Origin of the sequence: Rothia mucilaginosa, from assembly GCF_964210535.1 — a bacterium.
Classification (GTDB): domain Bacteria; phylum Actinomycetota; class Actinomycetes; order Actinomycetales; family Micrococcaceae; genus Rothia; species Rothia mucilaginosa_F.
Genome location: NZ_CAXOMR010000005.1, coordinates 1 through 57671, shown reverse-complemented (window position 1 = coordinate 57671; position 57671 = coordinate 1). Strand labels below are relative to the sequence as shown.

Below are 57671 nucleotides of genomic sequence, written 5' to 3'. Positions count from 1 at the left end.
CTGAGCATGCGCGATGAGCTGACCGGTGAAATCCGCGACGTACTGATTTTCAGCCCGCAGGGCATGCAGCCCCTCGGCGAGAAGTACAACAACATTTTCCAGAGCGGCTACATTGTTGGTTCGCTGGATAATGAGACCCTCAAGTTCACCGTTGAGACCCCCTTCACCGAGCTGGATGCAGGTTTCGAGTTCTACGCACCGCAGACCATCTCCGGTACCGGCCTGACCGCTGATCCGAAGGCACCGCACACCGTGAGCGGCGATGCCCCGGTGATGATTGCGTGGCTGGGCAACGCAGACCAGGACGATCTGCCCTCGTGGAGCCACCGCTGGGTGCACATGTTTACCTACCCGCGTGAGCTGCACCTGCGTAACGGTAAGCTGTTCCAGCGCCCGGTGCCGCAGCTCAACGACGCGATGGAGATGAAGCCGCTGTACCGCGAAGAGGAGAAGGGCAAGCTCGTCGAGCTGAAGAACGCCCTGACCTTCCGCCTGCGTGGCCGCGTGAATGTCTCTGATGAGCGCGTGAAGCTGAAGATTAAGGACACCCACGGCGTGGCACTGAGCATCGTTCTGGATAAGGACTTTGTGCAGATGGACCGTGGCGGTACCCGCTACACCGAGGGCGGTAGCCTGCGCCGCCGCACCCTGAAGCGTTCGAAGATTCGCGAGTTTGACCTGCTCGTGGACGGCTCGGCAACCGAACTGTACGTGGGCGGCAAGCTGGTCGCATCCATGGGCGCTGAGGTCATGACCGCTCGCACCTTCTTCAAGGGCGATAAGCGCCGCGTCCGCCTGACCGGTGGCGAGGTGCTGTCCCTGGAGTACGGTCGTCTCTAAGCCGTTTTCTAGGCGCTGGTTCTAGGTGCTGGGAGCTGCCCGCACGGGTGGTTTTACGGTAATTTCTGAATATGTCTGAGGGCTCACTTTCCATGTGGAGGGTGGGCCCTCGCTTTTAAGAACTTTCCCGTGATACCATGTCTTACATCCGATATGTCAAACGTATGACATATGCATGACATGCACACACAGACATATCACCCCAACTCATTCACAAAGCATCATCCGGTGGTGCTCCAAACAAAGGAGAGCGAGCGTGGACCACAAGTCAGTGGCACAGCGCGTGCTGAAGGACGTCGGTGGCGCCGGCAACATCGTTGCAGCCGCACACTGCGCAACCCGCCTTCGCCTCGTCCTGAAGAACCAGGACAAGGTCGACCAGGCAGCAATCGACAACGACGAGGATCTCAAGGGCAGCTTCCTCAACGCCGGCCAGTTCCAGATCATCGTCGGCCCCGGCGACGTCAACGAGGTGCACAAGCACCTCATCGCCGCTGGTGCACCCGAGGCATCCAAGGATGACCTCAAGAGCATCGCTGCGAAGCAGGGCAACATTGTCTCCCGCTTCATCAAGACCATTGCTGACATCTTCGTTCCGCTGATTCCGGTGCTGGTCGGTGGCGGTATGCTGATGGCGCTCAATAGCCTCCTGACTTCCAAGGGTATCTTTGGTCCCCAGGCAGTTATTGAACTTTACCCGGAATGGGCTGACTTCGCGGACATCGTCAACCTGCTCTCCGCAGCTCCCTTCGCTTTCCTGCCCGTGCTGGTTGGCTTCTCCGCAACCAAGGTCTTCGGCGGTAATCCTTACCTGGGCATGACCATGGGTGCCGCAATGGTCTCCCCGGCACTGATGAACGGCTACAATGTCGCTGCCTCTCTGGCAGGTGCCGAGGGTAGCGAACCGATGAAGTACTGGAACCTCTTCGGCCTGCAGGTCCAGCAGGCGGGCTACCAGGGTACCGTGCTGCCCATCATGCTGGTTGCCTTCATCCTGTCCCACATTGAGAAGTTCTTCCACAAGGTCCTCAAGGGCACCATCGACTTCATCTTCACCCCGACCCTCACCATCCTTATCACCGGCTTCCTGACCTTCATCTTGGTCGGCCCGCCGATGTTCCAGCTGGGTACCTGGCTGGGTGAAGGTATTAACTGGCTCTACACCGTTGCTGGCCCGCTCGGCGGTCTGATCTTCGGTACTTTCTACGCATTCATCGTGATGACCGGTATGCACCAGGCATTCCCGCCCATCGAGATGAGCCTGTGGGCAACCGGCGGTTCCTTCATCTTCGTCGTTGCCTCCATGTCTAACGTGGCGCAGGGTGCTGCCGCAGCCGGTGTCGCACTGACCACCAAGAACAAGAAGATCAAGGGTATTGCTTCGGCATCTGCACCCTCCGCATTCCTCGGCATTACCGAGCCCGCAATGTTTGGTGTGAACCTGGCTCTGCGCTGGCCCTTCTACATTGCAATCGTCTCCGCGGGTATTGGTTCGATGTTTACTTCTATTCTTGGAATTAAGGCGGGTAAGCTTGGCGCCGCTGGTTACCTTGGCTTCCCCTCGATTGAACCGACTGTTGGCGCTGGTATTCCTGGCTTCTTCGGCTGCCTCATCCTGACCACCGTCATCGCTTTCGTTGCCTCCTTCATCTGGGGTAAGAAGGTTGAGGCTGGCAACACTGAGGAGGCTGAGGCACCCGCCGCTCCTGTTCCCGCTACTCCCGCAGCAGCTGCTGCAGCTCCCGCTGCCGCTGTAGCAACTGAGGCTGGCGAGAGCGTCGAAATCGGCTCCCATATGGTCGGTTCCGTGGTTCTGCTGGCTGACGTCAAGGATCCCACCTTCTCCTCCGGCGCACTGGGTGCAGGCACCGCAGTGGAGCCCACCGAAGGTAAGCTCTACGCACCGGCTGACGGCAAGATCACCGTTGCATTCCCTACCGGCCACGCATACGGTCTGCGCACCGAGGACGGCCTGGATCTGCTGATGCACATCGGCATGGACACCGTTGAGCTCGACGGCAAGCACTTCGAGCCCAAGGTTGCTAAGGGTGACACCGTCAAGCGCGGCGACGTCATCGCTGAGTTCGATATCCCCGCCATCAAGGCTGCTGGCTACCCGCTGGCAACCCCCATGGTGATTACCAACGCCAAGAAGGCGGCTGCTTCGGTTGAAGATGTTCAGGCTTCGGGCGCATCTGTCACCAATGCAGATTCGCTCCTGAAGGTTGCACTGAAGGCAAAGGCTAACGCATAGTCTGCACTCTTAGTGAGTAGATAACCTCAACGTGATGTACACCCCGTACCGCTCTTCCTAGAGCTGGTGCGGGGTGTTCAATTTTTCCTGCAAAAACATGTAAAAGTATCATGAATAAATATGCACTAAAATTATGCATAATGGTGCAATATAAGTTGGCACACATTGGTGCATGGTCATGAAAAATGTCTTGATAAGGCAGAATTTATTAGCCAGGAGTGAATAATCCAGCTAATATTTATGTATAGTTTCAAGCTTTTGTAAAGGGTGAATATGACCTCAGCTTCCTATACCGTCCGCACCGCCGAGCCTCATGAATATGCAGATGCGCTCGAAGTGCTGATTGCCGCATTCGACGGTGACCCCGCCATGATGGCAGTCATCGCAGGCGGTAGCCGCCGACAGGAACTCGCCAAACTCCGCGCCATTATGACCCTGCAGGTCTACGGCAACTTCCAGGATCGCGGACGCATCGACATCGCCATCGACGAATCCACTGGAAAGATTGTGGGTGTTTGTCTCTGGAGCACCCCCGAATCTCACGAGGGATCCTTCCTCAACGAGCTCAAGCAGGTGGGTGCCTACTACAAGGCTCTCGGCTGTAAAACCCTGATGCGAGCCATCACGATGGAGCTGCATCTGCTCAAGTACCGCCCCGCCTACAAGCACTGGTACCTCTTCAATATCGGTGTTCTCGAAGAGTACCGCGGTCGCGGCATCGGCTCGAAGCTACTTGACTACGGCACCGAACGCATCGGCGACTACCCCGCCTACCTCGAAGCATCGACCTACGATAGCGCCCGCCTCTACGAGCGCCGCGGATTCTTCTCCCTCGGCCCGCTCCACGGAATCTTCTCCAAGGCACACGCCGTCGGCATGGTCTACCCCGGCACCGGTCCCACCGAGATTGTGCAGCGCACCTCCTAAACTTCCGGACGCGCACAAAACCGATAAATGTATATGCAAAATCCGCCCCACCGTGAGCACTCGCACGGTGGGGCGGATTTTGATCGTCAGAAAAGGAGCCTCTTATTGGAGCTCGTCCGGGGCGGAGGTGTCAGGCAGGATCTGATCCAGATTCGGGATAGAACGCACCGTCGCCCCCAAATGCAGCTCAACGGGGAGCACATCCTCGGGCTGGGTAATTGGGGGAGTGGCATCCTCGGGGGAATCCTCCTGCTGTAGCTCAATGAGCTCCAGCAGACGCTGCGCGGTACGCTCTGCCATGCCCTCAATCGGCTGAACCACGGTCGCCAACTCCGGCATGAGCAGCTGAACACTCTGAGTGCCGTCGTAGCCAATCACCTGGAAATCCTCCGGGACGCGAACGCCTCGAGCACGCGCCCAGCCCAGGGTGAGGGCCGCGTAATTATCGTTGGAGGCGAAGACCGCGTCCACCGGCTCCGGGCTGTCGGCGCGCTCATCCAGATAGCGGTAGAGCACCTCACGCTTAATGCCCAGGGAGGGGCGGAAACCCAGCTCCAGGAACTCCGGCATGAGCCCCGCCTCAAGCATTGCCTCACGGTAGCCGCGCTGACGTTCATTATGCTCACCCAGGGTAGAAGTTACGTGCACAATATTCTGCGCACCCGTGGCTATCAGATGCTCCGTGGCGGCACGGGCGCCTCCGTAATTATCGGAGCGGACATTCGGGTAAAAGCCGCTTTCGAGGCGGTCCACGGTCACCAGGGGAGCCTGGGCGTGCGGAATATTCACCAGCGCGTCAGAGTGCGCGCCGCTGATAATGCCGTCCACCTGGTTGGAGAAAAGCATCTCCAGGTAGCGCTTTTCCTGTTCGGGGTGATCATCGCTATTGCAGAGAATGACGCGGTAGCCTGCCTCGGCAAGGTAACTTTCGAGGCGGTACACCATCTCCCCGTAGAAGGGGTTCGCGACCGTGGGGAAGATGAGGCCCACCATCTGCGAGCGCTGACCCTGCAGGCTGCGGGCGATGGCGTTGGGTCGGTAGCCGAGCTCACGCATTGCATCGTGGACCTTGGTGCGGGTGCTTTCGCTCAGGTAGCCGCGGTTGTTGAGCACGCGGGAGACCGTGGTGGGGGAGACGCCCGCCAGGGCCGCAACGTCGCTGAGTTTGGGCTTAGCCACGGAGGCTCCCTTCGGTATGCTAAACGATTGACATATCTCTCTACTATACCCCGACCGCATACAGCATAAACATTTAAACGCCGGAAAATAGCGCCTTACTACAGCACCGGAATAATCGGAACCCGAGCCCCCACCTCATGAGCAGAACCCCGAACCGAAGAATCATCCAACACCGCACAGTGAGTAGCCGCCGCCAACGACGACAGCATATGCGACGCCGACTTCGGCAGAGGATACGCCACACCATCACGCACCGACACCGGAAGCAGGCGAGCCCCCGCCGGCTTACGCAAAGTATCAACAGGCTCACCCAGAACCGCAGAATCCAGCTCCGGCAGAGGCATATCCCTCATACCAGCCAAAAGCGGCGGCAAATACGAATACAGAGCAGTGTAAGCCGCCAAAGGATTACCCGGCAGACCCAGCACAAAACGCTCACGACCCGAATTCGGGCCAGTCTCCGGAACCGGCAGACGAGCAGCCAACGCAGGATGACCCGGACGCACATCCACCGACTCAAACAGGTACGTCGCACCCATATCGTTGAGCACCTTACGCACCAAATCAACACCCGAGGTGCTCGACCCACCTGTGAACACCAGCACACGAGCCGTCGACGTGGACAAGAACGTGCGGAACTCAGACTCAACATCCGCCAGACGAATCGACGGGCGCGCCTCGCAGCCAGCAGAAATAATCGCATGCTCCATGAAGCCGCCAAAGGCATCACGCACCTGACCCGGCGCAGGCACACCAAACGTAATGACCTCATTACCCGTAAACGCGCAACGCACCGGAATCGGGGCATACACCGGCAACTCATCAAAACCATTCGTGCCCAAGAACGCCGCCATACGCGCAGAAATGCGGTCACCGTGGCGCGCCAACAGCTCGCCACGCTCCAGCTCAGCACCGGCATGGCGAATATCAGCACCCGGCGCCGGAGGCTCAAAACCCTCCGCCATATCCAGGTAATGAATGCTCGACACAGTCTCCAAATGGGCGCTCACGCCCGGACGCGAAGAAGCCTCCGCACCCTCATACAGGCGGGAATGCTCCTCACGCACAATTGCCTCAGCGCCCTCCGGGATCAAACCACCCGTCAGAATCGGGGTCGCCTCGCCCGGTGCAATCGGCACGGTCAGGCGGTGAATATTTGCGCGAGAATCCTCCGGGTACGCCGGGGTCACCAGACGCCACGGAGGCGCACCCGCCACCGCGTAACCGTCCATCGCCGAAGAGCTGTAGTGGGGCACCGGCATCATCGAATAAACGTCGTCCGCCAAATAGTGACCAATCGTCGCCAACAGCGGCAAAGACTCCGTCTTCACATGGTGAGCAATCTCCAGACCCTGCTCATGCAGAATCTGGCGGGCCTGCTGCCACGAAACAGAAGGAATATGGTGAGACATCGTACCTCGTAAAAGTGTGTGCGGGACGCGCAACAGCGCGCGAGCTCAAAAACATCGCCCGGTCGGGCGTTAAGACCTACCACTAGGGTACTCGTAGCTTGGCAACTAGCGCTCCCGCGCGCCTCAGATGCTAATAACTCGTGCTAATAGCTTGACCAGAGCGAGGTCGTATAGCCCAGAGCCTGCGCCTGCTCCCAGGTATCAACATCGGCAGTGTCAGCGGCAGACATCTGAACCGCCACAGGATTCAAACGGCGCAAAAAAGAACGAACAGAAGCATCAGTTGTGCCGGTCGAAAAGACCGAACGGATCGCCTCGAAACGGTAAATACCCACCAGCGGCTGATAGATGCCCTCAGAGACGCCCCAGAAGCCCTCAGAAGCTTCAGAGTCACTGGGCGCTTCAGAACTGATGGGGGAGGGGGTAGCCGCGGTCTGCTCAGCGCTCCGTGCCGCGGTAATCAGCTGCTGAACCGCGGGGGCAATACGCGGAGTATCCACACCCAAAATCAGGCACCAGCCCGGCAACGGGGTCTGCGAGCGCTCGCAATCTGCCGCAATACACTCCAACCCGGCATGAATCGCCGCGGCAGGACCCGAAAACGGCGGATCCTCACGAGTACGCAACACCCCGGTAGGCAACGGCAGGCTCTCAGGACCCACCACCACACGCGGGGATGCGGCGGCCACCGCCTCCAGAGCACAATCCAGCAGGGTGCTCGTGCCGTCAGACAGGGATGCCTTCGGCACATGGTTCAGACGGCGAGAAGCGCCTCCGGCAACAACGACCGCGGCGCACGAAAAATCACCCTCAGCGGGGAGCGGGGAACCGGGCATCTTATCCGCCGGCATTATCCACCCGCAAAGGGAGGCAGAACGTCCACACGGTCGGCATCCTGCAGAGGTGCCTGCGCATCCGAGCGGGCACCATTGACCAGGAACGAGCACTGCTCCATCACCTGCGCAAGAGTCAGACCCGACGGGGTCGTACCCTCCAAGCTCTGACCCAGATGCTCAACGAGCGCGCCAAGAGTTGCCGACGGTAACTCAGCCAAAGGTACCGACAGCTGCGTGGTACCCGCCGCAGAACGTGCGGCAGCGAAAAAATGAACCTGCATAATGCTCCTCAATCCTAAGTCAGGGGACAGCCGAAAATCACGGGCGCAAGATGCCAATAAAAAGCCTTATCCGCGCACCTTCGGCTGATGAATCAGCGGCTTTCCTAGCCACCAATAGCGCTCATCGAGCGGCTCGCCTTCGCGAACTCCTCAATATCGAAGTCAGCGTCTTCCTTACCGTGGGCGCGCGGCTTGAACCACATGCCCTCACGCCAGCGCAGAGCCAGCTCCTTATCGTCAGCGCCAGAACGCAGAAGCTGCATCAGATCAGTCTCAGTATCGGAGAACAGGCAGGAGCGGATCTTACCGTCCGCCGTCAGACGGGTGCGGGTGCACGCATTGCAGAACGACTCCGTCACCGAAGCGATAATGCCCACGCGGCCCAGCGACTCGGTACTGTCGGTCGGGAAGCCCGCCTCATCCAGGGCAGTACCGAGCGGGTATACCTCCCACAGCTGAGCGGGGGAGTCACCGCGTGCCTCAGTCACCGAACCCAGGACGTACTCAGCCGACAGCTTCTCGCGAATCTCAGCGGCAGTAATCGTGCCCTCGCGGGTCCAACGGTTATCGGCATCCAGCGGCATCTGCTCAATGAAACGCAGCTGATAGCCGCCCGCCAACGCCCAGCGCAGAAGCTCCGGAGCCTGATCATCATTCAGACCCGGCATCAGTACAGCATTAATCTTGATGGGCCACAGGCCAGCCTCAGCAGCGCCATCAATGCCCTTCAGGACGGCGTCAAGCTTATCGCGGCGGGTCAGCTCGGCAAAGGTCTCACGGCAAATCGTATCCAGTGAAACATTGATGCGGGTCAGGCCAGCCTCCGCCAGGGCGGCGGCACGCTTCTCCAAACCAATACCGTTCGTCGTAATCGCCAACGGAATGTTCGGATGCGCCTCATGGATGCGAGAAATGATATCCACCAAATCGGCGCGCACCAGCGGCTCACCGCCGGTGAAGCGAATCTCCTCCACGCCCAGCTCGGTAATCGCAATATCGGCAAGGCGCGCAATCTCCTCGGCGGAGAGCAGATTATCCTTCGGGAGCCACTGCAAACCATCCGCCGGCATGCAATAAATGCAACGAAGATTACATTTATCGGTCAGAGAGATACGCAGATCCGTCGCCACGCGACCCCAACGGTCCAAGAGCGGACCGCTGTTCGTAATATTAGGGAGCTTACGCGCAGGCTTGACGCCGCTCTCAGATTTTTCGGGCGTAACAAAAGCAGCCCCGTTACCCTCCGCAGAAGATAAGGTGCTTAACGTTGGGCCCGCAATGAGTTCAGAAGAGGCCGAATTCGCCGTGTACGCCATGTAAAACCTATGTGGAAAATTTGCATATTTCAGGTGACAATATGATTATTCCATGTTCCGGCGCCCCGTACATAGTGTGTGCAGGGTAAGTTACAACTGCGCCACAGCAGACAACCCCGACGAAACAACGCCGCGTGTACAAGCTAGGGACGTACACGGGACGTCACATAAAGCCCGCACATGGACGCACCTCACCTTCAATAGCAGTACGAACCAACCAAGGAAATACCTCATGAAGAGCCCCCTCGCAGCCCTCAGCGCGCTCGCTGCTGCAACCCTCGTCCTCACCGGATGCGGCGCCACCCAGAGCTCCTCTTCGTCCACCGCATCTGCCGCAAGCAGCCAGGCAGCCTCCGGCAAGGTAGAAGTCTTCGCCGCAGCCTCCCTGAACAACGCCGGCGCAGACCTCGAAAAGGCATACGAAGCCGCCAACCCCGGCGTAGACGTCACCTTCGTCTACGAAGGCTCCGCAAAGCTCGTCAACCAGATCGAGCAGGGCGCAACCCCCGACCTGCTGATCACCGCAGACACCAAGAACATGGACAAGGCAAAGAAGCTCGACCAGTTCTCGACTTCCGAAACCAACGTTCTGGTCACCAACAAGCTCGTGCTCGTCACCGCCGAAGGTAACCCCGGTAAGATCAACAGCCTCGACGACCTCAAGACCACCGAAGGCGTCGTCGCAGTCTGCAAGGAAGACGTTCCCTGCGGCACCATCGCCCACCAGGAACTGAAGAAGCACGACATCACCCTCAAGAACGCAACCACCGAAAGCAAGGTCACCGACGTAGCAACCAAGGTCACCACCGGTAACGCCGACGCGGGCTTCATCTACACCACCGACCTCGCCGCCGCCAAGAAGAAGGGCGCGAACCTCGGCTCCGTTGAGCTGACTGACGTGGAACGCAACGAATACCCCGCAGCGTTGAGCAAGACCGGCTCCTCCTCCGAAGCTGCGAAGAAGTTCAACGAATGGTTGAAGAACTCCGACGAGGCGAAGAAAATCCTCACCGACTACGGCTTCAGCACCGCAAAGTAACGCTAGCGCCGTTCCGCACCGCTGAAACCCGGAGCGCAGAACGGACACCCGCAGGATGCGGCGGCACGCTCAACGAGCAAGCCGCCGCATCCTGAACGCGTCTCCTGCCGCGCTCTCAAAACCCCGAAGAAATACGCCGAGAAATACCCATGACAGACAGCACCGCAACCACCCGCCGCCGCGCCGGCGCCTCAAGCACGCCCGGGAGCAGCCTCTTCGCCTCCGTGCCCGTGCTCTTCCTGGTTCCGGCGTCGCTGGGTGTTTTCCTCATTGCCGGGCCGCTTCTCGGGCTCTTTCTCAACATCCCCTGGAGCCAGCTCGGCAGCATCTTCACCCCGCAGGTGCTCAGGGCGGCGAACCTCTCGCTTGGCACCGCCGCTGCATCCACCCTTATCTGTGGTCTTCTTGGCGCACCCCTGGCGCTCGTGCTCTCCAAAGTGCTCAACCGCTCGCGGCTGCACCGATTCGGGTCGGTCCTCTACGCCATCATCTATACCCCGGTGATTCTCTCACCGGTGGTCTCCGGCCTCGGCCTGCTCTTCTTCTGGGGCCGCAAAGGCATGATCGGTACCTACCTCTACCAGGCTGGAATCTCTATCCCGTTCACCTCGAACGCGGTGATTATCGCTCAGGTCTTTGTCGCCCTACCTTTCTTTGTCGCCACCGCGGTCACCACCCTGCAGGCTATTCCCCGCGAATACGAAGAAATCGCCCTCGTCGAAGGCGCCAAACCCGCAGAGATCACCTTCAAAGTGCTGCTGCCCCTCGCCGCGCCCGGACTCGCTACCGCCTTTCTCCTCTCCTTCGCCCGTGCACTCGGCGAATACGGCGCAACCGTCACCTTCGCCGGCAATGTGCAAGGCAAAACCCAAACCATACCCCTCGCCATTGACCTAGCCATCAACAGCAGCGACATTCCCAGCGCCCTCGGAAGCGCCCTGATCCTCATCAGCCTCTACCTGGGAATCTTCGGGGTCCTCGGTCTGATTCGCGCCCTCAAAAAACTACGCGAAAGCACCCGATAAGCCGCTCCGACGCTCGCACCGCACACCACCCGGTACACACAGGCTCTTAGGCACAACTGCATTTACCAGCCCACAAACACACACCTACACTAGTCATAACCACCGCCGCACGATTGGAACCGCCATGATTTCCCCTGAATTCAATGGAACCCCCAGCACCGAGGAATACCGCGCCTACCTGGCGCTACTGTTGCGCGAAGTCTTCATCGGCACCGCAGAAACGGTTCCCCTCTACCACGCGGCAGGACGCATTCTCGCCCAAGATGTCACCGCACGCATGGACGTACCCAGCTTCGACAACTCTCAAATGGACGGCTACGCCCTCACCGCGGCAGCCGTTGACCGCGAGGACCGCATCTTCACCGTCGGCCGCGAGATTCCCGCAGGGCGTCCGCTGCAACGCTCCCGTTCCTCCGACGACCTGACCTACCCCATCATGACCGGCGCACCCATGCCCAAGGGCTACGACGCCGTCATCCCGGTCGAGCAGTCCGAACGCATCGAATACCCCGACCTGCCCGAATCCTTCGGCCGCCCCAGCGAAAAGGTCAAACTCGCCCCCGGCAAACCCGGACAGTTCGTGCGCCGCCGCGGCGAAGACGTCGTCACCGGACAGGTACTCGCACGCGCTGGTGAACGCGTCACCCCCGCCCTGCTCGGTGCGCTCGCCTCCCAGGGGTATGCGCGTCTGACCGTCGCGGCAGGTCCCCGTGTGCTCGTATGCACCGGTGGCGACGAGATTCTCTCCGGCGTTGAAGAAGACGGCACCGCTACCTCGCAGGAGCTGGCTCAGGGGCAGATTTTTGACGCGAACGGGCCCATGCTGACCGCTATGCTCCGTGAAGACGGCGCTGAGGTGCGCCGCATCGCTATTGGTGATAACCCCATCGAGTTGCTGCACCGTCTCGCGGCAGAATACGAGAGCTTCGCGCCGGACATCATCATCACCTCGGGCGGTATTAGCCACGGTAAATACGAAGTGGTGCGCAACGCCATCGCCAAGGCACACGAAGCCGACATCCTGGTGCCCGTCTCCTGGTTTGGTCACGTGAGCCAGCAGCCCGGCGGACCGCAGGGCGTAAACGTTCTCGACTTCAAGGGCCATCGCGTGCCCATGATTTCCTTCCCCGGCAACCCGGTGAGCACCCTCATCTCGTACGCGCTGATTCTGCGCCCCTACCTGCGTGCAGGCGGCCCCTACGGTGTGCCCTATGCGGTTGCCTCCGAACAGGCAACCCTGAACAACGCACCGCGAGGCGTGCTCGTCACCGAAACCCCGATCACCGCCCCGGCAACCAAGCGCCAGTTCCTGCGCGGAACCCTCGGCATGGTCGAGGTCGAGCCCGGAACCTACCGGGTGGAGCTCTACCCCGACGTGCTCTCCGGCTCGCACCTGTTACACCGCGCCGCACAGGCGGACGTGCTCATTGAGCTGGCGCCCGGAACCACCTACACCGGGGGAGAAGCGGTACCCTACCACCGCATCCGCCTCACCGATAACTAAGCCCCCGCCCCGCATTGTTCCTTGCTTTAGAGCAGTGAATAATAGCGACAGGGAATAATTGAGACTCACACCAAGTAACGATTTGCGGCAGAAGAACACCGCGCAGAAGCCAGGAGAAACGATGACCTCTACCTCGCAGCCCAATCAGGAACTGACCCACGTGCGCGCCGACGGCTCGGCACACATGGTGGACGTTACGGAGAAGTCAGTCACCACCCGCACCGCCCTGGCTGAGGCGACTGTGCGCACCCGCGAAGACGTCATCGCCATGATTTTTGACGCCGACCTGCCCAAGGGCGACGCACTGCCCGTCGCACGCGTCGCCGGCATTATGGGCGCTAAGCGCACCCCGGAAATCATTCCCCTCTGCCACCCGCTACCCCTGGGCAAGATCACGGTCGACTTCGAGCGCGGCACCGACTTCGTGCGTATTGAGGCGTCCGTGAAGACCCGCGGAGTCACCGGCGTAGAGATGGAAGCGCTCACCGCCGTCTCCTCGGCAGCGCTGACCGTTTTCGACATGATTAAGGCAGTCGATAAGTACGCCGTTATTACCGATATTCGTGTTCTGGAGAAGAGCGGCGGCAAGTCCGGCGACTGGTCCGTCCGCGAGGACTCCTAAGCTGCGGCGGCGCACCCCCGTCACCTGATAGATACAGAAAAGGAAAGCCCATGAGTAGCGAAGAGTACACCATGCCGGAGAACCTGACCGGTCTGGTCATTGTCGCCTCCACCCGCGCAGCCCGCGGCGTGTACGAGGATAAGTCCGGCCCCATCGCCGTGGAGTGGCTGCGCTCGCGCGGCTTCGACACCCCGGATGCCGTGGTCATTGAAGACCGCGATATTGTCGAGTACTTCAACACCCTGGTCACCGAGGGAAAGAAGAACGGCACCCTGCCGACCTTCATCCTGACCAGCGGCGGTACCGGTCTGAACTCTGACGACCAGACCGTGGAGGCGGTTCGCCCCCACCTAGACAAGGAAGTTCCCGGCATTATGCATGCCTTCTGGATGAACGGTCTGAAGAACGTTCCCGCAGCGGTGCTTTCACGCGGCGTGGCGGGCGTAATTGACCGCACCTTCGTGATGACCCTGCCCGGTTCGCGCGGCGGCGTGAAAGACGGCGTGGCGACCCTCGACCCGCTCGTTGAGCACATTTGCCGCCAGATGGAGGACTACCATGACCACTAAGCCGCAGAACGAAGAATCCCTGGATCATTCGGGTGCGCACGGTGCTGAGCCGAGCGGCTCGACCGTGGTGTTCACCGATATTACGGAGGCGCCCCTCGAGCCGCTGTACGCGGCGGCTAAGGCTGAGGTCATGACTGACGCCATGGGTGCCCTGGTAATTTTTGACGGCATTGTGCGCAACCATGATCACGGTAGTGCGGTGCGCGGGCTGTCTTATAGCGCGCATCCGCAGGCTCGTGAGTATATTGCCGAGGTTGCCGCCGAGGTTGCTGCTGAGCTGGACGGTGTGCGCCTGTGGGCTGTGCACCGCGTGGGCCCGATTGCTATCGGAGAGTCGGCTCTGACCGTGATGGCGGCGGCTGCTCACCGCGGCCGCGCGTTTGATGCGTGCGAGCTGGTGGCTGACCGTGTGAAAGCTCGTGTGCCGATTTGGAAGGAACAGGAACTGCTCGATGGAAGCATCGAGTGGGTTGGCGTGGACACTTCGCCCGCTTAGCCTCCTGAATATTCTGATATCTCTATATAAGCCTGTCAGGGGGGGGGATTTCTCTTGGGCAGGCTTATTCTCATTGAGGCTTGGCGCCCTAAAAGCTCAAGCCACCCTCTATTACTTGATGTGAGGATTCCCTATGTCTTCTCAGCCTTCAACCGGCGCGAGCGAGCTCTCTGCTGCTGAGCGTGCGTTCTATTCTCGTCAGCTAATTCTGCCCGAAATGGGTTACGAGGCTCAGCTGGCGCTCAAGGGCGCACGCGTGGTGGTGTTGGGCGCTGGTGGTTTGGGTGCTCCTGCTCTGCTGTACCTGGCGGGTGCCGGGGTCGGTCAGATTGTGGTGGTTGATGATGACGTCGTGGATGCTTCGAATCTGCACCGCCAGGTGATTCATACGCACGCCAGGGTGGGTAATTCTAAGGCTGAGTCTGCTGCAGAGTCTTTGCGCTCGCTGAATCCTTTTATTGAGGTTGTGCCGGTGCGCGAGCGGCTGACGGAGGCGAATGCTGATGAGCTTCTGGCTGGCGCTGATTTGGTGCTGGATGGTAGCGATAATTTTGAGTCGCGTTATGTGGTGTCGGCGGCTGCTGCACGTGCTGGGATTGCGCATGTGTGGGCTGCGATTCTTGGTTTTGATGCGCAGCTGAGTGTGTTTTGGGCGGGGCACGGCCCGGTGTACGAGGATTTGTATCCTCATGCTCCTGCTGCCGGTAGTGTGCCGTCGTGTAGTACTGCCGGTGTGGTGGGTGCTATGGCTGGCGTGGTGGGTGCTGCGATGGCCATGGAGGCGGTGAAGCTGCTGACCGGGGTGGGGGAGCCGCTCATGGGTGAGGTTGGCCTATATTCGGCGTTAAGCGGGAGGTGGGAATATATACCTCTTGTAGCTAGCGTGCAAGCTGTACCTAAGAAAAGTGTTGTTTTGCCCCAGGAAACGAGCCAGAAGCCCAAAAATTCTGTAACAATTCGTAATATTTCTCAGGATTTTACAAGCCCTTCTGTCGACTCGAAGCCCCGCTCAATGAGTGCTCAGGACCTTAAAAAGATGTCATCGGGTGAAAATATTGCCCTTTTGGACGTTCGTGAGCGGGTGGAATTCGATGCTTTTGCGATTGAGGGGGCTATCAATCTGCCCCTCACCGAACTGCTTGAAGCAGCTCGAAGCGGCACTCTAAAGGCCCTGATTGAGCGTAAAATCCCCGCAAATGCCCAGAAAATCGTTATTTACTGCACTGGATACACCCGAACAGTTGAAGCGGCTCGTGAAATAGCGCCCCTGGAGGAGCGTTCTGTGTACATGCTTGAGGGCGGAATTTCCGCCTGGCTTACGGTCTAAAACACCCTTATTTCGTATGAATTAGGCAAGGTTTTTATCTCGTATTTTCCATGCCAATTTTCAGATATATTGGCAGTATGGAACAAGCATCACAGATTAAGGGCCCGGACGGCCCCCTTACCGATCAGCTGATCAAGTTCGGTAAGTTCTTCTCCCGCTGGGATGAGACTGAAGACGGCCGCGCCGTCTTCCGTGAAGGCGGCCGCGAAGGTGACGCCTTCTACCGCGACCGTTGGAGCCACGATAAGGAAGTTCGCTCTACCCACGGCGTGAACTGCACCGGCTCCTGCTCCTGGAAGGTGTACGTCAAGGACGGCATTATCACCTGGGAAGCACAGGAAACCGACTACCCCTCGGTTGGTCCCGACCGCCCCGAGTACGAGCCCCGCGGCTGCCCCCGCGGTGCAGCATTCTCGTGGTACACCTACTCTCCCACCCGCGTTAAGTACCCCTACGTTCGCGGTCTCCTGCTGGAGATGTACCGCGAAGCGAAGGCAATCCACAACGATCCCGTGGACGCCTTCCACTCCATCGTGTCCGACCCCGCCAAGCGTGCACGCTACGTGAACGCACGCGGTAAGGGTGGTCTGGTGCGCTCGACCTGGGCTGAGGCTCTCGAGCTGATGGCTGCTGCTCACGTGCACACCATCAAGTACTACGGTCCCGACCGTAACACCGGCTTCACCCCGATTCCGGCAATGTCTATGGCTTCCTTCAGCGCGGGTGTTCGCTACATCCAGCTGACCGGCGGCGTCATGACCAGCTTCTACGACTGGTACGCTGACCTCCCCGTGGCTTCCCCGCAGGTCTTCGGCGACCAGACCGACGTTCCCGAGTCCGGCGACTGGTGGGACGCTGCATACCTCATCATGTGGGGTGCAAACGTTCCGCTGACCCGTACCCCGGACGCTCACTGGGTCTCCGAGGTTCGCTACCGCGGTACCAAGGTTGTCACCGTGAGCCCCGACTACGCCGACAACACCAAGTTCGCTGATGAGTGGCTGCCCGCACAGGCAGGTACCGACGCGGCACTGGCAATGGCGATGGGCCATGTCATCCTCAAGGAGAACTACGTCGACCAGCGTGTCGAGTTCTTTGAGGACTTCGCCCTGACCTACACCGACCTCCCCTTCCTGGTCACCCTGGAAACCCGTGAAGACGGCGTTAAGGTCCCCTCCAAGTTCCTGACCGCAGCTAAGCTCGCAGGCGAGGCTGAGCAGGCTAACGCTGACTTCAAGCCCGTCCTGATGGACCGCGAGACCGGTGAGGTCTTCGTGCCCAACGGCACCATGGGTCACCGTTACGCTCAGGAAGACCAGGGCAAGTGGAACCTGGACCTGCAGGGTCGTAAGCCGATTCTGTCGATTCGCGACCTGCCCCAGGGTCAGACTGCAGCTGCAGAGATCAAGATGCCGACCTTCGACAACCCGAAGGGTCACGGCGACGTCATTACCCGCGGTGTGCCCGTAGCCTACGTTGAAGGCCACGAAGTCACCACCGTCTTCGACATCATGCTTGCACAGTACGGTGTGGGCCGTGAGGGCCTGCCCGGCACCTGGGCTAAGGACTACGAGGACTGGAACGTTCAGAACACCCCGGCATGGCAGGAGCAGATTACTTCTGTCCCCGCCGAGGCTGTTATCCGCGTTGCCCGCGAGTTCGCTAAGAGCGCCCTGGATTCCGGCGGCCGCTCCATGATCATCTTCGGTGCGGGTATCTGCCAGTGGTACCACGCTGACACCACCTACCGCGCTATCCTCGCCCTGCTGAACCTGACCGGTTGCCAGGGTCGTAACGGTGGCGGTTGGGCTCACTACGTGGGCCAGGAGAAGGCACGTCCGCTGACCGGTCTGACCAACATTGCGAACGCTCTGGACTGGAGCCGCCCGCCGCGTCACATGATCGGTACCGGCTTCTGGTACATGCACACTGACCAGTTCCGTCAGGATGCATACTCCACCGACTACCTGCAGTCCCCGCTGGCTAAGGGCGAGCTGCGCGACGTTCACACTGCTGACGTTGTGGCACGCTCCGTGCGCATGGGCTGGATGCCGTTCTACCCGCAGTTCCCCGAGAACTCGCTGGAACTGGCTGAGAAGGCAGAGCAGGCAGTGGCACGCGGCGAGGCTTCCTCGAACGCGGACTACATTGCGAAGCGTCTGAACTCTGGCGACCTGGAGTTCTCCGTTGAGGACGTTGATAACCCCGTCAACTGGCCTCGTACCCTGACCCTGTGGCGTTCGAACCTGTTCGGTTCCTCCGCTAAGGGTGAGAGCTACTTCCTGAAGCACCTGGTCGGTAGCATGGACAACGTCCAGGGCTCCGATTCGGAGAAGTTGCCGAACGAAGTGAAGTGGGTTGATGAGGCACCTCAGGGCAAGCTGGATCTGCTGGTCACCTCGGACTTCCGTATGACCTCCACGACCCTGCTGTCTGACATCGTTCTGCCGACTGCAACCTGGTACGAGAAGCACGATATCTCCTCGACCGATATGCACCCGTTCCTGCACGCGTTCTCCCCGGCAATTGACCCGCCGTGGGAGGCAAAGACCGACCACGAGACCTTCAAGGCACTGGCGTACGAGTTCAGCCGTCTGGCTAAGAAGCACCTCGGCGTCCGTAAGGACATCGTTTCGGTCCCGCTGTTGCACGACACCCCCGGCCAGATTGCTCAGCCCGGTGGTCACGCACCCGACTGGAAGAACACCCCCGGCATGGTGGGCGTACCCGGCAAGAACATGCCGAACTTCGTCACCGTTGAGCGCGACTACGGCGCACTGTACGACATGTACACCACCGTTGGCCCGCTGTTCGACAAGCTCGGTGCAACCACCAAGTTCATTACTTACGACCTGAAGAACGAAGTCGCGAAGATGGCTAAGGAATTCGGCGTGATGGACTCCGGTAAGGGCGCAGGCCGTCCGGCACTGGATACCGACGTGAAGATTTCTGAAGCAATCCTCATGATTTCCGGTACCTCCAACGGTGAGGTTGCTATCAAGGGCTTCAAGGAGCTCGAGAAGCAGACCGGTCTGCACCTGATGGACCTGGCAGAAGGTAACGAGGAACGTCGTATCACCTTCCCCATGACCCAGGCCGCACCGCAGCCCGTGATGACCTCCCCCGAGTGGTCCGGTTCGGAGACCGGCGGTCGCCGCTACGCTCCGTTCACCGTCAACATCGAGAAGAAGAAGCCGTTCCACACCCTGACCGGCCGTATGCACTTCTTCCTCGACCACGACTGGATGCACGAAATGGGCGAGGCTCTGCCGATTTACCGTCCGCCGCTGGACATGACCGGCCTGTACAACGAGCCCGAGCTCGGTACTACCGATGGTGTTTCGGTTGCTGTTCGCTACCTGACCCCGCACAACAAGTGGGCAATTCACTCGCAGTACTTCGACAACCACTACATGCTGAGCATGTTCCGTGGTGGTCCGACTGCGTGGATGAGCCCGCAGGATGCTGAGAAGATTGGCGTCAAGGATGGCGAGTGGATTGAGTGTGTGAACAACAACGGTGTCTTCGTTGGTCGTGCGGTCGTTTCGCACCGTATGCCCGAGGGCGTCTGCTACGTCCACCACGCTCAGGAGCGTATGGTTAGCCCGAAGTCTGAAGTCACCGGCAAGCGCGGTGGTATTCACAACTCGGTGACCCGTATTCTTCTGAAGCCCACCCACATGATTGGTGGCTACGCTCACCAGGCGTTCGCCTTCAACTATCTTGGACCGACCGGTAACCAGCGAGACATCGTCTCGTACATCCGTCGCCGTAAGTCCCAGGAGGTAACTTTCTAATGCGCGTTATGGCACAAGTTGCTATGGTGATGGCGCTCGATAAGTGCATCGGCTGCCACACCTGCTCCGTGACCTGTAAGCAGGCATGGACGAACCGAGCCGGTACCGAGTACGTCTGGTTCAACAACGTTGAGACTCGCCCCGGTCAGGGTTACCCCCGCCGTTACGAGGATCAGGAGAAGTGGAAGGGCGGCTGGGTGCTGAACAAGCGCGGTCGTCTGGAGCTCAAGAGCGGTAACCGCTTCCAGAAGCTCTTCACGATTTTCGCTTCCCCGATTCAGCCCGAGCTGAACGACTACTACGAGCCCTGGACCTACGATTACCAGAACCTGACCAGCGCTCCTCTGGGCGATGACTTCCCGGCTGCTAAGCCGGTCTCCCTCATCACCGGTGAGGACACCAAGGTCGAGTGGGGTATGAACTGGGACGACAACCTGGCTGGTGCGACCGAGTACGGTCACCTGGACCCGCTGGTTGAGAAGGTTCGCAAGAAGGCTGAGGACAAGATTAAGTTCGAGTTCGAGCAGACCTTCATGTTCTACCTGCCTCGTATTTGTGAGCACTGCCTGAACCCCTCCTGCATGGCTTCTTGCCCCTCCGGCGCTATCTACAAGCGTGCTGAGGACGGCATCGTCCTGGTTGACCAGGACCGTTGCCGCGGTTGGCGTCAGTGCATCACCGGCTGCCCCTACAAGAAGGTGTACTTCAACCACAAGACGGGTAAGGCTGAGAAGTGTACCTTCTGCTACCCCCGTATTGAGGCTGGTATCCCGACCGTGTGTGCTGAGACCTGTGTTGGTCGTATGCGCTACATCGGTATCTTCCTCTACGATGCAGACCGCGTGACTGAGGCTGCTTCGGTCGAGGATGAGAAGGATCTCTACGAGGCTCAGCTGTCGCTGATGCTTGATCCTTCGGATCCGGCTGTGATTGAGCAGGCTCGTAAGAACGACATCCCCGATGCGTGGATTACTGCAGCTCAGAAGTCGCCCGTGTACAAGCTGGCGAAGGAGTGGAAGGTGGCTCTGCCCCTGCACCCCGAGTACCGCACCATGCCGATGGTTTGGTACGTGCCGCCGCTGTCTCCGATTGTTGACCTGCTCAAGGAGCAGGGCCACGATGCAGAGAACAGCAACAACCTGTTCGGCGCTATTGAGTCTCTCCGTATTCCGGTTGAGTACCTGGCTGAGCTGTTCACCGCTGGTGACACTGAGGTTGTTACTAACGTTCTGCGCCGCCTGGCTGCGATGCGTTCGTACATGCGTGACATCAACCTCGGTGGCGAAGGCAACGAGGAGATCGCTCAGGCAGTTGGCATGACTGGTCAGCAGGTGTACGAGATGTACCGCCTGATGGCTATCGCTAAGTACAACGAGCGTTACGTCATTCCGAAGGCTCACATGGAAGACGCCCACAACCTTGAGGAAATGGGCTGCTCCTTGAGCGTGGATGGCGGACCCGGCATGTACGGCGATGCGTTCAACGACATGGAGGGTCGCCCGACCCCCGTGTCCACCGGTGTCTACGAGGCTAACAACAAGGTCAGCTTGTTCAGCTGGGACGGTTCTTCCCGTCCTGACGGCCTCTTCCCGAATACCACCGGAAAGAAGTAATAAGTGGCTGGATTCTTTTCCAAGCTCATGGGCAAGGCCGGTTCCGAGGCTACTGTCTCGGAGCCGGCTCAGCCGGAGAACCCGTTTGATATCGATTACGGTCCCGGCGAGGATAAGGACTCGGTGATTTACCAGGTGAGCGGTATGCTCCTGGGCTACCCCGATGAGGAGACTCTGAAGGTTCTGCCTGAACTGGTGGAGATTACCGCTTCCACCCAGGATGAGGCTTTCATTGCTGCCGTTGATGCGGTTCAGCAGTGGCTGACTTCTAAGGACCTGGAGGATGTGCAGTCCGAGTACGTGCAGGAGTACGACCTTTCACGTCGTCATTCTCTGCATCTGTCCTACTGGACCGATGGTGATACCCGCCGCCGTGGTGAGACGCTCCTGCGTTTTAAGCAGATGTACCGCGACTCCGGTATGTTGACCGTTTTGAATGGTGAGCTTCCGGACTACCTGCCGCTGGTGCTGGAGTTCTGTGCGTTGGTGGATCGCCGTAAGGGACGTTCCGCTTTGCAGGCGTACCGTCCGTCCCTTGAGCTTCTTCGTCTGTCCATGAAGGACGGAAATCTGCCCCACTACGGGTTGTTGCAGAGCATCTGCGATACCCTTCCTGGCGTCTCTCCGCAGACTCAGGAGGAGGTCCAGAAGATGGCTGGCTACGGCCCTCCCGTCGAGACTGTTGGCCTGAATGGCTACGCTGATCATCAGCTGCTCCAGCAGGCTTCGGCTCGTTCTAACTAGTTTTATCCCTTGTGAGGAGACAACACGTGTACGTACTTGCTTCTGAGAACGCAGGACATGCTGCACAGGCTGTAGCCGATCCGGGTATTGTTGACATCCTGCTGTGGGGCGTTCTGCCCTATGTTGCACTGGTCATTCTGATTGGTGGCACCATTTGGCGTTACCGTACTGACCAGTTCGGATGGACTACCCGCTCGTCCCAGGTCTATGAATCGAAGCTGTTGCGCATCGCTTCGCCCCTGTTCCATTACGGTCTTGCGGCCGTTTTCCTTGGCCACGTTGGTGGTCTGCTGGTGCCTAAGGCATTCACCGACCTGGTCATTTCGGAGGACACTTACCACATTGTGGCGCTGGCTGGCGGTTCTGTTGCTGCGGTCGCAACCATTGTTGGTATGTTTGTTCTGATTGGTCGCCGTGTTTCGAACTCTCGTGTGCGTTCGGCTACCACTCGTAATGACGTTTTCATGTATGTCGTTTTGGTTCTGGTGATTCTCGCCGGTACTGCGGCTACTCTAATTTCGGCAGTGAACCCCTCGGGTGGTTTGCCTCCGGTGAATGGTCACGAGGTTCACTTCAACTACCGTGAGACCATTTCTGTGTGGTTCCGTTCGCTGTTCTACTTCCACCCTGAGGTGGCTCTGATGGTGAATATTCCTGTGGCTTTCAAGATTCACATCGTGGTGGCTATGGTTCTGTTCATCATTTGGCCGTTTACCCGCCTGGTGCATGCACTGACTGTGCCTCTGCACTACCTCTTCCGCCCCTACACCGTGTACCGCTCTCGTGGCGGCCAGCGTGTTGGTGCACGTCGAGGTTGGGATCCGGTTGGTACTCTCCCGCGTGAGCGCGCCGACCGCTAATACACATATCCATATTGCAAAAGAGGAAATATGAGCACCCCTGCTGCACCGAGCTACGACCTGAAGAAGGGTCAGCTCCGTAACGTTCTGCTGGCAACCTTCGCCTCGACCATTGGCTTCTGGGCATGGACCATCGTCGGCCCGCTTGCAAAAATGTATGCCAAGCAGATGCACCTGGACGCTGGTATGACTAGTGTTCTGGTCGCTATGCCGATTTTCATCGGCGCTATCGGCCGTATTCCCGCTGGTGGTCTGACTGACCGCTACGGTGGTCGTATTATGTTCACCGCTGTTCTGGCGATTAGCGCACCCCTGGTCTTCCTGGTTGGTGTTGCTGGTCAGATGAACTCGCTGCCCATGCTGCTTGTTGTGGCGTTCTTCCTGGGTATTGCGGGTACCGTGTTCGCTGTGGGTATTCCCTTCAGTGCCGCATGGTATGACGCTTCCAAGAAGGGTTTTGCGACCGGTGTGTTCGGTGCCGGCATGGTGGGTACTGCAATTTCTGCATTCGCTACCCCCCGCCTGGTGCAGGGTATTGGTTACTTCCAGACTCACGTTCTGATTGCTGTTATCTGTGCTGTAACCGCTGCTATCTCTTTCTTCTTCTTGAAGGATTCTCCGGCAACCATCGGCCGTGAGGTTACTCCGCTGATGCCGAAGATTGTTCAGGCATTCAAGGTGAAGACCACTTGGCAGCTGTGCTTCCTCTACGCTGTTGTGTTCGGTGCGTTCGTGGCATTCTCGAACTACCTGCCTACTTACCTGAGCAACATCTACAACTTCAACGCTAACGACGCTGGTATGCGTGCGGCTGGCTTTGCGGTTGCTGCTGTGATTGCTCGTCCCTTCGGTGGTGTGCTGGCTGATAAGTTCGGTCCGAAGATTATCACCCTCATCTCCCTGGGTGGTGTGGTGATCCTGGCAGTTATTACCGCGTTCCAGCCTGATGCTGAGCACGTGTATGGTGCTGTTTTCATCCTGATGGCTGCTCTTCTGGGTCTGGGTCACGGCTCGGTCTTCGGCTGGGTGGCTCGTGCGGCTGATCCGAAGAACGTTGGTGCGGTGTCCGGTGTGGTTGCTGCTGCTGGCGCTCTGGGTGGTTTCTTCCCGCCGCTGGTGATGGGTGCAACCTACAACCAGGCTGAGAACAACTACTTCATCGGTCTGATGCTGCTGGCCGTGACCGCGTTCCTCGCCTTTCTGTCGGCATTCCTCGTGCCGCACGGTGGCAAGCCGGATCACGCTAAGAAGTAATCCATTGAAGATATTTAGATATTCCTCGTAAGAGGTATATCTGAGCTTGTTTTCATAGGGGCCCCGGTTCGTTCTTCCGGTAACGGAGAACGAACCGGGGCCTTGCTCTGTTCGGTATCAGGGGCGAGAGAATCCTTCGAGTCGTCAATATGAGGGTTAGGAGAAGAGTTATCGTCTCCGAGCATGTCGAATCGTGATAATGGTGAGAAAAATGTGCGGAGATGTGGGACACTTAAAGCGTTCGACTCGTCGCAATAGCGCGACGTGACCCCTCTACGGTTTGCGCCGACCAATAGGAGAATCCCTATGTCCTTTATTGATCGTCATCTCGGCCCCCGTTCCGCAGACGCAGAGCAGATGCTCGAAACCCTGGGATATTCTTCCCTGGATGCGCTGATGGACGCTGTTGTCCCCTCGCAGATTCGCCTTGACGGCGAATTGCAGTTGCCTGCTCCGCTGTCGGAGCATGAGGCTCAGGCAAAGATTGCCGGCTATGCTGCGAAGAATAAGGTTCTCGCCCAGATGATTGGTGCCGGATACTACGATGCAGTAACTCCCGCGGTTCTGCGCCGTAACATTCTGGAAAACCCCGGTTTCTACACTTCTTACACCCCGTACCAGGCTGAGATTTCTCAGGGCCGTCTGGAGGCTCTGCTGAACTTCCAGAACACCGTGATGGAGCTGACCGGCCTGGAGATTGCAAACTCCTCCCTGCTGGATGAGGCATCCGCAGTAGCTGAGGCAGCTGTCATGATGCACCGTGCGAACCGCAAGGTGAAGAATGGCTTCTTCGCGATTGACTCCCGTTGCCTGCCTCAGGTTATTTCGGTGACTCGCGGCCGTGCAGAGATGCTCGGCATTCCCTTCGTCATTACTGATTTCTCTGAGGGTCTGCCTGAGGGCGACCTGTACGGTATCGTCCTGGCGTACCCCGGCAATGAAGGCGATATTCGCGATATTGAGCCGCTGATTAAGGCCGCTAAGGAGCGTAACGCCCTGGTCACTGTGGTCGCTGACCTGTTGGCTCTGACCCTGCTGAAGTCTCCGGGTGAGCTGGGTGCTGATATCGCAGTTGGTAACACTCAGCGTTTCGGTCTGCCCTTCTTCTTCGGTGGCCCCCACGCTGCGTACATGGCTGTTCACAAGGGCATGGAGCGTACCATGCCTGGCCGTCTGGTGGGTGTTTCTAAGGATTCGGCTGGTAAGCCTGCGTACCGTCTGGCTCTGCAGACTCGTGAGCAGCACATTCGCCGTGAGAAGGCTACTTCCAATATTTGTACTGCTCAGGCTCTGCTGGCGATTGTTGCTGGTGCTTACGCGATGTACCACGGTCCTGAGGGTCTGCGCGCTATCGCGAACCGCCTGCACACTAATGCCGCTCGTGTTGCTACCGCGCTGAAGGCTGCGGGTTACGGTATCGCTCACGATACTTTCTTCGACACCGTTGTGGTGGAGGCTGCTGGCCGTGCTGACGAGCTGGTTGCGAAGGCTCTGGACGCTGGCGTGAACATCCGCCGCTTCGACGAGAACCGTGTTGGTATTTCCGTGGGTGAGTCTCACGGTGAGGAACTGCTCAAGGGTCTGGTCGAGGCTCTGGGCGGCACCCTGGGCGAGGCAGATGCACAGTACGATCTGCCCGCTGAGCTGCTGCGTACCGATGACTACATGCAGCACCCGATTTTCCACAAGTACCGTTCCGAGACCGAGATGATGCGCTACCTGCGTCACCTCGCTGACAAGGATCTGGCACTTGACCGCACCATGATTCCGCTGGGTTCGTGCACCATGAAGCTGAACGCAGCGGCTGAGATGGAGCCCATCTCCTGGCCCGAGTTCGCGAACATCCACCCGCTGGTCCCGGAGGACCAGGCTGAGGGCTGGCACGAGCTGATTAAGGACCTGAGCGAGTGGCTGGTTGCTATTACCGGCTATGATGCTATCTCCCTGCAGCCGAACTCGGGTGCGACCGGTGAGTACGCTGGTCTGCGCGCTATCCGTTCCTTCCACGAGGCTAACGGTGACCACGAGCGCGACACTGTCCTGATTCCGCTGTCTGCTCATGGCACCAACGCAGCATCTGCCGCTCTGGCTGGTCTGAAGGTTGCCGGTGTGGCAACTGCGGCTGACGGTTCGATTGATGTTGATGACCTGAAGGCAAAGATCGAGAAGTACGGTCCCAAGGTTGCCGGCATCATGATTACCTACCCCTCCACTCACGGTGTGTTTGAAGAGCAGGTTGCTGAGGTTTGCCAGCTGGTTCACGAGGCTGGCGGTCAGGTGTACCTGGATGGTGCAAACCTGAACGCTCAGATGGGCTTCGCTCAGCCGGGTAAGTTCGGCGGCGACGTTTCGCACCTGAACCTGCACAAGACCTTCTCCATTCCTCACGGTGGTGGCGGCCCCGGTGTTGGCCCGCTGGCTGTTCGTGAGCACCTGGCGAAGTTCCTGCCCGGTGACGCATACCGCGCTGATTCTGAGGGTAAGCTCCCCAACGATGCTGCTCTGCCGATTTCGCAGGCGTTCTTCGGTTCTGCCGGTGTTCTGCCGATTAGCTGGATGTACATTGCGATGACTGGTGCTCAGGGTCTGAAGGACTCTTCGCAGTACGCGGTGCTGAACGCTAACTACATTGCGAAGAAGCTGAACGACAAGTACCCGGTGCTGTACACCGGCCCCGGCGGTCTGGTCGCTCACGAGTGCATCCTTGACCTGCGTCAGCTGACCGATCAGTCTCACGTGACTGCTGAGGACGTCTGCAAGCGTCTGATGGACTTCGGCTTCCACGCTCCGACCCTGGCGTTCCCGGTTCCGGGCACCCTGATGGTTGAGCCGACCGAGTCTGAATCGAAGGAAGAGCTGGACCGCTTCATTGAGGCAATGGAGACCATCTACGACGAGATTATCGAGGTGGCTGAGGGCAAGGTCGCTGTGGAGGATTCGGTTCTGCGCAACGCACCGCACACCGTTGATGTGGTGAGCGCTGATGAGTGGGATCGCCCCTACAGCCGTACCCAGGCGGCTTTCCCTGTTCCGAGCCTGCGCGCTAACAAGTACTTCACCTCGGTGGGTCGTATTGATGGCGCCGGCGGTGACCGTAACTTCGTGTGCGAATGCCCCCCGATGGAGGCTTTCGACCTGGAAGCATAAGGAGCCTGTAACGCTCCTGGGCGGGCTGTAACGGTCTGCCTGCCCCGTCCGTCCTCAGGTTTCTGGGGACGGGCGGGGGATGCCTCCGCAGCGTATCTCGTGTCTGTGGGGGCGAACCAAATCTACGACGATTGAACGATAACAGCACGATGCTGTGCGTGAGGAGAATCCAATGTCCCCCAAGAAGACCTCCCTGTACCCGGTTCACGAGAAGCTGGGCGCTTCTTTCACCGACTTTGGTGGCTGGGATATGCCCCTGAAGTACGCTAACGACGTTGCTGAGCACGAGGCTGTCCGTACTCGTGCCGGTATTTTCGACCTGTCTCACATGGGTGAGTTCCGTGTGACCGGTCCGGATGCGGGTGCGTTCCTGGATTACGCTCTGGTGTCGAACATGTCCATCCTGAAGGTTGGTAAGGCGAAGTACTCGATCCTGGTCAACGACAAGGGCGGCGTGATTGACGACCTGATTACTTACCGTCTGGGCGATGAGGAATTCATGGTCGTTCCGAACGCTTCGAACATTGACACTGACTTCGCTGCGATGAGCGAGCGCCTGGGCGATTTCAATGTTGAGTTTGTGAATGAGTCGGACCAGACTTCTCTGGTGGCTGTTCAGGGTCCCCGTGCTGAGGAGATCCTGTTGGCTGCTGGTGTCTCTGATGAAGAGGCTGTCCGTGAGCTGAAGTACTACGCTTCGGTTCCGCTGACTGTTGCTGGTGTTGATGTTCTGCTGGCTCGTACCGGTTACACCGGTGAGGATGGCTTCGAGCTGTTCGTGCCGAATGAGAAGGCTGTTGAGCTGTGGGATAAGCTGGCTGCTGCGGGTGAGCCTTTCGGCATGATTCCTGCGGGTCTGGCTTCTCGTGACTCCCTGCGTCTTGAGGCTGGTATGCCGCTGTACGGTCACGAGCTGGGTCTGGATATTACTCCTTTTGAGTCTGGTCTGGGTCGCCTGGTTGAGATTGCTCTGGAGAAGAAGGCAGCTAACTTCGTGGGTCGTGAGGCTCTGACTGAGCTGGCTAAGAGTGAGTCCAAGCGTATTCTGGTTGGTCTGAAGGCTCAGGCTAAGCGTCCTGCTCGTGCCGGTTCTAAGCTGGTGGATGCTGAGGGCAATGAGATTGGTGAGGTTACCTCCGGTATTCCTTCCCCGACTCTGGGCTTCCCGATTGCTATGGCGCTGGTGAACCGTGAGTTCTCTGAGGTTGGCTCTACTGTGGATGTTGATATCCGCGGTAAGCGTGCTCCGTTTGATGTTGTGGCTCTGCCGTTCTACAAGCGTGAGAAGTAAGAGTTTTTCTTCAGGCTATCTGTAGGGGAGAGGCGTCGTGTCCTGTGTGGGTACGGCGCCTTTTCTGTGCTGTAATGCGGGTTTGAACGGTGGGGGAGCGGGTGAGGTGTTCTGAGCCTTAGTTTGTGATGGTTCTGAAGTGCGTTAGGATTAGAGCGGCCAGTCAAGGGTGATTGTCCGCACGTATAGACCGCAGATTGATGTGTGGTTCCTTCGTTGAGGGGCACATATCTTTTGGGGCGGCACACAGACGACTATTTCGAAGGACAGAACGTGGCTATTAACCAGAGCGCACCCAGTAGCGCCCAGAAGAAGGCAGAGGCTCTGCCGTATGACATCAGTGTTTTTGAGATGTTCAGCATTGGTGTGGGTCCTTCGAGCTCGCATACGGTGGGTCCGATGCGCGCTTCGAACCGTTTTGTGGCGGAGCTGATTGACGAGGGTCTGCTGGACCGTGTGACGGGCGTGCATATTGATTTGTATGGTTCGTTGGCGGCTACGGGTGCTGGTCACGGCACGATGAGCGCGGCGTTGAAGGGTCTGTGCGGTTTTGTGCCTGAGACGATCAATATTGCTGATTCTGAGGCGATGATTGAGCGCAATAGCGTGGATGGTACTTTGCCGCTTGCTGGTTATCCGTCCTCTGCGTACGGTGTGACTGCGCCCGGTGGTGAGGAGCAGAAGGTGTACGGCCCGGTGGTGAATTACCGTGAGCTGGATATGACTCTGCGTCCATTGACGGTTCTTCCGCGCCATACGAACGGTATGAAGATTGCGGCGTTTGCGGGTGAGCAGCTGCTGTTGGAGCGCACTTACTATTCGATTGGTGGTGGATTCATTGTTGAGGGTGATGAGGAGGCGACCGGCGGTGCGTCACTGATGAACCCTCCGTATCCGTTTGGTTCGGCTACTGAGCTGCTGGAGATGGCGAATGAGTCTGGTCTGTCGATTGCGCAGTTGAAGATGACGAATGAATGTTCTCTGCGTTCGGAGCAGGAGGTCCGTGATGGCATCTTGCATATCTACCGTGTGATGAAGGAGTGCATTGGCTCTTCTCTGGCGCGTGTGGGTTATTTGCCGGGGCCTCTGAAGGTGCGTTGCCGTGCGGGTGCGTGGCATCGTGATTTGATGGTGGAGGATCCTTCGAAGTCTCCTGAGTTCGCTATTGACTGGGTGAACCTGATTGCTTTGGCGGTCAATGAGGAGAACGCTTTTGGTGGTCGTGTGGTGACTGCTCCGACGAATGGTGCTGCGGGTATTATTCCTGCGGTGCTGCATTACGCGATGAATTACACGCAGGGTATCCGCCATTGCGGTCAGGCTGCTCGTGATCAGGCGGTTGTTGATTTCTTCTTGGCGTCTGCTGCTGTGGGTGTGCTGTATAAGAAGCGCGCGTCGATTTCTGGTGCTGAGGTGGGTTGCCAGGGTGAGGTGGGCAGTGCCTCCTCGATGGCTGCTGCTGGTTTGGCGCAGGTGATGGGTGGTACTCCCGAGCAGGTCGAGAATGCGGCTGAGATTGCGATGGAACACAACCTGGGTCTGACGTGTGACCCGGTGGGTGGTTTGGTGCAGATTCCGTGTATTGAGCGTAATGCGATGGCTGCGTCGAATGCTGTGACGGCGGCTCGTATGGCGTTGCGTGGTGATGGTACGCACCGTGTGTCGTTGGATCAGGTGATTGAGACGATGCGTCAGACCGGTTTGGATATGTCTCACCGTTATAAGGAGACGTCCATGGGTGGTTTGGCTGTGAATGTGGTGGAATGCTAGGTGCACGCTGCGGCAGGTTTGCACTCCTGATGAGGGTGTGGTAGACAGAAGGGCTTTCTTCCTGTATCGTTAGTATTTACGCTTTCCCTAACCTTTGTGCCTTCATATAGCGGTGGGCACGGGCTGAAGGTGACGTTTTTCCGTCCGACTCTATAGCTTCGAGCACCGTTTTATTCGGGGGCTGAGGTTGTCGTGTCGCCGGTAATGTCGCCGGGAGGCTGATTGCTAACAGACATGTCTGTGGAAGGATCCCCATTTTGGTCGCTTCGAGCACCTCTAACCATGACGCCGCTAACGGCGCAGAGAACGTCTCGCGCCGAATTTCATTCGCGAAGATTAACGAACCGCTGAAGGTTCCCAACCTGCTTGCTATCCAGACCGATAGCTTCGACCGCCTCGTTGGTAACGAGCGCTGGGCGGAGCGTCTGGAGAAGGCGCAGGCTGCTGGTGACACTTCTGTCCCCGCTCAGTCCGGTCTGGCTGAGATTTTTGAAGAAATCTCCCCGATTCGTGACTTCCAGGAGACTATGCAGCTCTCCTTCTCTGAGCCTGAGTTTGCTGACCCCAAGTACTCTGTTGAGGAGTGCAAGGACCGCGACGCAACCTACTCGGCTCCGCTGTACATTAAGGCTGAATTCATGAACCTCGCTACCGGCGAGGTCAAGCAGCAGACCCTGTTCATGGGTGACTTCCCCCTGATGACCGAGGCCGGTACCTTCGTTATTAACGGTACTGAGCGTGTGGTCGTTTCTCAGCTGGTGCGTTCCCCCGGTGCTTACTTCGAGAAGGCTCCGGACCGTACCTCCGATAAGGACATTTACTCTGCCCGCGTGATTCCTTCCCGCGGTGCATGGTTCGAGCTGGAGATTGATAAGCGCGACCAGGTTGGCGTGCGTCTGGACCGTAAGCGTAAGCAGTCCGTGACCGTTCTGCTGAAGGCTCTGGGCTGGACCGAGTCCAAGATTCTGGCTGAGTTCGGTCAGTACGACTCCATCCGCGCAACCCTGGAGAAGGACTCCGTCAAGGACCGCGACGAGGCTCTGCTGGACATCTACCGCAAGCTGCGTCCGGGTGAGCCCCCGACGGTGGAAGCTGCCCAGGCTCTGCTGGACAACATGTACTTCACCCCGCGCCGCTACGATCTGGCGAAGGTTGGCCGTTACAAGCTGAACCGTAAGCTCGGCGTGGACGTTCCCATGGATTCCCCCGAGGCTTCCGTTCTGAGCCAGGACGACATCGCTCAGATGATTCGTTACCTCTGCGCTCTGCACGCAGGCGAGACCAGCATCCCGGGTGTACGCGATGGCGAGGAAATCTCCCTCAAGATCGATATCGACGACATCGACCACTTCGGTAACCGTCGTATCCGCACTGTGGGCGAGCTGATTGAGAACCAGATCCGTACCGGTCTGTCCCGTATGGAGCGCGTGGTTCGCGAGCGCATGACCACCCAGGACGTGGACGCTATCACCCCGCAGTCCCTGGTGAACATCCGCCCCGTCGTGGCAGCTATCAAGGAGTTCTTCGGTACTTCTCAGCTGTCCCAGTTCATGGACCAGAACAACCCGCTGGCGGGTCTGACCCACAAGCGTCGTCTGTCCGCACTGGGCCCGGGCGGTCTGTCCCGTGACCGTGCAGGCATGGAAGTTCGAGACGTCCACCCCTCGCACTACGGTCGTATGTGCCCCATTGAAACCCCTGAAGGCCCGAACATTGGTCTGATTGGTTCGCTGGCAACCTACGGTCGCATCAACTCCTTCGGTTTCATTGAGACCCCCTACCGCGTGGTGACTGACGGCCGCGTGACCGATGAGGTTCGCTACCTGACCGCTGACGACGAGAAGTCTGTCGTTATTGCACAGGCAAACGCGCCGCTGAACCCGGACCGCACCTTTGCTGAGAACGAGGTTCTCTGCCGTGCGGGCGATGGTTCTGGCGAAGCTGTTCTGGTCGCTCCCGGTGCCGTTCAGTACATGGACGTCTCCCCGCGCCAGATGGTGTCCGTGGCTACCGCCCTGATTCCTTACCTGGAGCACGACGACGCTAACCGAGCACTGATGGGTGCTAACATGCAGCGTCAGGCTGTGCCCCTGCTGGAGTCTGAGGCTCCCGTGGTTGGTACCGGTATGGAGAAGTACGCAGCACTGGACTCCGGTGACTCCGTGCTCGCGAAGAAGCCCGGTGTGGTTTCCTCCGTGGACGCTAAGACCGTTATTGTCCGTAACGACGACGGCTCTGTCTCCACCTACCCGATCATGAAGTTCTCCCGTTCGAACCCGGGTAACTGCTACAACCAGCGCGTTGTGGTGAAGGAAGGCCAGCGCGTCGAATACCGCGACGTTATCGCTGACGGTCCCTCCACCGACGGTGGCGAGCTGGCACTGGGTAAGAACCTGCTCGTGGCATACATGCCGTGGGAAGGCCTGAACTACGAGGATGCGATCATCCTCTCCCAGCGCATGGTTTCTGAGGACGTGCTGACCTCGATCCACATTGAGGAGCACGAGATTGACGCCCGCGACACCAAGCTGGGCCCCGAGGAGATTACCCGCGACATCCCGAACGTGTCCGAGGACGTTCTCTCGGCTCTGGACGAGCGCGGCATCATCCACATCGGTGCTGAGGTTGAGGCTGGCGACATCCTCGTCGGTAAGGTCACCCCCAAGGGCGAGACCGAGCTGACCCCCGAGGAGCGCCTGCTGCGCGCAATCTTCGGTGAGAAGTCCCGCGAGGTTCGTGACACCTCTCTGAAGGTTCCTCACGGCGAGTCCGGTACCGTCATCGGTATCCGTATCTTCGACCGCGAGAACAACGATGAGGACGATCTGCCCCCGGGCGTGAACCAGCTGGTCCGCGTGTACGTGGCTCAGAAGCGTAAGATTACCGACGGCGACAAGCTTGCAGGCCGCCACGGTAACAAGGGTGTTATTTCCAAGATCCTGCCGATCGAGGATATGCCCTTCCTGGAAGACGGTACCCCCGTGGACGTCATCCTGAACCCGCTGGGCGTGCCCGGTCGTATGAACATTGGTCAGGTTCTGGAAGTCCACACCGGTTGGCTGGCTAAGCAGGGTTGGAAGATTGAGGGCGAGCCCGAGTGGCTCAAGCACATGCCGAACTTCCCGAAGGAATCCGGCCCGACCCGCCTGGCAACCCCGGTGTTCGACGGTGCCCACGAGGACGAGCTGTTCGACCTCATGGATCACTCGAACCCGAACCGCGATGGTGACCGTCTGATCAACCGTTCCGGTAAGGCACGTCTGATTGACGGCCGTTCCGGTGAGCCGTTCCCGGACCCGATTTCGGTTGGTTACCAGTACATCCTGAAGCTGCACCACCTGGTGGATGACAAGATTCACGCTCGTTCCACCGGTCCGTACTCGATGATTACCCAGCAGCCCCTGGGTGGTAAGGCGCAGTTCGGTGGTCAGCGCTTCGGTGAGATGGAAGTGTGGGCGCTGGAAGCATACGGCGCCGCATACACCCTGCAGGAAATCCTGACCGTCAAGTCCGATGACGTGGCGGGCCGCGTGAAGGTTTACGAGGCTATCGTGAAGGGCGAGAACATCCCTGAGCCGGGTATCCCCGAATCCTTCAAGGTTCTTATCAAGGAAATGCAGTCTCTGTGCCTGAACGTCGAGGTGCTCTCCACCGACGGCAAGATTATTGAGATGAGCGACTCGGAGGAAGAAGGCTTCCGGGCAGCAGAAGATATGGGCGTGAGCCTGACCCACGACGAGCCTAGCTCCGTCGACGAGGCATAAGCACCGCCTCCTTCTAGGGTGGGGAGCCCCGCATGCGCTCGCGTGCGTTGTGGGGTTCCCGCCCGCTAACCCAAGTCTTCAGAAACTTACAGAAAGAGATTAGGACCGATATGTCCAACGAATCTTCGCTTGGTTTGATGCGAATTGGCCTCGCCACCGCCGACGACATCCGTCGTTGGTCCTTTGGTGAGGTTAAGAAGCCCGAGACCATCAACTACCGTACCCTGAAGCCCGAGAAGGACGGCCTCTTCGACGAGCGTATCTTCGGCCCCACTAAGGACTGGGAGTGCTACTGCGGTAAGTACAAGCGCGTGCGCTTCAAGGGCATTGTGTGTGAGCGCTGTGGTGTTGAGGTGACCCGCTCCAAGGTACGTCGTGAGCGTATGGGTCACATTGAGCTGGCTGCTCCTGTTACCCACATTTGGTACTTCAAGGGTGTTCCTTCCCGCCTGGGTTACCTGCTGGATCTGGCTCCGAAGGACCTGGAGAAGGTCATTTACTTCGCTGCGTACATGATCACTAAGGTTGACGAGGAAGCTCGTCATGAGGATCTGCCGATGCTGCAGGCTGCTCACGACCGTGAGAAGCAGGAGCTTGAGGCTGCTCTGAACGCTGACGTGAACGCTATTAGCCGTGAGGTTGAGGCGGAGCTGGCTCGTATTGAGGCTGAGGGCGGCAAGGCTGCTGAGAAGCGTAAGCTGCGCGATAACGCTGAGCGTCAGCTCGCGTCGGTGCGTAAGCGTTACGAGCGTGAGGCTGAGCACCTGGAGCGCGTGTGGGATCGCTTCAAGAACCTGAAGGTCGCTGACCTTGAGGGCGATGAGGCGCTGTACCGTTCCATGATTGATAAGTACGGCCTGTACTTTGAGGGCGCGATGGGCGCAGAGGCTATTAAGAAGCGTCTGGAGTCCTTCGACCTGGAGGCTGAGGCTGAGGCTCTCAAGGAGATCATTCAGACCGGTAAGGGTCAGAAGAAGACCCGCGCTCTGAAGCGTCTGAAGGTTGTTAACGCCTTCCTGACCACCGATAACTCCCCGTTGGGTATGGTTCTGGATGTTGTTCCGGTTATTCCGCCGGAACTGCGCCCGATGGTTCAGCTGGACGGTGGCCGTTTCGCGACCTCCGACCTGAACGACCTGTACCGTCGTGTGATTAACCGTAACAACCGTTTGAAGCGTCTGCTGGAGCTGGGTGCTCCCGAGATTATCGTGAACAACGAGAAGCGTATGCTGCAGGAAGCTGTGGACTCGCTGTTCGATAACGGTCGTCGCGGTCGCCCGGTGACTGGCCCCGGTAACCGCCCCCTGAAGTCTCTGTCTGACATGCTGAAGGGTAAGCAGGGTCGTTTCCGTCAGAACCTGCTCGGTAAGCGTGTTGACTACTCGGGTCGTTCCGTGATTGTGGTTGGTCCTCAGCTGCAGATGCACCAGTGTGGTCTGCCCAAGCAGATGGCTCTGGAGCTGTTCAAGCCCTTCGTCATGAAGCGTCTGGTGGAGCTGAGCCACGCTCAGAACATTAAGAGCGCTAAGCGTATGGTTGAGCGTTTCCGCCCGCAGGTTTGGGACGTTCTGGAAGAGGTTATTGCTGAGCACCCGGTTCTGCTGAACCGTGCACCTACCCTGCACCGCCTCGGTATTCAGGCGTTTGAGCCGAAGCTGGTTGAGGGTAAGGCTATTCAGCTGCACCCGCTGGTTTGCTCTGCGTTCAACGCTGACTTCGATGGTGACCAGATGGCAGTTCACCTGCCGCTGTCTCCCGAGGCTCAGGCTGAGGCTCGTATCCTCATGCTGTCCTCGAACAACATCCTGAAGCCGTCGGATGGCCGCCCTGTGGCTGTTCCTTCGCAGGATATGATCATTGGTCTGTACCACCTGACTACTCCTCGCGAGGGCCAGAAGAACGAGGGTCACGCATTCTCTTCGGTGTCTGAGGCTCTGATGGCGATGGATCGTCACGAGATTGAGCTGTACACCAAGGTGAAGATTCGCCTTGATGGTGACCAGTTCGTTGCTCCCGAGAATTGGGAAGCACCGGAGGGTTACCAGCCCGGCGATTCTGTGCTGCTGGACTGCACTGTTGGTCAGGTTCTGTTCAACCAGGCTCTGCCGAAGGATTACCCCTGGTTCTCTGGCGTGGCAGATAAGAAGGGCCTGGGTAGCCTGATTAATGATCTGGCTGAGCGTTACCCGATGGATGTTGTGGCTCGTGCTCTGGACAACCTGAAGAACTCCGGTTTCTACTGGGCTTCTCGTTCGGGCGTGACCGTGGCTGTTTCCGATATTGCTACTCCCGCTGCGAAGCCGGCAATTATGGAGCGCTACGAGAAGCAGGCTGCTGCAATTCAGGACGACTTCGAGATCGGTACCATCGATGACGAAGAGCGTCGTCAGGAGCTGATTAAGGTTTGGACCGAGGCTACCGACGTGGTTGCAGAGGCTATGCGTGAGAACTTGAGCTCTCACGGTGGTCTGAACACCATTTACCGTATGGTGACCTCCGGTGCACGTGGTAACTGGATGCAGGTCCGTCAGATTGCGGGTATCCGTGGTCTGGTGTCGAACCCGAAGGGCGAGATTATGCCTCGCCCGATTAAGTCCTCGTACCGTGAGGGCCTGTCGGTTCTGGAGTACTTCATCGCGACCCACGGTGCACGTAAGGGTCTGGCTGATACCGCGCTGCGTACCGCTAACTCGGGTTACCTGACTCGTCGTCTGGTGGACGTTTCGCAGGACGTTATCGTTCGCGAGCACGACTGTGGCACTCGCCGTGGTCTGGTTCTGCCTCTGATTGATGAGGATGGCGGTCTGCACCAGGACGTCGAGACTTCGATTCACGGTCGTACCCTTGCGGTTGACGTGAAGGATGAGGCAGGCAACGTTCTGGCTACTGCTGGCTCGGATGTCTCTGATGAGCTCATTGAGAAGCTCTTCAAGGCAGGCGTGAAGGACGTTCGCGTCCGTTCGGTTCTGACCTGTGAGTCCGCTATTGGTGTGTGTGCACTGTGCTACGGTCGTTCGATGGCTTCGAACGTTCTGGTGGACATTGGTGAGGCTGTTGGTATTATTGCGGCTCAGTCGATTGGTGAGCCCGGTACCCAGCTGACCATGCGTACCTTCCACACCGGTGGTGTGGCTTCGGCTGACGATATTACTCAGGGTCTGCCCCGTATTCAGGAGCTGTTCGAGGCTCGTACCCCCAAGGGTGTTGCCCCGATTTCTGAGGTGTCTGGTCGCGTGACCATTGAGGATACCGAGAAGTCCTACAAGATTGTGGTGACCCCGGACGATGGTTCCGAGCCCCAGTCCTACACTGTTCTGCGTCGTGCCGCTTCTAAGCTGCAGAACGGCGATCACGTTCAGGTTGGCGATCAGCTGGCTACCGGTTCTGTTGATCCGAAGGAGGTTCTGCGTATTCGTGGTCCTCGTGAGGCTCAGAAGCACCTGGTGAGCGAGGTTCAGGGCGTGTACAAGTCGCAGGGTGTGGAAATCCACGACAAGCACGTTGAGGTTATTGTTCGCCAGATGTTGCGTCGCGTGACTGTGATTGAGTCCGGTGATACTGATCTGCTGCCTGGTGAGCTGGTTGATAACATTGCTTTCCAGACTGCTAACCGTAAGGCACTGGTTGAGGGCAAGAAGCCCGCAGCTGGTCGTCCGGAAATGATGGGTATTACCAAGGCTTCGCTGGCTACCGAGTCCTGGCTGTCGGCGGCCTCCTTCCAGGAGACCACCCGCGTCCTGACTCAGGCTGCTATGGAGGCGAAGACTGACCCGCTGCTCGGCCTGAAGGAGAACGTGATCATCGGTAAGCTGGTTCCCGCCGGTACCGGTCTGGCACGTTACAACGATATTGAGGTTGAGCCCAGCGCCCAGGCTACTGCTGAGCGTATGCAGGCTCTGGACACTTTCGGTGGCTACCAGAGCGCGTTCCAGATGGATAACGAGGTGTACACTTACGGCAACGGCGGCTTTATGGCTGTTTCGCTGGATGAGTACGGTCGTGGTCTGGACTAAGGCTTCTGCCGTGAGGGGTAGGTTGGGGGTTTAGGCTCCCGGCCTGGTCCTTGATAAAGAACGCGGATACTCGAGTTTGTCTCGGGTATCCGCGTTTTTGTTTCATGAGGAGGTGGAGGTTTCTTTTAAGCGTGGCTTTAATATTCTTTACCCTTCAAGGTGAGGTTGTAGATTTTATGCCTAGTGGACGAATTTATTTATGAAAAAATCATTAGAGTGCATCATTTTTCATGATGAGAAAATTGCTTGACAGAGCAAGAAATTAGATGGCGGTCAAATATTCTAAATCTCCCTAGAAACCGCACTAGAACTGCAATATATAGAATATTCACTCGTTTTTCTTTGGGGCATATATAGAATAAATGTTCTTGATTTGAACAATGCTAATTCAACTGGAAAGCCTTTTGGCTAGGTTCTATTCTTGAAGGCATGCATATCACTCCAATCACTTCCGGACGGGTGACTACTAGCGGCACCCGACTGCCCTCCGGAACATCTCAATCTCAGATGCTTGAACAGAATTCCTCTTTGTCTGCAGGGGAGCGAAAGCGCTCCTCTGTTTTTTCGCGTTTTAAGGCGCCCACCCACTCTCTTGCTCGCATTGGTGCAGCATGCCTTATTGCGGCTTCCGCAGTTCTTCCTGCCGGTCAGGTTGCGACCGCAGCTCCTGCCTCTCAGAGCGCTAGTGCTACCCCCTACCTGGTAGGTGCGGGTGCGGCGGATATTACCGGTGAGCCCGGTGAAGTCGGTTTCATGGGCTACGGTGAGAGCTCTCAGAAAGGCAGCGGCGTGCATACTCGCCAGTATGCTCGTGCTTTTATTGCGGTGGATCGCGCCTCCGGTAAGCGCAACCTCATTGTTGTCCTGGACTCTCTGACTGGCTGGCAGTCCCTGCGTGATGAACTGGTCAAGCGTATTCGCGCTGAGTTTGGCTCCGCGTACGATGAGTCGAACATTATGATTACCGCTACCCACACTCACGCAACTCCGGGTGGCATTACACACCAGAGCCTGTACAACATCACCACTCTGGGCTTCCACCAGGACACTTTCAATGCTCAGGTGAATGGTTCGCTGAAGGCAATCCGCCAGGCAACTAAGGACCTGGCTCCGGGTAACCTGACGATTTCCTCTTCGAAGCTGACCGGTGTTGGTGCTAACCGTTCCCGCGAGGCGTTTAATCTGGATTCTCCCCAGTTGCGTTCTAAGTTGCCCGGCGGTACCGATCCGACCAATATGACTCTGCGTCTGGAGCGCAACGGTAAGACTCGTGCGGTGCTGAACTGGTACGCGATTCACCCGACTTCTTTGACCTCGAAGAATACTCTGATTTCGAGTGATAACAAGGGTTATGCGGAGTATCTGCTGGAGACTCAGGATCACGGTGCTGACCGCAATGTTCCCGGTAGTGGTGATGGTTTCGTTGCGGCGTTTGCAAATGCTAATGCTGGTGATGTTTCTCCGAATACTTGGTTGAAGCCTGGTCAGGGTCCCACTAATGACCAGTTCAAGAATGTGAAGATTCAGGGTGAGAAGCAGGCTAATGCTGTGCGTTCTCAGCTCAAGAGCGCGGGTACTCCGGTGGGTAAGGGTCTGGATTCGCGTATTTCGTACTTCAATTTCTCGGGTATGAACGTGGATGCCAAGTACACCGGTAGCGGCCATAATGAGCGCACCTGTCAGGGTTTCTTGGGTACTCCGTTTGGTGCCGGCTCCACTGAGGATGGCGGCGGTGGTTGGGCTGTCTATAAGGAAGGCTCCGGTCGCCCCTCTATTTTGGGTACTTTGGTGTTCACTCCGAGTGCCGCGCAGACGCGTTGCCAGCAGCCGAAGGGTATTCTCTTCTCTGCAAAAAATGGAACGATCATTCAGGAAAAGTATCCGGTGCAGATTATGCGCTTCGGTGACTACTACCTGCTGGGTATGCCTGGTGAGTTCACCGGTGCGGTAGGTGTGCAATACCGCCAGGATGCTGCCAAGCTTTTCGGTGTTCCCGAATCGCATATTATTCTGCAGGGCTACACCAATGCCTACGACCACTACGTCACGACTCCTGAGGAATACGACTCGCAGCAGTACGAAGGCGGTGCGACCCTCTTTGGCCGTTACACCTCCAGTGCCTTCCGCCAGACTATTAACGTTGTTGGAACTTCCCTGAAGAACGGCACCCCTCTGGGTATCGGTGATCGTCCGAATGATCGTCGCCCGGTAGCTAGCCTGCAGGGTAAGGTCGTCTACGACACTCCGATGTTTGGTACGCGCTACGGTCAGGTGACCCAGCAGCCCCAGGATGCTATTGCCGGCCGTCAGGAGGTATCAGCACGTTTTGTGGGTGCGCACCCGAATAACAACATGCATCACGATGGTAGCTACTTCGTGATTGAGCGTCGTGTGGGTAATACCTGGAAGTACTACACCGCGGATAACAACCCGGACACCTTCTTTGAGTGGAAGCGCATTGGCGTGTCTGCGTCTCAGGTGACGGTGCGTTGGAACGTTCCGGCAAATACCCCTAAGGGCCAGTACCGCATCCGTTACTACGGCAATGCCAAGAAGAACTCGAAGACTATTACCCCGTTTGAGGGGCAGACTCGAGTCTTCCAGGTGGTGTAGTTCGGCAGTCGCTACGGTGAACCTATAACTGAATACTCTCTTGCGGGAGGTGGGTGCAGTTTTGCGCTCGCCTCCCGCAGTTGTTGAGGCCGTCAGGAATCATTGAGATGGTTCTTGGCGGCTTTCTGCTTTAAAGTGCGTCAAGAAGGTGGCGAGGGAGGAGTAAATCCCAACAATGTAATTTAAGTGAGGTAAATCATTGGGTTTAACCCCTTGGGCGGGGCATTAAAGCGAAGAATCCCAGATCTGGCGCTAGATTAAGTGGGATTTAACCTGTATAGTCTTATCCGAAGTACTTGAGCTCGGTGCACAAGGATCCACCCCCGGTGGGTTTACGCGGGATTATCCCGAGGGCACGGGCATGATGAATCAATGGCAGTATGGATACCGTCCTTTGGCGTTGCTTTTTGCTGACGCCTAAATGCCATTTTTAAGCGTGCCCAAAAACTTTTTCACCTCTGACGGTGAGGAATTTTAGCCCTGAGAACTCGCCGAGATGTCGAGGAACCTATAGAAACCAACCGGATATGCATCCGAGCGTTTCTGATAACCGAGAGCACCCATCCAACGTGATGGGGGCCAGTAAGTTTATACGGGCTTCTCTAACGAGAAACCTGATCAAGCAACGGAGAAAACGTGCCTACTATTCAGCAGCTGGTCCGCAAGGGCCGGACTCCCAAGGTCGTTAAGACCAAGGCGCCCGCACTGAAGGGCAACCCCATGAAGCGTGGCGTGTGCACCCGTGTGTACACCACCACCCCGAAGAAGCCGAACTCGGCACTGCGTAAGGTCGCTCGTGTCAAGCTCAACGGCGGCGTCGAGGTTACCGCATACATCCCCGGTGAGGGTCACAACCTGCAGGAGCACTCGATCGTGCTCGTTCGCGGTGGTCGTGTGAAGGACCTCCCCGGTGTTCGCTACAAGATCGTTCGTGGCGCTCTGGATACCCAGGGTGTTAAGGGTCGCGGCCAGGCTCGCTCCCGCTACGGCGCTAAGAAGGAGAAGAAGTAATGCCTCGTAAGGGTCCCGCTCCCAAGCGTCCCCTCGTAAACGATCCTGTTTACGGTTCTGCTCTGGTCACTCAGCTGATCAACAAGGTTCTGCTGGACGGCAAGAAGTCCGTCGCAGAGCGCATCGTCTACGGCGCCCTCGAGGGTGTCGAGAAGAAGACCGGTTCTGACCCGGTCGCAACCCTGAAGAAGGCAATGGACAACATCAAGCCTTCTCTCGAGGTTCGCTCCCGCCGCGTTGGCGGTGCAACCTACCAGGTTCCGGTTGAGGTTCGCCCCGGCCGTTCCACCGCTCTGGCTCTTCGCTGGCTCGTTGGCTTCTCGAAGCAGCGCCGCGAGAAGACCATGACTGAGCGTCTGATGAACGAGATCCTGGATGCGTCCAACGGTCTCGGTGCCGCTGTGAAGCGTCGCGAGGACACTCACAAGATGGCCGAGTCCAACAAGGCCTTCGCACACTACCGCTGGTAATTCTCCGTTTAGAGCCTGCCGAGTCGATTCGAGTCGGCAGGCTTTCGGAGTATCTCATTTAGGGAGAATAACGTGGCACTTGACGTGTTCACCGACCTTAACAAGGTCCGCAACATCGGTATTATGGCGCACATCGACGCCGGTAAGACCACCACCACTGAGCGCATTCTGTTCTACACCGGTATTAACCACAAGATTGGTGAGACCCACGACGGCGCTTCCACCATGGACTGGATGGCTCAGGAGCAGGAGCGAGGTATTACCATTACCTCCGCAGCAACCACCTGCTTCTGGAAGGACAACCAGATCAACATCATCGACACCCCCGGTCACGTCGACTTCACCGTTGAGGTTGAGCGCTCCCTGCGCGTCCTCGACGGCGCAGTTGCTGTGTTCGACGGCAAGGAAGGTGTTGAGCCCCAGTCTGAGACCGTTTGGCGCCAGGCTGACAAGTACGACGTCCCCCGTATCTGCTTCGTCAACAAGATGGACAAGATGGGTGCTGACTTCTACTTCACCGTTCAGACCATCATCGACCGCCTGGGCGCACGCCCGCTGGTTGTTCAGCTCCCCATCGGCGCTGAGAGCGACTTCCTCGGTGTTGTTGACCTGCTCGAAATGAAGGCATACGTCTGGCCCGGCGACGCCAAGGGTGACGTGACCATGGGTGCCTCCTACGAGGTTCAGGATATCCCCGCTGACCTGGTTGAGAAGGCTGAGCAGTACCGCGCTGAGCTGGTTGAGGCTGTTGCTGAGGCTAGCGAAGAGCTCATGGAGAAGTACCTCGAAGAGGGCGAGCTGTCCATCCCCGAGATCAAGGCTGGTATCCGTCAGCTCGTGATCGCAGGCGAGGCATTCCCCGTTCTCTGTGGTTCTGCATTCAAGAACCGCGGTGTTCAGCCCATGCTGGACGCTGTGATTGAGTACCTGCCCTCCCCGCTGGACGTTCCGGACGTTGTCGGCTCCAACCCCTCCAACGAGGAAGAGAAGCTGACCCGTAAGGCATCCGCTGACGAGCCCTTCGCAGCACTGGCATTCAAGGTTGCAGCTCACCCGTTCTACGGTCAGCTGACCTACACCCGCGTGTACTCCGGTGTTGCAGCTCAGGGCCAGCAGGTTCTGAACTCCACCAAGGGTAAGAAGGAGCGCATCGGTAAGCTCTTCCAGATGCACTCCAACAAGGAGAACCCTGTTGAGGAGATTACCGCAGGTCACATTTACGCTGCGATTGGTCTGAAGGACACCACCACTGGTGACACCCTGTGCGACCCCGCACACCCGATCGTTCTCGAGTCGATGACCTTCCCCGACCCCGTGATTTTCGTGGCTATCGAGCCCAAGACCAAGGGTGACCAGGAGAAGATGTCCACCGCTATCCAGAAGCTTTCCGCTGAGGACCCCACCTTCACCGTTTCGCTGAACGAAGAAACCGGTCAGACCGAAATTGGTGGTATGGGTGAGCTGCACCTGGACATCATCGTTGACCGTATGAAGCGTGAGTTCAAGGTTGAGGCTAATGTTGGTAAGCCTCAGGTTGCATACCGCGAGACCATCAAGAAGGCAGTCGAGAAGGTCGACTACACCCACAAGAAGCAGACCGGTGGTTCCGGTCAGTTCGCAAAGGTGCAGGTCTCCTTCGAGCCCCTGCCCCTGGATGGCGAAGAGCTGTACCTGTTCGAGGACAAGGTCACCGGTGGCCGCGTTCCTCGCGAGTACATCCCCTCGGTCGACGCTGGTATCCAGGACGCTATGAAGTTCGGTGTCCTCGCTGGCTACCCGATGGTGGGCGTGAAGGCAACCCTGATCGACGGTGCTTACCACGACGTCGACTCCTCCGAAATGGCGTTCAAGATCGCTGGTTCGATGGTCTTCAAGGAAGGCGCTAAGCGCGCTAACCCGGTCCTGCTCGAGCCGCTGATGGACGTTGAGGTTCGTACCCCCGAGGAGTACATGGGCGACGTTATCGGCGACCTGAACTCCCGCCGTGGCCAGGTTCGTTCCATGGAGGACGCATCCGGCGTTAAGATCATCAAGGCTATCGTGCCCCTGACCGAAATGTTCGGTTACATTGGCGACCTGCGTGGTAAGACCCAGGGTCGTGCAGTGTTCTCGATGGCATTCGACAGCTACGGCGAGGTTCCCAAGAACGTCGCTGACGAGATCATCCAGAAGAGCCGCGGCGAGTAATTTCCGCGTCTCACCCGTGGGCCACGGGCCAAAAACCTGTGGCCCACGCCAAAATTTTCAATTAAATCCATTATTGAGAGCATGAACAGTTTCATCTCTGCGGCGTAATCCGCTATTGTAGACGCTAGACCGTTTTATAACGGGATGCGCCGGAGCGAAGATCCGCGTGCATGTTTTCAATCGTTCTAGGAGGAACACTCTTGGCTAAGGCTAAGTTCGAGCGCTCCAAGCCTCACGTTAACGTCGGTACCATTGGTCACGTTGACCACGGTAAGACCACCCTGACCGCAGCAATCTCCAAGGTTCTGGCTGACAAGTACCCGGACCTGAACGAGAAGCGCGACTTCGGTATGATCGACTCCGCTCCCGAGGAGCGCCAGCGCGGTATTACCATTAACATTGCTCACATCGAGTACCAGACCGAGAAGCGCCACTACGCACACGTTGACGCTCCCGGCCACGCTGACTACGTCAAGAACATGATTACCGGTGCGGCTCAGATGGACGGCGCAATCCTCGTGGTTGCAGCTACTGACGGCCCCATGGCACAGACCCGCGAGCACGTTCTGCTCGCTCGCCAGGTTGGCGTCCCCACCCTGCTGGTTGCACTGAACAAGGCAGACATGGTTGACGACGAAGAGCTCCTCGACCTCGTCGAGATGGAGGTCCGTGACCTCCTCTCCTCGCAGGAGTTCGACGGCGACAACGCTCCCGTTGTTCGCGTTTCCGCACTGAAGGCTCTCGAAGGCGACCCCGAGTGGGTTGCTAAGGTCGAGGAGCTCATGGACGCAGTCGACACCTACATTCCGGACCCCGTGCGTGAGAAGGACAAGCCCTTCCTCATGCCCATCGAGGACGTCTTCACCATCACCGGTCGTGGCACCGTTGTTACCGGTCGTGCAGAGCGCGGTACCCTGAAGATTAACTCCGAGGTCGAGATTGTCGGTATCCGCCCGATCCAGAAGACCACCGTTACCGGTATTGAGATGTTCCACAAGCAGCTCGACGAAGCATGGGCAGGCGAGAACTGTGGTCTGCTGCTGCGTGGTCTGAAGCGTGACGATGTTGAGCGTGGTCAGGTTGTCGTGGAGCCGGGCTCCATCACCCCCCACACCGAGTTCGAGGCAAACGTCTACATCCTCTCCAAGGATGAGGGTGGCCGTCACAACCCCTTCTACTCCAACTACCGTCCTCAGTTCTACTTCCGTACCACTGACGTGACCGGCGTTATCACCCTCCCCGAGGGCACCGAGATGGTTATGCCCGGTGACAACACCGAGATGACCGTTACCCTGATCCAGGAAATCGCAATGGAAGAGGGCCTCGGCTTCGCTATCCGTGAGGGTGGCCGCACCGTTGGTTCGGGTCGCGTTACCAAGATCATCAAGTAATTGCCGTAAATTTACGACAATTCGCTAAAGATCTGCCGGAGGGGAGACTCTCCATCAGGTAGCGATACTCAAGGACCCCCGCATCTGCGGGGGTCCTTTTGTTATGCCCTTTTGTGGGTTGCTGAAGGCTGCAAAGAGGCAGGTGTATCCCTCTTTGCCAGGAGAACCTCGCAACCACGTCCTGGGCGCTATAGACGCCCTTCAACAAGCTCTCAGCGCTTTTGTGCGGCAGAAACCCACGCTAAAAGATAGGGGAGAAGATTGGAGTCTCAGCGGTGAGGAGCCAATGGTGAGGAATCCTCAGAGCGGTAGCAGTATCGCACACCCGTGCCTCAGACCTGTAGCAGGGCATAGGGGAACAGATGCGCTGTCATTGGCTTACCGTTCTTGAATGTCCATATATTTTCAAGGCGCTGGCAAAAGGACGCGAGATAGACGTTGCAGATGCGAATAGGGTTTGCAGGCAAAGAAAAACGGTTCCCAGCCCAAAGGCTGGGAACCGCAATTCGAATGACTGCCCCTCGGAAGGGACATAGGTAATCGTACTACAGAATGCCGTAGGAATAGAACCTATACGTGTTGATGGCTAGATGTTTTCCTCGTAGCGAGGATCGTAGCCCTGCTGAGGAGCCGGGGGCTGCTGCATCTGGACATTGCTCTGAGGGTACATACCCGGCTGATTCTGAGACGGCGGGAAGTCCTCGAGCTGCTCAGAACCCTGGTGCGGAGCTACCACATCCTGCTTATTCTGTCGCGCCAGCAGACGCCAGATAACGCCGGCAATAAGCAAAATCGAGATGATTAGCAGGGTCAGCGGGTTCAGACCGTTGAGCAAAATTGCCAGGTCGAGGGTGACCAGAGCAGTTGCGATATAGGTCCAGACTCGGTCGAGCAGCAGAGCGCTCAGGAGAGTCAGGGCAATACCGAGTACCAACACCACGATATCCGGACCATCAGCGGGAACTGCCCACGTTACCAGGGTGAGGAACACCTGCAGACCCAAAGCCCAGTACAGAGGAGAATCCGATACCTGCGTATCTACAGGCCTCTTTGCGATGAAGTTCTTGAGAACCTTGGCTGCCACAACAGCCAGCAGAATCAGGAGAGCAACCTCAAGAATGACGCTCAGAGGATTGGACTTCGAGTAATCAATGACCAGACGGGCGATGAAGAGGCTGAACGCCGTGGTGCAGACGATCGGCAGGTTCTTCGCCTTGGTGACAGACACGAAGGACAGAGCGCCCAGACCCCAGAGAAGTGCGTTGAGCTCCACCTGCCTGGGCTCAAAAACCAGCCCAACGAAGGTGTAGAATCCCAGCACCGCCAGAGCGGGAATCATCAGCAGCGTGTTGACCGGTGCATAGATACCCTGGCTCAGGGGGCGGCGAGACATGAAACGCGCGTAGGGGGCACCCAGCGGGCCGTGCATCGGCAAATCAACCATCGTATTACCGACCGGGACAGCGATGCGAGGACGAACATTTGCGCTCACACCGAAGACCTCAACCGGGAGCGTGACCTTCAGAACGAACAGGATGATGACGGCAATCAGAGCGTAGTAGCCCAGAAGAGTCATCTCCATTGTGCTTTCCCTCGTGTTGAAGAGATTCCACAGAGCACCGATGCAGAAAGTCGTGATGCTGATGGAGGCACCAATCTGCATGCGGGAGACCTTGAAGATGAGGGCAAGCGCCCACACGGCGATGAAGATGGCAGGAGTTGCTACTGCGAACAGCAGATCATCGAAGTCGCCAATGAAACGGCCTGCGCTCAGGACAGAACCGAGCGTGAAGAAAATCGCCGCCGCGTATGCTTCGTAGTTTCGCTTGGAGTACGCGTAGAGTAGTACGCTGCACAGCGCCTGAACCGCCAGCAAGGCAAGTACGAGGAAGTCTACGAGCGATTCCTTCATATTGCCGGTGATCGCGAGCAGAATGACCGACCAGCAGATGGGGAATCGCGCAACGGTGAGTAGCTCCGAACGAATCGAAGAGCCAACCGGCATAAAGAAACCAAGCGCACCATAAACGACGGTCAGGAGCGCCGGCAGCGCTACAGCAATGTACTCCTTCTGCAAGTCGTACAGCAGGTAGTGTCGCGAGCCAATCGTCGCGATAAGCAGAGTCGCGTAGAACGCGATACGGACAAACATGACAAGCGTGGAGCGGAAGGATCCAACATCCGAAAGTCGTAGCGCGCGGGCCAGAATAAGAGCGCTCAGCACGCTCAAGAAGAGGACGGCACCCGAGAAGAGAGGGAAACCAACCCAGAATCGGCCGTGTGCTCCGCCATCAGCATGGTTAGCTACGTACCCAACGAAGAGAGCAAAAACGCCCAAGAAGAGGTAGACCGACATCTCTACAAGACGGTAGCTTGCGTTCTGCGCTGCAACGCCCTGAGAGAGGACAAAAGTCAGTAGCGCAATAGCGGCGCAGACCAACGCAAACATCAAAAGCGACTCAGAAGTCTGCATCTCAGGAATGAGAGCGAGGAAGAGCTGAATCATACCAATGGCATAACCGATGTTGCTCAGTACCGCTCCAGTGGTACGTGCCTCGGGAGCCTTAGCAGTGACCAGATAGATGACTACAGCCGCGGCAAAGAAGAGGTAGAACGTTCCCTGGTTGCCAGGGGAAGCATACATGCCAATGACCGGGACGAGCGCCACAAAACTCATGAGCACCAGAGGCTGAATTGCCTTGCGGTACAGCAAGAAGCTCACGATGCAGAGGACACCAATAACCCAGGGAGCGGGGAAGATACCTTGATTACCTTCTGCGTAGGGAAAGAAAGTGCTCCAGCGCGTTGCGTAGGTAACGCTATCAGCGACGTGAGCAGTATAGAAGGCATCAAGGAGAGCAAAGAAGGAGAAGAATACGCCGACGCATGCGTCAATTGCCGGCAACCACTCTATCTTGCGAGCGGGTTGGTGAAGAGCTTCCTTCGCCCAGGGGATAGCCGGGGTGCTTTGCGCCTGCTCGGGCTGTTCATCAGTAGCAGGAGCGGAACCAGCAATAGTCTTCTGCAGACGAGGAATAAATACGTAGGCAGAAATCAGGTTAACAACCAGAACAGAGACGAAGAAGATACTGGGGAACCACGGGCCGTGATCCGAGTCCATGATGAAGGAGAGAATGGACGCAATCGGGTAGATGCGTGCCTGGGCGTAGTAATCCGCCGTGCCGTTCAGCCAGGTGAACAGAATGGCGTGCACAGACATAACCGCAAAGGCAATACCTGCATCCGTGTAGCTCAGATCGTTGGTAAAGAAGAAAATGGCGACGGCAGTAGCCGGGACGAAAATACGGGAAGAATCAACAAGACCTTCGCGGATACCCTTCGGGGCAGCATTCGGGGCAAAGTGCAGAATCAAACCCAGAACAGTGGCAACGGCAGTCAGAGAAACGAAATACCAAACGAAAGGCAGAGCCGCCACCTTCGTAGCTGCCAACGAGTCCGAAACGATGAACGAAATCAGCAGGTACGCCATCACACGGTTACGCATGAGGGCGCAGGCTCCAACAATAGCTGCAGTGCCAACCAGAGACGTGAGGAGCCAGATGTAGCGTCCTTCAGTCCAAATCTTGAGGACATAGATAGCAACGCCGGTCAGAGGAATAAACGCAAGACCCGTTGCTGCAAAAGAGTAGGAGGCAATACGCAGGCGCTCTACGAAACGGTAGGTGAGCAGACCGGCTCCGTAGAAGACAATTGCTCCAAGCGCCATTGCGAGGACACGGAAGATAGCCGTTTCATCCTGAGAAGAAGTCACCGAGGTGACAAAAAGACCTGCAGCGCCGATGAGCAGGAGCGAGCCGATGTACAGAACAATATTGAGGAAGATATCCTCATTGACCCGGCGTCGCTGCGCAGGAGGCTGAGGATACGGACTCGATAGGGACGGGGGAACGTACAAGCCGAGACCTTGCGGCTGAGCATACTGAGGGCTCTGAGACGAAGAGTGAGAGCTAGAGGATGCCTGATGAGGTTGTGTCGGCTGAGACATGGTTTCTCCTTAGGCTGTAGTGATACTTCTACGATACGAGAGTCTTTAGGCCTAAAAGCTTTATTAAGAGCAATAAAGCGCATGGAACTTACTGAAAGTAGATTGAAAGCTCCCTGAGAGTTACATCGCGGGAGTATCCTCAGGTTGACAGCGACAGTTAAGTGTTCTTAAGCACTTAACTTGTGTTCGTATTGCATCAGGGCTCTAACTCTGAGAGAATTGACGACGTTGTCAAAGCGTCTACCTGCACTAAAGGTAGGCCCACGTATGACCCGGTCCGAAGGATGACGGGACGAGTTTGTCTAGAAAATAGGCGACACGCCCGAGTTCGGGGGTCGGTACTCAGGCGGGGTGAGGAACCCGGCAAAGCCGGATTCAGTCCGTTCTGAGTGGCGCACGTGATGAATATATCGCGTTCCTTAAGCGCTATAACAAAGGGGCAAAAGCTCCGATACAGGGAATACATCAAGAAAGAGAGTCCGACAGATGGCGGGACAGAAAATCCGCATCCGTCTGAAGTCCTATGACCACGAGGTCATCGATTCTTCGGCACGGAAAATCGTCGAAACGGTCAAGGGCGCAGGCGCAACTGTAGTTGGCCCCGTGCCGCTGCCGACCGAGAAGAACGTCTACTGTGTTATTCGTTCTCCCCACAAGTACAAGGACAGCCGCGAGCACTTCGAGATGCGTACGCACAAGCGTCTGATCGACGTTGTTGATCCGACCCCCAAGGCTGTTGATGCCCTCATGCGTCTCGACCTGCCGGCAGACGTAAACATCGAGATCAAGCTGTAGAGGATCGCATCTAATGACTAACAAATTCGAGCGCCAGGTGAAGGGCCTGCTGGGCACCAAGCTCGGCATGACCCAGGTCTGGGACGAGGACGGCAAGTTCGTGCCCGTCACCGTCGTCAAGGCTGATTCTAACGTTGTTACCCAGATCCGTAACCAGGAAACTGACGGCTACGAAGCTGTTCAGATCGGTTTCGGTGCAATCGACTCTCGCAAGGTTACCAAGCCCCTGGCTGGTCACTTCGAGAAGGCCGGTGTTACCCCCCGTCGCCACATCGTCGAGCTGCGTACCGCAGATGCTTCTGAGTATTCCCTCGGTCAGGAACTGACCGTTGAGCTCTTCGAAGCAGGCCAGAAGGTCGACGTCGTTGGTAAGACCAAGGGTAAGGGCTTCGCAGGTGTTATGAAGCGTCACGGCTTCAAGGGTGTTGGCGCGTCTCACGGTCAGCACAAGAACCACCGTAAGCCCGGTTCCATCGGTGGCGCATCCTACCCCGCACGCGTGTTCAAGGGTATGCGCATGGCTGGCCGTATGGGCGCAGCACGTCACACTACCTTGAACCTGACTATCCAGGGTGTGGACGCAGAGAACAATGTCCTGCTGATCAAGGGCGCAATCCCCGGTCCCAAGGGCGGCGTTGTTCTGGTTCGTACCGCTGTGAAGGGAGCCTAATACATCATGGCTGTTAAGACCCTTAAGGTAGACCTGCCCGCAGAGATTTTCGACGCGCAGGCATCCGTGCCCCTGCTGCACCAGGTTGTCGTTGCACAGCTCGCTGCTGCACGCCAGGGCACCCACAAGACCAAGAACCGCGGCGAGGTTTCCGGTGCAGGCCGTAAGCCCTTCAAGCAGAAGGGTACCGGTAACGCACGTCAGGGCTCCATCCGTGCACCGCACATGACCGGCGGTGGCGTTGTTCACGGTCCGACCCCGCGTAACTACGCACAGCGCACCCCCAAGAAGATGATCGCCGCTGCACTGCGCGGTGCTCTCTCCGATCGCGCTCGTCACGACCGCGTCCACGTTGTCGAGAACTTCATCTCCGGTGAAACCCCCTCGACCAAGGCTGCAAAGGCTGCATTCGCAGCTATCACCGAGCGCAAGAACATCCTTCTTGTGATTGCTCGTGCAGAGGACGTTGTGGCTCTGTCCGCACGTAACCTGGAGAACGTCCACGTTCTGTACGCAGACCAGCTCAACACCTACGATGTGCTGGTTTCGGACGACGTGGTCTTCACCAAGGCAGCATTCGACGCATTCGTTGCTGCAGCTCAGAAGAAGGAGGGCGCTAAGTAATGAGCGTTTCCACCAAGTCTGTATACGACGTGATCATCGCTCCCGTCGTTTCCGAGAAGAGCTACGGTCAGCTCGACGAAGGTAAGTACACCTTCGAGGTCGCTACCGATTCCAACAAGCTGGAAATCAAGCAGGCCATCGAGAAGATCTTTGACGTCAAGGTTGCTTCCGTCAACACCATCAACCGTCAGGGCAAGCGCAAGCGCACCCGTTTCGGTTGGGGCGCTCGCAAGAACACCAAGCGTGCGATTGTGACCCTCAAGGAAGGCACCATCGACATCTTCGGCGGTCCGCAGGCATAAGCCCCGCGGAGACCACTTTAACGAAGGAAGAAATATCTAAATGGGTATTCGTAAGTACAAGCCGACGACCCCGGGTCGCCGCGGTTCGAGCGTTGCTGATTTCTCCGAGATCACCCGCTCCACCCCGGAAAAGTCCCTGCTTCGTCCGCTTCACAAGACCGGCGGCCGTAACAACACCGGTCGCATCACCACCCGTCACAAGGGTGGCGGCCACAAGCGCCAGTACCGTCTGATCGACTTCCGTCGTCACGACAAGGACGGCGTGAACGCACGCGTTGCACACATCGAGTACGATCCCAACCGTACCGCTCGCATCGCACTGCTGCACTACTTCGATGGTTCCAAGCGCTACATCATCGCTCCGAACAAGCTCGCTCAGGGCGACATCGTCGAGTCCGGCCCCGCAGCTGACATCAAGCCCGGTAACAACCTGCCCCTGCGCAACATCCCCGTTGGTACCGTGATTCACTGTGTCGAGCTCCGCCCCGGTGGCGGCGCAAAGCTGGCTCGTTCCGCAGGTGCTTCTGTACAGCTGGTTGCTAAGGAAGGCAAGTACGGTCAGCTCCGTCTGCCCTCCGGCGAAATCCGCAACGTGGATGTTCGCTGCCGCGCAACCGTTGGTGAAGTTGGCAACGCTGAGCAGTCCAACATCAACTGGGGTAAGGCTGGCCGTAACCGCTGGAAGGGCATCCGCCCGACCGTCCGTGGTGTGGTCATGAACCCGGTTGACCACCCGCACGGTGGTGGTGAAGGTAAGACCTCCGGTGGTCGTCACCCGGTTAACCCCAACGGTAAGCCCGAGGGTCGTACCCGCCGTCCCAACAAGGAAAGCGACAAGCTCATCGTTCGTCGCCGTCGTACTGGCAAGAAGCGCTAAGGAGCCTGAAACATGCCTCGTAGTTTGAAGAAGGGCCCTTTCGTTGATCAGCACCTCTACCTGAAGGTTGCAGCTCAGAACGAGAAGGGCACCAAGAACGTAATCAAGACTTGGTCGCGTCGCTCGATGATTATCCCCGACATGCTCGGTCACACCATCGCAGTGTACGACGGTCGCAAGCACGTGCCGGTGTTCATCACCGAGTCGATGGTTGGTCACAAGCTCGGCGAGTTTGCTCCGACCCGCACTTTCCGCAGCCATGTGAAGGACGACCGTAAGGGCAAGCGTCGCTAATCGGTTCACACCGATAAGCTAACGTTTCCCTTTCGGCAATAGACGAAAGAGAGATAGGCAATGGAAGCCAAGGCATCAGCGCGTTTCGTTCGCGTTACGCCTATGAAGGCCCGCCGTGTCGTCAACCTGATCCGTGGTAAGCAGGCGGAAGAGGCTCTGGCGATTCTGAAGTTCGCCCCCCAGGCAGCTTCGGAACCGGTATACAAGATCGTTGCTTCGGCAGTAGCTAACGCTCGTCAGAAGGCAACCCAGCAGGGTCTGCCCTTCCGCGAGGAAGAGCTGTTCATCAGCGAAGCATTCGTGAACGAAGGCCCGACCATGAAGCGCATTCAGCCCCGCGCTCAGGGTCGTGCATACCGAATCAACAAGCGCACCAGCCACATCACCGTGGTAGTTGCTACCCCGGAGAAGGAGGAGGACCGCTAAATGGGTCAGAAAATTCACCCGAACGGTTTCCGACTGGGCATCACCACTGACCACGTCTCCAAGTGGTTCGCTGATTCCAACAAGCCCGGCGAGCGTTACGCTGACTTCGTCCGCGAGGACGTAAAGATCCGCGAGCTGCTGGCAAAGAACCTGGATCGCGCAGGCGTTGCAAAGGTCGAGATTGAGCGTACCCGTGACCGCGTGCGTGTGGACATCCACACCGCTCGTCCCGGTATCGTAATTGGCCGCCGTGGCGCAGAGGCAGACCGCATCCGCGGCGAGCTCGAGAAGCTCACCGGCAAGCAGATCCAGCTGAACATCCTCGAGGTTGCTAACCCCGACCTCTCCGCTCAGCTGGTTGCACAGAGCATCGCAGAGCAGCTCGCATCGCGTGTTGCATTCCGCCGTGCCATGAAGAAGGCAATCCAGTCCGCACAGCGTGCAGGCGCAAAGGGTATTCGTATCCAGTGCTCCGGCCGCCTGGGTGGCGCTGAAATGTCCCGTTCCGAGTTCTACCGCGAAGGTCGTGTGCCCCTGCACACCCTGCGTGCGAACATCGACTACGGCTTCTTCGAGGCTAAGACCACCTTCGGTCGCATCGGCGTGAAGGTCTGGATCTACAAGGGCGACCTGACCGACAAGGAACTGGCAGCTCATCAGGCAGCAAACAACCGCCGTGGCAACCGCCGCGATGGTGACCGCCGCCGCCAGGGCAACCGTGGTCCTCGTCGCGAGCGCCGCAACGAGAACGCTTCGGCAAAGGTCGAGGCCAAGACTGCAGAGAACGGTGAGGCATAAATGCTTATTCCCCGTCGAGTAAAGTACCGCAAGCAGCACCACCCCAAGCGTAATGGTCTCGCAAAGGGCGGCACCGAGGTTAGCTTCGGTGAGTGGGGCATTCAGGCCCTGTCCCCCGCATACGTGACCAACCGCCAGATTGAGGCTGCACGTATCGCAATGACCCGTCACATCAAGCGTGGCGGTAAGGTCTGGATCAACATTTATCCCGACCGTCCGCTGACCAAGAAGCCCGCTGAAACCCGTATGGGTTCCGGTAAGGGTTCGCCCGAGTGGTGGGTCGCAAATGTCAAGCCGGGTCGAGTCATGTTTGAACTCTCCGGTGTGTCCGAAGAAGTGGCTCGCGAGGCAATGCGCCTGGCAATCCACAAGCTCCCGATGAAGGCACGTGTTGTGCGTCGCCGCGAAGGTGGTGAATAAGCGAGATGGCAGTAGGATCCAAGGACCTGAGCATCGATAAGCTCGCAGAGCTCTCCAACGAAGAGCTGGCTGCAAAGCTGAGCGAAGCGAAGAAGGAACTCTTCAACATCCGCTTCCAGGAAGTCACCGGTCAGGCTAACGCAGGTCGTCGCCGCACTATCAAGCGCGACATCGCACGTATCTACACCGTGCTGCGTGAGCGCGAGCTCGGTATTCGTCCCGCAACTGAAGGTGAGTCCAAGTGAGTGAAGTAAAGAACGAAGAGCGCGGCTACCGCAAGACCCGCCGCGGCTACGTTGTCTCCGACAAGATGGACAAGACCGTTGTCGTCGAGGTCGAGGACCACGTGAAGCACGCACTGTACGGCAAGGTCGTTCGCCGTAGCTCCAAGATCAAGGCACACGACGAGCAGAACACTGCTGGTATTGGTGACCTCGTTCTGATTGCAGAGACCCGTCCGCTGTCCGCTTCCAAGCGCTGGCGTATCGTGGAGATCATCGAGAAGGCTAAGTAAGCCCTCTAATGACTCTCTGCTAGAGCAATAAAAGGAGCCCTCTCCTACCTAGGTAGGAGAGGGCTCCTTTGCGTTTAACCTTTGTTCGGGAGAACTCAGCGGGAAGTTCTGTGAGCTGCAGAATCAACGATAGAAGTCATGAAATGCCGAATAAATATTTGTTATAAAACTTTTGAAGATGTCATACAGAAAAGTGGTTACTTTTACCGGACAGGGCTATCAAAGAGCCACGTAGCTTGAGCTGGAGGAAGAAATCCCCTTGTGGAGCGGGTATACCGGGCTTTAGGGAGGATAGCAACGGTGGCTAAAAGAGTCGTGAGAAGCGTGGGCGCTGATAAAATCTGCTTGAAAATAACCTAGTGAGGCACTTATTATCAACTTTATAGTTGCTTAGTCTAGCCTTGCCTAATCATTAGGGGGTTAGCTATGCATCTTCCGGAGGTTGCACGACCTTTGGAGAAGTACCACTACATATCATCGAGGATCAGCATGACTTCTTCACCCAAGCCCTCACGTAAGCTGCTCGCCATTGCTGGCGCACTTTCCGTTGTCGCAGGTTCTTTCGCAGCGGTTCCCGCTACCTTTGCGGCAAACGTCTCCGCGTCTGTCCCCGGAGGAAACTCCCAGACCTCTGCTGAGGAATGCCGCCACATCGCAGTGAGCGCTACCCAGTACCAGGGCCTGCCCGGCCAGTACCAGCTGGCATACTCGGCGGCAACCTCCTCCCTCTACACCTCCTTCTCTTCCGGCCGCCCGCCGGTACTGACCGGTGGTGTCGGCACCTGGAACGTTGGATCCACCCCGAGCCTCTCCACTGTCTACCAGTTCCCGACCACTGACTTCACCGCTCGTGGTGCTACCGCACCGACCGGTAAGCAGATCGAATCTCCCTACGGTATCGCCTACGACGAGGCAACCGGATACGTATGGGTTACCCAGACCCGCGTCAACAAGGTATCTGTCTTCGATCCCGCGACCAACAAGATTATCTGGAGCAGCGCAGAAGGCGAGGTCAACCACCCGCGCGAGGTACGCATCGATCCCTCCAGCGGCAAGGTCTTTGTCTCTGGCTCCGGCGGCATTAGCGTCTTCGACACCACCCTGCACGCTCTGGTCAAGAAGATTGAATTCACCGATGCCAAGGGCGAATCTGACATCGCAATGAACATGCACGTGGACTCCGCCGATGGCAAGCTCTACGTTCCTTCCCTGAGTGCCGGCACCGTGAAGGTAATCGACACCAAGAGCTACGAGGTTGAGAAGACCATTCAGCTGCACAAGGACAATGCTGAAGCCGACCTGAACGCCTCTGACGTCACCATCGACAAGTCTCTGAAGGAAATCTACGTCAGCTCCCAGGGTGACCGTAAGGGCACTAACTCTGGTATCACCGTCTACGACCTGGAAACCGGCGCCTATAAGAAGACCATTCCTTTCGGCTCTCAGGCTCTCGCCCTTGCCTCCGACGAAGCCCGTGACCTGCTGTACGTGACCGATTACGGTACCGGTAACGTCGGCGTTGTTGACGCACGAACCGGAACCGTTGTTTCTCAGGTGTCCACCGGTGCAACCAGCGGTGCAAATGATGTTCTGGTGACTGCAGACGGCAGCGCATACGCTGTAGCACGTAGCATCGAAGGCGCTTCCGCCATCGAAACGAACTACACCATCGATAAGACTACCGGCGAATACCGCACCTCTAGCACCGAGCCCAAGGGCAAGGACAATGCAGATTCCCCGATTACCCCCGGCGTCATGGTGAAGATCAATACCACCGTTGAAACTACCGCGAAGCCGGCAGCACAGGCGGCTTCTGAAGAACTAGTGAAGACCTACGCTGACGGCGCTAAGCTCTACGCAGTGAAGGACTGGACCACCGGTGAAACCCTGAAGCTGCGCGGTGAAGGTTTCAAGACTCAGGACGGTTCGAAGGGCTCCGTGCTCGCTGTCAAGCTGAACAAGGGTCGTATCTCCGCTAAGGAAGAGCCGAAGTTCAACGGTGTTGAGGGCAACAGCGCAGGTGTTTGGGCGTACATCCAGGCAGATGAAAACGGTAACTTCACCGCTGAACTGCCGTACCCGACCACCGAGAACTCCAACCTGACGGAAAATCTGAAGAGCGGCGATAAGGTATCGGTCTTCCTGCTCTCCGGCTCCATTGTTGAAGGTGACACTCCTCGCGGTGGTGAAGCGCTCTCCGCAACTGTTGCAGAGAAGAAGGCAGACACCGCTGAGACCTGCGCACCGGCAGAAACCACCCAGGTCGCTGCTACTCCTTCTGGCGTGACTACCACTTACCCTGCCGGCACTAAGCTGAGCCTGCCGGATAGCGAACAGCCCACCCCGGCTCCGAGTGAGTCTGCTAAGCCTGAGCCTACTACCCCGGCACCGAG

The 57671-nt window shown here is 57.8% G+C and carries 43 protein-coding genes (1 of these 43 running past the window's edge); 37 read left to right on the top strand and 6 right to left on the bottom strand.

Going from position 1 to position 57671, the window contains the following annotated elements; all coding sequences use genetic code 11:
- The 3 genes from AB8C10_RS03085 to AB8C10_RS03075 form a co-directional block, all read left to right on the top strand.
- On the top strand, positions 1 to 840 hold the 3' portion of the coding sequence (locus AB8C10_RS03085) for a glycoside hydrolase family 32 protein (RefSeq protein WP_315295905.1). It extends 702 nt beyond the left edge of the window; only the last 840 of its 1542 coding nucleotides appear in the window; its start codon lies beyond the left edge, outside the window; it ends in the stop codon at positions 838 to 840.
- Between the two features lie 256 nt (positions 841 to 1096).
- On the top strand, positions 1097 to 3094 hold the full coding sequence (locus AB8C10_RS03080; RefSeq protein ID WP_368866803.1) for a glucose PTS transporter subunit IIA: 1998 nt from the start codon (positions 1097 to 1099) through the stop codon (positions 3092 to 3094).
- A gap of 273 nt (positions 3095 to 3367) precedes the next feature.
- On the top strand, positions 3368 to 4021 hold the full coding sequence (locus tag AB8C10_RS03075; protein ID WP_315295903.1) for a GNAT family N-acetyltransferase: 654 nt from the start codon (positions 3368 to 3370) through the stop codon (positions 4019 to 4021).
- Positions 4022 to 4123: 102 nt separating this feature from the next.
- Here the strand turns inward: AB8C10_RS03075 and AB8C10_RS03070 are convergent, their stop codons facing one another.
- The 5 genes from AB8C10_RS03070 to moaA all read right to left on the bottom strand — a co-directional run bounded on the left by AB8C10_RS03070 (position 4124) and on the right by moaA (position 9045).
- On the bottom strand, positions 4124 to 5200 hold the full coding sequence (locus tag AB8C10_RS03070; protein ID WP_368866802.1) for a LacI family DNA-binding transcriptional regulator: 1077 nt from the start codon (positions 5198 to 5200) through the stop codon (positions 4124 to 4126).
- A gap of 98 nt (positions 5201 to 5298) precedes the next feature.
- On the bottom strand, positions 5299 to 6612 hold the full coding sequence (locus AB8C10_RS03065; RefSeq protein WP_315295900.1) for a molybdopterin molybdotransferase MoeA: 1314 nt from the start codon (positions 6610 to 6612) through the stop codon (positions 5299 to 5301).
- Between the two features lie 143 nt (positions 6613 to 6755).
- Positions 6756 to 7463, bottom strand: a complete 708-nt coding sequence (locus AB8C10_RS03060) for a molybdenum cofactor guanylyltransferase (protein WP_368866801.1) — start codon at positions 7461 to 7463, stop codon at positions 6756 to 6758.
- Positions 7463 to 7729, bottom strand: coding sequence for a MoaD/ThiS family protein (locus AB8C10_RS03055; protein ID WP_049338071.1), 267 nt, complete (start codon positions 7727 to 7729; stop codon positions 7463 to 7465). The genes AB8C10_RS03060 and AB8C10_RS03055 overlap by 1 nt, the downstream gene beginning before the upstream one ends.
- Before the next feature lie 104 nt (positions 7730 to 7833).
- A complete protein-coding gene (gene moaA, locus AB8C10_RS03050; protein WP_368866800.1) occupies positions 7834 to 9045 on the bottom strand; it encodes a GTP 3',8-cyclase MoaA in 1212 nt (403 codons plus the stop codon).
- 232 nt (positions 9046 to 9277) lie between these two features.
- Here moaA and modA point away from each other — a divergent pair, with 232 nt between their 5' ends.
- From modA to tuf, 22 genes are all read left to right on the top strand, one after another.
- The gene (gene modA, locus AB8C10_RS03045; protein WP_368866799.1) at positions 9278 to 10084 is read left to right on the top strand and encodes a molybdate ABC transporter substrate-binding protein; all 807 of its coding nucleotides are present in this window, start codon (positions 9278 to 9280) and stop codon (positions 10082 to 10084) included.
- Between the two features lie 149 nt (positions 10085 to 10233).
- Positions 10234 to 11109 (top strand): ABC transporter permease, encoded by an 876-nt coding sequence (locus AB8C10_RS03040; protein ID WP_368866798.1) that lies wholly within the window; start codon positions 10234 to 10236, stop codon positions 11107 to 11109.
- A 124-nt stretch (positions 11110 to 11233) separates the two neighbouring features.
- The gene (locus AB8C10_RS03035; RefSeq protein ID WP_368866797.1) at positions 11234 to 12613 is read left to right on the top strand and encodes a molybdopterin molybdotransferase MoeA; all 1380 of its coding nucleotides are present in this window, start codon (positions 11234 to 11236) and stop codon (positions 12611 to 12613) included.
- Between the two features lie 121 nt (positions 12614 to 12734).
- A complete protein-coding gene (gene moaC / locus AB8C10_RS03030; protein ID WP_005508376.1) occupies positions 12735 to 13235 on the top strand; it encodes a cyclic pyranopterin monophosphate synthase MoaC in 501 nt (166 codons plus the stop codon).
- Positions 13236 to 13285: 50 nt separating this feature from the next.
- Positions 13286 to 13804, top strand: a complete 519-nt coding sequence (locus AB8C10_RS03025) for a MogA/MoaB family molybdenum cofactor biosynthesis protein (RefSeq protein ID WP_070846815.1) — start codon at positions 13286 to 13288, stop codon at positions 13802 to 13804.
- On the top strand, positions 13794 to 14300 hold the full coding sequence (locus AB8C10_RS03020; protein WP_005504913.1) for a molybdenum cofactor biosynthesis protein MoaE: 507 nt from the start codon (positions 13794 to 13796) through the stop codon (positions 14298 to 14300). Before AB8C10_RS03025 ends, AB8C10_RS03020 begins: the two co-directional genes overlap by 11 nt.
- 133 nt (positions 14301 to 14433) lie before the next feature.
- Positions 14434 to 15627 carry a ThiF family adenylyltransferase gene (locus AB8C10_RS03015; RefSeq protein WP_368866796.1) on the top strand — a complete coding sequence of 398 codons (1194 nt, stop codon included), beginning with the start codon at positions 14434 to 14436 and terminating at the stop codon, positions 15625 to 15627.
- Positions 15628 to 15704: 77 nt separating this feature from the next.
- Positions 15705 to 19424, top strand: a complete 3720-nt coding sequence (locus AB8C10_RS03010) for a nitrate reductase subunit alpha (protein WP_368866795.1) — start codon at positions 15705 to 15707, stop codon at positions 19422 to 19424.
- A complete protein-coding gene (gene narH, locus AB8C10_RS03005) occupies positions 19424 to 21037 on the top strand; it encodes a nitrate reductase subunit beta (protein ID WP_005504921.1) in 1614 nt (537 codons plus the stop codon). Before AB8C10_RS03010 ends, narH begins: the two co-directional genes overlap by 1 nt.
- A gap of 3 nt (positions 21038 to 21040) precedes the next feature.
- Positions 21041 to 21781 carry a nitrate reductase molybdenum cofactor assembly chaperone gene (gene narJ / locus AB8C10_RS03000; protein WP_005504922.1) on the top strand — a complete coding sequence of 247 codons (741 nt, stop codon included), beginning with the start codon at positions 21041 to 21043 and terminating at the stop codon, positions 21779 to 21781.
- 26 nt (positions 21782 to 21807) lie between these two features.
- The gene (gene narI, locus AB8C10_RS02995; protein ID WP_070642956.1) at positions 21808 to 22641 is read left to right on the top strand and encodes a respiratory nitrate reductase subunit gamma; all 834 of its coding nucleotides are present in this window, start codon (positions 21808 to 21810) and stop codon (positions 22639 to 22641) included.
- Positions 22642 to 22671: 30 nt separating this feature from the next.
- Entirely contained in the window at positions 22672 to 23895 is a 1224-nt protein-coding gene (locus tag AB8C10_RS02990) for a nitrate/nitrite transporter (protein WP_368866794.1), read from the top strand.
- Positions 23896 to 24201: 306 nt separating this feature from the next.
- Positions 24202 to 27042, top strand: a complete 2841-nt coding sequence (gene gcvP, locus AB8C10_RS02985; RefSeq protein ID WP_368866793.1) for an aminomethyl-transferring glycine dehydrogenase — start codon at positions 24202 to 24204, stop codon at positions 27040 to 27042.
- A gap of 172 nt (positions 27043 to 27214) precedes the next feature.
- A complete protein-coding gene (gene gcvT, locus AB8C10_RS02980) occupies positions 27215 to 28333 on the top strand; it encodes a glycine cleavage system aminomethyltransferase GcvT (protein WP_070831766.1) in 1119 nt (372 codons plus the stop codon).
- Between the two features lie 273 nt (positions 28334 to 28606).
- Complete coding sequence (locus AB8C10_RS02975) at positions 28607 to 30103, top strand: L-serine ammonia-lyase (RefSeq protein WP_368866792.1); 1497 nt, start codon at positions 28607 to 28609, stop codon at positions 30101 to 30103.
- Positions 30104 to 30360: 257 nt separating this feature from the next.
- A complete protein-coding gene (gene rpoB / locus AB8C10_RS02970; protein ID WP_200962785.1) occupies positions 30361 to 33867 on the top strand; it encodes a DNA-directed RNA polymerase subunit beta in 3507 nt (1168 codons plus the stop codon).
- A gap of 110 nt (positions 33868 to 33977) precedes the next feature.
- Entirely contained in the window at positions 33978 to 37880 is a 3903-nt protein-coding gene (locus AB8C10_RS02965; protein WP_368866791.1) for a DNA-directed RNA polymerase subunit beta', read from the top strand.
- 507 nt (positions 37881 to 38387) lie between these two features.
- Complete coding sequence (locus AB8C10_RS02960; RefSeq protein WP_368866790.1) at positions 38388 to 40493, top strand: neutral/alkaline non-lysosomal ceramidase N-terminal domain-containing protein; 2106 nt, start codon at positions 38388 to 38390, stop codon at positions 40491 to 40493.
- A 636-nt stretch (positions 40494 to 41129) separates the two neighbouring features.
- On the top strand, positions 41130 to 41504 hold the full coding sequence (gene rpsL / locus AB8C10_RS02955; protein ID WP_005504939.1) for a 30S ribosomal protein S12: 375 nt from the start codon (positions 41130 to 41132) through the stop codon (positions 41502 to 41504).
- Positions 41504 to 41974: a 30S ribosomal protein S7 gene (rpsG, locus tag AB8C10_RS02950; protein ID WP_005504941.1), complete on the top strand. Its 471-nt coding sequence runs from the start codon at positions 41504 to 41506 to the stop codon at positions 41972 to 41974. The genes rpsL and rpsG overlap by 1 nt, the downstream gene beginning before the upstream one ends.
- A gap of 72 nt (positions 41975 to 42046) precedes the next feature.
- Positions 42047 to 44161: an elongation factor G gene (gene fusA, locus AB8C10_RS02945; protein ID WP_070737711.1), complete on the top strand. Its 2115-nt coding sequence runs from the start codon at positions 42047 to 42049 to the stop codon at positions 44159 to 44161.
- Between the two features lie 200 nt (positions 44162 to 44361).
- Positions 44362 to 45552 carry an elongation factor Tu gene (tuf, locus tag AB8C10_RS02940; protein WP_005504946.1) on the top strand — a complete coding sequence of 397 codons (1191 nt, stop codon included), beginning with the start codon at positions 44362 to 44364 and terminating at the stop codon, positions 45550 to 45552.
- A 586-nt stretch (positions 45553 to 46138) separates the two neighbouring features.
- On the opposite strand, the gene AB8C10_RS02935 is transcribed toward tuf, so the two are convergent.
- Positions 46139 to 49468, bottom strand: coding sequence for a Fe2+/Zn2+ uptake regulation protein (locus AB8C10_RS02935; protein WP_368866789.1), 3330 nt, complete (start codon positions 49466 to 49468; stop codon positions 46139 to 46141).
- A 576-nt stretch (positions 49469 to 50044) separates the two neighbouring features.
- On the opposite strand from AB8C10_RS02935, the gene rpsJ reads away from it, so the two are divergent.
- The 12 genes from rpsJ to AB8C10_RS02875 all read left to right on the top strand — a co-directional run.
- Complete coding sequence (gene rpsJ, locus AB8C10_RS02930; RefSeq protein ID WP_004005287.1) at positions 50045 to 50353, top strand: 30S ribosomal protein S10; 309 nt, start codon at positions 50045 to 50047, stop codon at positions 50351 to 50353.
- Between the two features lie 13 nt (positions 50354 to 50366).
- Complete coding sequence (gene rplC / locus AB8C10_RS02925) at positions 50367 to 51023, top strand: 50S ribosomal protein L3 (RefSeq protein WP_005504955.1); 657 nt, start codon at positions 50367 to 50369, stop codon at positions 51021 to 51023.
- A gap of 6 nt (positions 51024 to 51029) precedes the next feature.
- Positions 51030 to 51647 (top strand): 50S ribosomal protein L4, encoded by a 618-nt coding sequence (rplD, locus tag AB8C10_RS02920; RefSeq protein ID WP_005504957.1) that lies wholly within the window; start codon positions 51030 to 51032, stop codon positions 51645 to 51647.
- Positions 51647 to 51949 carry a 50S ribosomal protein L23 gene (rplW, locus tag AB8C10_RS02915; RefSeq protein WP_005504959.1) on the top strand — a complete coding sequence of 101 codons (303 nt, stop codon included), beginning with the start codon at positions 51647 to 51649 and terminating at the stop codon, positions 51947 to 51949. Before rplD ends, rplW begins: the two co-directional genes overlap by 1 nt.
- 40 nt (positions 51950 to 51989) lie before the next feature.
- Positions 51990 to 52826, top strand: a complete 837-nt coding sequence (gene rplB / locus AB8C10_RS02910; protein ID WP_005504961.1) for a 50S ribosomal protein L2 — start codon at positions 51990 to 51992, stop codon at positions 52824 to 52826.
- Between the two features lie 12 nt (positions 52827 to 52838).
- A complete protein-coding gene (rpsS, locus tag AB8C10_RS02905) occupies positions 52839 to 53120 on the top strand; it encodes a 30S ribosomal protein S19 (protein WP_004005282.1) in 282 nt (93 codons plus the stop codon).
- A gap of 60 nt (positions 53121 to 53180) precedes the next feature.
- Positions 53181 to 53546, top strand: coding sequence for a 50S ribosomal protein L22 (gene rplV, locus AB8C10_RS02900; protein ID WP_005504964.1), 366 nt, complete (start codon positions 53181 to 53183; stop codon positions 53544 to 53546).
- Complete coding sequence (gene rpsC / locus AB8C10_RS02895) at positions 53547 to 54344, top strand: 30S ribosomal protein S3 (protein WP_368866788.1); 798 nt, start codon at positions 53547 to 53549, stop codon at positions 54342 to 54344.
- On the top strand, positions 54345 to 54764 hold the full coding sequence (gene rplP, locus AB8C10_RS02890; protein WP_044150210.1) for a 50S ribosomal protein L16: 420 nt from the start codon (positions 54345 to 54347) through the stop codon (positions 54762 to 54764).
- 5 nt (positions 54765 to 54769) lie between these two features.
- Positions 54770 to 55009 carry a 50S ribosomal protein L29 gene (gene rpmC, locus AB8C10_RS02885; protein ID WP_005504969.1) on the top strand — a complete coding sequence of 80 codons (240 nt, stop codon included), beginning with the start codon at positions 54770 to 54772 and terminating at the stop codon, positions 55007 to 55009.
- Positions 55006 to 55278, top strand: coding sequence for a 30S ribosomal protein S17 (rpsQ, locus tag AB8C10_RS02880; RefSeq protein ID WP_012903053.1), 273 nt, complete (start codon positions 55006 to 55008; stop codon positions 55276 to 55278). Before rpmC ends, rpsQ begins: the two co-directional genes overlap by 4 nt.
- Positions 55279 to 55767: 489 nt before the next feature.
- The coding region (locus AB8C10_RS02875; RefSeq protein ID WP_368866787.1) for a YncE family protein at positions 55768 to 57671 on the top strand (1904 nt) is incomplete at its 3' end.

Excerpts from the sequence above, each read along its gene's own strand:
- narH (WP_005504921.1), top strand. The coding sequence starts at position 19,424 with ATGCGCGTTATGGCACAAGTTGCTATGGTGATGGCGCTCGATAAGTGC.
- rplC (WP_005504955.1), top strand. The coding sequence starts at position 50,367 with ATGACTAACAAATTCGAGCGCCAGGTGAAGGGCCTGCTGGGCACCAAG.
- AB8C10_RS03040 (WP_368866798.1), top strand. The coding sequence starts at position 10,234 with ATGACAGACAGCACCGCAACCACCCGCCGCCGCGCCGGCGCCTCAAGC.
- AB8C10_RS03060 (WP_368866801.1), bottom strand. The coding sequence starts at position 7,463 with ATGCCGGCGGATAAGATGCCCGGTTCCCCGCTCCCCGCTGAGGGTGAT.
- rplV (WP_005504964.1), top strand. The coding sequence starts at position 53,181 with ATGGAAGCCAAGGCATCAGCGCGTTTCGTTCGCGTTACGCCTATGAAG.
- AB8C10_RS03075 (WP_315295903.1), top strand. The coding sequence starts at position 3,368 with ATGACCTCAGCTTCCTATACCGTCCGCACCGCCGAGCCTCATGAATAT.
- AB8C10_RS02990 (WP_368866794.1), top strand. The coding sequence starts at position 22,672 with ATGAGCACCCCTGCTGCACCGAGCTACGACCTGAAGAAGGGTCAGCTC.
- AB8C10_RS03010 (WP_368866795.1), top strand. The coding sequence starts at position 15,705 with ATGGAACAAGCATCACAGATTAAGGGCCCGGACGGCCCCCTTACCGAT.
- rplB (WP_005504961.1), top strand. The coding sequence starts at position 51,990 with ATGGGTATTCGTAAGTACAAGCCGACGACCCCGGGTCGCCGCGGTTCG.
- rpsS (WP_004005282.1), top strand. The coding sequence starts at position 52,839 with ATGCCTCGTAGTTTGAAGAAGGGCCCTTTCGTTGATCAGCACCTCTAC.
- modA (WP_368866799.1), top strand. The coding sequence starts at position 9,278 with ATGAAGAGCCCCCTCGCAGCCCTCAGCGCGCTCGCTGCTGCAACCCTC.
- AB8C10_RS02965 (WP_368866791.1), top strand. The coding sequence starts at position 33,978 with ATGTCCAACGAATCTTCGCTTGGTTTGATGCGAATTGGCCTCGCCACC.
- AB8C10_RS03020 (WP_005504913.1), top strand. The coding sequence starts at position 13,794 with ATGACCACTAAGCCGCAGAACGAAGAATCCCTGGATCATTCGGGTGCG.
- gcvP (WP_368866793.1), top strand. The coding sequence starts at position 24,202 with ATGTCCTTTATTGATCGTCATCTCGGCCCCCGTTCCGCAGACGCAGAG.
- AB8C10_RS03015 (WP_368866796.1), top strand. The coding sequence starts at position 14,434 with ATGTCTTCTCAGCCTTCAACCGGCGCGAGCGAGCTCTCTGCTGCTGAG.
- gcvT (WP_070831766.1), top strand. The coding sequence starts at position 27,215 with ATGTCCCCCAAGAAGACCTCCCTGTACCCGGTTCACGAGAAGCTGGGC.
- AB8C10_RS03025 (WP_070846815.1), top strand. The coding sequence starts at position 13,286 with ATGAGTAGCGAAGAGTACACCATGCCGGAGAACCTGACCGGTCTGGTC.
- rplW (WP_005504959.1), top strand. The coding sequence starts at position 51,647 with ATGAGCGTTTCCACCAAGTCTGTATACGACGTGATCATCGCTCCCGTC.
- AB8C10_RS03065 (WP_315295900.1), bottom strand. The coding sequence starts at position 6,612 with ATGTCTCACCATATTCCTTCTGTTTCGTGGCAGCAGGCCCGCCAGATT.
- rpsC (WP_368866788.1), top strand. The coding sequence starts at position 53,547 with ATGGGTCAGAAAATTCACCCGAACGGTTTCCGACTGGGCATCACCACT.
- AB8C10_RS03055 (WP_049338071.1), bottom strand. The coding sequence starts at position 7,729 with ATGCAGGTTCATTTTTTCGCTGCCGCACGTTCTGCGGCGGGTACCACG.
- moaA (WP_368866800.1), bottom strand. The coding sequence starts at position 9,045 with ATGGCGTACACGGCGAATTCGGCCTCTTCTGAACTCATTGCGGGCCCA.
- rpsG (WP_005504941.1), top strand. The coding sequence starts at position 41,504 with ATGCCTCGTAAGGGTCCCGCTCCCAAGCGTCCCCTCGTAAACGATCCT.
- rplD (WP_005504957.1), top strand. The coding sequence starts at position 51,030 with ATGGCTGTTAAGACCCTTAAGGTAGACCTGCCCGCAGAGATTTTCGAC.
- AB8C10_RS03035 (WP_368866797.1), top strand. The coding sequence starts at position 11,234 with ATGATTTCCCCTGAATTCAATGGAACCCCCAGCACCGAGGAATACCGC.
- moaC (WP_005508376.1), top strand. The coding sequence starts at position 12,735 with ATGACCTCTACCTCGCAGCCCAATCAGGAACTGACCCACGTGCGCGCC.
- rplP (WP_044150210.1), top strand. The coding sequence starts at position 54,345 with ATGCTTATTCCCCGTCGAGTAAAGTACCGCAAGCAGCACCACCCCAAG.
- rpsJ (WP_004005287.1), top strand. The coding sequence starts at position 50,045 with ATGGCGGGACAGAAAATCCGCATCCGTCTGAAGTCCTATGACCACGAG.
- AB8C10_RS02960 (WP_368866790.1), top strand. The coding sequence starts at position 38,388 with ATGCTTGAACAGAATTCCTCTTTGTCTGCAGGGGAGCGAAAGCGCTCC.
- rpmC (WP_005504969.1), top strand. The coding sequence starts at position 54,770 with ATGGCAGTAGGATCCAAGGACCTGAGCATCGATAAGCTCGCAGAGCTC.